The 55731-nt window shown below is 71.9% G+C and carries 53 protein-coding genes and 3 tRNA genes (2 of these 56 running past the window's edge); 34 read left to right on the top strand and 22 right to left on the bottom strand.

All coding sequences use genetic code 11. The features are described from left to right. Positions 1–376, bottom strand: partial view of a mannose-1-phosphate guanylyltransferase/mannose-6-phosphate isomerase gene (locus G5B56_RS11830; RefSeq protein ID WP_164963331.1) — the start only. It extends 1067 nt beyond the left edge of the window; the window shows 376 of its 1443 coding nt (coding positions 1–376); its start codon is at positions 374–376; the stop codon falls past the left edge of the window. Then, the gene (gene galE, locus G5B56_RS11825; RefSeq protein ID WP_164963330.1) at positions 373–1389 is read right to left on the bottom strand and encodes a UDP-glucose 4-epimerase GalE; all 1017 of its coding nucleotides are present in this window, start codon (positions 1387–1389) and stop codon (positions 373–375) included. The genes G5B56_RS11830 and galE overlap by 4 nt, the downstream gene beginning before the upstream one ends. Positions 1390–1531: 142 nt before the next feature. On the opposite strand from galE, the gene G5B56_RS11820 reads away from it, so the two are divergent. The 14 genes from G5B56_RS11820 to G5B56_RS11755 all read left to right on the top strand — a co-directional run bounded on the left by G5B56_RS11820 (position 1532) and on the right by G5B56_RS11755 (position 16465). Beyond that, positions 1532–2050 (top strand): hypothetical protein, encoded by a 519-nt coding sequence (locus G5B56_RS11820; protein ID WP_164963329.1) that lies wholly within the window; start codon positions 1532–1534, stop codon positions 2048–2050. 31 nt (positions 2051–2081) lie between these two features. Further along, the gene (gene ubiB, locus G5B56_RS11815) at positions 2082–3638 is read left to right on the top strand and encodes a ubiquinone biosynthesis regulatory protein kinase UbiB (protein WP_009856639.1); all 1557 of its coding nucleotides are present in this window, start codon (positions 2082–2084) and stop codon (positions 3636–3638) included. 69 nt (positions 3639–3707) lie between these two features. Further along, the gene (locus G5B56_RS11810; protein WP_164963328.1) at positions 3708–4022 is read left to right on the top strand and encodes an FmdB family zinc ribbon protein; all 315 of its coding nucleotides are present in this window, start codon (positions 3708–3710) and stop codon (positions 4020–4022) included. 19 nt (positions 4023–4041) lie between these two features. Further along, positions 4042–4680 (top strand): DUF502 domain-containing protein, encoded by a 639-nt coding sequence (locus G5B56_RS11805; RefSeq protein WP_009856641.1) that lies wholly within the window; start codon positions 4042–4044, stop codon positions 4678–4680. A gap of 105 nt (positions 4681–4785) precedes the next feature. Beyond that, a complete protein-coding gene (gene aspS, locus G5B56_RS11800; protein ID WP_009856642.1) occupies positions 4786–6573 on the top strand; it encodes an aspartate--tRNA ligase in 1788 nt (595 codons plus the stop codon). A gap of 148 nt (positions 6574–6721) precedes the next feature. Next, positions 6722–7843, top strand: a complete 1122-nt coding sequence (locus tag G5B56_RS11795; RefSeq protein WP_240920798.1) for a 3-deoxy-7-phosphoheptulonate synthase — start codon at positions 6722–6724, stop codon at positions 7841–7843. After that, a complete protein-coding gene (gene nudB, locus G5B56_RS11790) occupies positions 7840–8289 on the top strand; it encodes a dihydroneopterin triphosphate diphosphatase (protein ID WP_009856644.1) in 450 nt (149 codons plus the stop codon). Before G5B56_RS11795 ends, nudB begins: the two co-directional genes overlap by 4 nt. Then, complete coding sequence (locus tag G5B56_RS11785) at positions 8286–9095, top strand: endonuclease/exonuclease/phosphatase family protein (protein ID WP_009856645.1); 810 nt, start codon at positions 8286–8288, stop codon at positions 9093–9095. The genes nudB and G5B56_RS11785 overlap by 4 nt, the downstream gene beginning before the upstream one ends. Further along, a complete protein-coding gene (clsB, locus tag G5B56_RS11780; protein ID WP_164963327.1) occupies positions 9095–10372 on the top strand; it encodes a cardiolipin synthase ClsB in 1278 nt (425 codons plus the stop codon). Before G5B56_RS11785 ends, clsB begins: the two co-directional genes overlap by 1 nt. A gap of 108 nt (positions 10373–10480) precedes the next feature. Continuing rightward, positions 10481–12082, top strand: a complete 1602-nt coding sequence (locus G5B56_RS11775; RefSeq protein ID WP_009856647.1) for an ABC transporter substrate-binding protein — start codon at positions 10481–10483, stop codon at positions 12080–12082. Between the two features lie 182 nt (positions 12083–12264). Next, positions 12265–13275: an ABC transporter permease subunit gene (locus tag G5B56_RS11770; RefSeq protein WP_164963326.1), complete on the top strand. Its 1011-nt coding sequence runs from the start codon at positions 12265–12267 to the stop codon at positions 13273–13275. Next, positions 13268–14179, top strand: coding sequence for an ABC transporter permease subunit (locus tag G5B56_RS11765; RefSeq protein ID WP_164963325.1), 912 nt, complete (start codon positions 13268–13270; stop codon positions 14177–14179). Before G5B56_RS11770 ends, G5B56_RS11765 begins: the two co-directional genes overlap by 8 nt. A gap of 352 nt (positions 14180–14531) precedes the next feature. Beyond that, positions 14532–15500, top strand: coding sequence for an ABC transporter ATP-binding protein (locus G5B56_RS11760; RefSeq protein WP_164963324.1), 969 nt, complete (start codon positions 14532–14534; stop codon positions 15498–15500). Further along, complete coding sequence (locus G5B56_RS11755; protein WP_164963323.1) at positions 15497–16465, top strand: dipeptide ABC transporter ATP-binding protein; 969 nt, start codon at positions 15497–15499, stop codon at positions 16463–16465. Before G5B56_RS11760 ends, G5B56_RS11755 begins: the two co-directional genes overlap by 4 nt. A gap of 1 nt (position 16466) precedes the next feature. Here G5B56_RS11755 and G5B56_RS11750 read toward each other — a convergent pair whose 3' ends face one another. Further along, positions 16467–16853: a DUF805 domain-containing protein gene (locus G5B56_RS11750; RefSeq protein WP_009856652.1), complete on the bottom strand. Its 387-nt coding sequence runs from the start codon at positions 16851–16853 to the stop codon at positions 16467–16469. 84 nt (positions 16854–16937) lie between these two features. Here G5B56_RS11750 and G5B56_RS11745 point away from each other — a divergent pair, with 84 nt between their 5' ends. Beyond that, complete coding sequence (locus G5B56_RS11745; RefSeq protein ID WP_164963322.1) at positions 16938–17951, top strand: ligase-associated DNA damage response exonuclease; 1014 nt, start codon at positions 16938–16940, stop codon at positions 17949–17951. On the opposite strand, the gene G5B56_RS11740 is transcribed toward G5B56_RS11745, so the two are convergent. Then, positions 17948–20629 (bottom strand): bifunctional acetate--CoA ligase family protein/GNAT family N-acetyltransferase, encoded by a 2682-nt coding sequence (locus G5B56_RS11740; protein ID WP_164963321.1) that lies wholly within the window; start codon positions 20627–20629, stop codon positions 17948–17950. The genes G5B56_RS11745 and G5B56_RS11740 overlap by 4 nt on opposite strands. Positions 20630–20689: 60 nt before the next feature. Here G5B56_RS11740 and G5B56_RS11735 point away from each other — a divergent pair, with 60 nt between their 5' ends. Further along, complete coding sequence (locus tag G5B56_RS11735) at positions 20690–21139, top strand: universal stress protein (protein WP_009856655.1); 450 nt, start codon at positions 20690–20692, stop codon at positions 21137–21139. 22 nt (positions 21140–21161) lie between these two features. Beyond that, on the top strand, positions 21162–22889 hold the full coding sequence (locus tag G5B56_RS11730; RefSeq protein ID WP_164963320.1) for an ATP-dependent DNA ligase: 1728 nt from the start codon (positions 21162–21164) through the stop codon (positions 22887–22889). Here G5B56_RS11730 and G5B56_RS11725 read toward each other — a convergent pair whose 3' ends face one another. After that, positions 22890–23474 (bottom strand): peroxidase-related enzyme, encoded by a 585-nt coding sequence (locus G5B56_RS11725; protein WP_009856657.1) that lies wholly within the window; start codon positions 23472–23474, stop codon positions 22890–22892. It lies immediately after the preceding gene. Between the two features lie 160 nt (positions 23475–23634). Here G5B56_RS11725 and tolB point away from each other — a divergent pair, with 160 nt between their 5' ends. The 6 genes from tolB (at position 23635) to G5B56_RS11695 (ending at position 27535) form a co-directional block, all read left to right on the top strand. Further along, on the top strand, positions 23635–24939 hold the full coding sequence (tolB, locus tag G5B56_RS11720; RefSeq protein ID WP_164963319.1) for a Tol-Pal system beta propeller repeat protein TolB: 1305 nt from the start codon (positions 23635–23637) through the stop codon (positions 24937–24939). A gap of 73 nt (positions 24940–25012) precedes the next feature. Then, complete coding sequence (pal, locus tag G5B56_RS11715) at positions 25013–25555, top strand: peptidoglycan-associated lipoprotein Pal (protein WP_009856659.1); 543 nt, start codon at positions 25013–25015, stop codon at positions 25553–25555. A gap of 242 nt (positions 25556–25797) precedes the next feature. Further along, on the top strand, positions 25798–26541 hold the full coding sequence (gene ybgF, locus G5B56_RS11710; protein ID WP_009856660.1) for a tol-pal system protein YbgF: 744 nt from the start codon (positions 25798–25800) through the stop codon (positions 26539–26541). Beyond that, positions 26538–27326, top strand: a complete 789-nt coding sequence (locus tag G5B56_RS11705) for a ThiF family adenylyltransferase (RefSeq protein WP_164963318.1) — start codon at positions 26538–26540, stop codon at positions 27324–27326. The genes ybgF and G5B56_RS11705 overlap by 4 nt, the downstream gene beginning before the upstream one ends. A gap of 34 nt (positions 27327–27360) precedes the next feature. Then, positions 27361–27436: transfer RNA gene (locus G5B56_RS11700), tRNA-Lys, on the top strand. A 23-nt stretch (positions 27437–27459) separates the two neighbouring features. Further along, positions 27460–27535 (top strand) — tRNA-Lys (locus G5B56_RS11695). A 206-nt stretch (positions 27536–27741) separates the two neighbouring features. Here the strand turns inward: G5B56_RS11695 and G5B56_RS11690 are convergent. The 3 genes from G5B56_RS11690 to G5B56_RS11680 form a co-directional block, all read right to left on the bottom strand. Next, entirely contained in the window at positions 27742–29220 is a 1479-nt protein-coding gene (locus tag G5B56_RS11690) for a diguanylate cyclase (protein WP_164963317.1), read from the bottom strand. A gap of 179 nt (positions 29221–29399) precedes the next feature. Next, on the bottom strand, positions 29400–30326 hold the full coding sequence (locus G5B56_RS11685; protein WP_164963316.1) for a malate dehydrogenase: 927 nt from the start codon (positions 30324–30326) through the stop codon (positions 29400–29402). 79 nt (positions 30327–30405) lie between these two features. Continuing rightward, on the bottom strand, positions 30406–31257 hold the full coding sequence (locus G5B56_RS11680; protein ID WP_164963315.1) for a LysR substrate-binding domain-containing protein: 852 nt from the start codon (positions 31255–31257) through the stop codon (positions 30406–30408). 101 nt (positions 31258–31358) lie between these two features. Between G5B56_RS11680 and G5B56_RS11675 the strand changes: the two genes are divergently transcribed. The 4 genes from G5B56_RS11675 (at position 31359) to fghA (ending at position 35046) form a co-directional block, all read left to right on the top strand. Continuing rightward, positions 31359–32672, top strand: a complete 1314-nt coding sequence (locus G5B56_RS11675; protein WP_164963314.1) for an aspartate aminotransferase family protein — start codon at positions 31359–31361, stop codon at positions 32670–32672. Positions 32673–32770: 98 nt separating this feature from the next. After that, a complete protein-coding gene (locus tag G5B56_RS11670; protein WP_164963313.1) occupies positions 32771–33055 on the top strand; it encodes a metal/formaldehyde-sensitive transcriptional repressor in 285 nt (94 codons plus the stop codon). Positions 33056–33080: 25 nt separating this feature from the next. Next, a complete protein-coding gene (locus tag G5B56_RS11665) occupies positions 33081–34190 on the top strand; it encodes an S-(hydroxymethyl)glutathione dehydrogenase/class III alcohol dehydrogenase (RefSeq protein ID WP_164963411.1) in 1110 nt (369 codons plus the stop codon). A gap of 10 nt (positions 34191–34200) precedes the next feature. After that, complete coding sequence (gene fghA / locus G5B56_RS11660; protein ID WP_164963312.1) at positions 34201–35046, top strand: S-formylglutathione hydrolase; 846 nt, start codon at positions 34201–34203, stop codon at positions 35044–35046. Position 35047: 1 nt separating this feature from the next. Here the strand turns inward: fghA and G5B56_RS11655 are convergent. The 7 genes from G5B56_RS11655 to fdnG form a co-directional block, all read right to left on the bottom strand. Continuing rightward, positions 35048–35143: transfer RNA gene (locus G5B56_RS11655), tRNA-Sec, on the bottom strand. 32 nt (positions 35144–35175) lie between these two features. After that, a complete protein-coding gene (selB, locus tag G5B56_RS11650) occupies positions 35176–37113 on the bottom strand; it encodes a selenocysteine-specific translation elongation factor (RefSeq protein ID WP_164963311.1) in 1938 nt (645 codons plus the stop codon). After that, on the bottom strand, positions 37110–38531 hold the full coding sequence (gene selA, locus G5B56_RS11645) for an L-seryl-tRNA(Sec) selenium transferase (RefSeq protein WP_164963310.1): 1422 nt from the start codon (positions 38529–38531) through the stop codon (positions 37110–37112). Before selA ends, selB begins: the two co-directional genes overlap by 4 nt. After that, complete coding sequence (gene fdhE, locus G5B56_RS11640) at positions 38528–39460, bottom strand: formate dehydrogenase accessory protein FdhE (protein WP_164963309.1); 933 nt, start codon at positions 39458–39460, stop codon at positions 38528–38530. The genes selA and fdhE overlap by 4 nt, the downstream gene beginning before the upstream one ends. Before the next feature lie 80 nt (positions 39461–39540). Beyond that, positions 39541–40167 carry a formate dehydrogenase subunit gamma gene (locus G5B56_RS11635; protein ID WP_164963308.1) on the bottom strand — a complete coding sequence of 209 codons (627 nt, stop codon included), beginning with the start codon at positions 40165–40167 and terminating at the stop codon, positions 39541–39543. Further along, entirely contained in the window at positions 40164–41093 is a 930-nt protein-coding gene (fdxH, locus tag G5B56_RS11630; RefSeq protein ID WP_009856673.1) for a formate dehydrogenase subunit beta, read from the bottom strand. Before fdxH ends, G5B56_RS11635 begins: the two co-directional genes overlap by 4 nt. Positions 41094–41102: 9 nt before the next feature. Then, positions 41103–44171 (bottom strand): formate dehydrogenase-N subunit alpha, encoded by a 3069-nt coding sequence (gene fdnG, locus G5B56_RS11625; protein WP_164963307.1) that lies wholly within the window; start codon positions 44169–44171, stop codon positions 41103–41105. 238 nt (positions 44172–44409) lie between these two features. Between fdnG and fdhD the strand changes: the two genes are divergently transcribed. The 3 genes from fdhD (at position 44410) to G5B56_RS11610 (ending at position 47400) form a co-directional block, all read left to right on the top strand. Next, a complete protein-coding gene (gene fdhD / locus G5B56_RS11620; protein ID WP_164963306.1) occupies positions 44410–45237 on the top strand; it encodes a formate dehydrogenase accessory sulfurtransferase FdhD in 828 nt (275 codons plus the stop codon). Between the two features lie 34 nt (positions 45238–45271). Then, a complete protein-coding gene (locus G5B56_RS11615; protein ID WP_164963305.1) occupies positions 45272–45715 on the top strand; it encodes a thermonuclease family protein in 444 nt (147 codons plus the stop codon). A 140-nt stretch (positions 45716–45855) separates the two neighbouring features. Further along, positions 45856–47400 (top strand): methyl-accepting chemotaxis protein, encoded by a 1545-nt coding sequence (locus G5B56_RS11610; RefSeq protein ID WP_164963304.1) that lies wholly within the window; start codon positions 45856–45858, stop codon positions 47398–47400. Between the two features lie 6 nt (positions 47401–47406). On the opposite strand, the gene G5B56_RS11605 is transcribed toward G5B56_RS11610, so the two are convergent. Then, positions 47407–48414, bottom strand: coding sequence for a zinc-binding alcohol dehydrogenase family protein (locus tag G5B56_RS11605; protein ID WP_164963303.1), 1008 nt, complete (start codon positions 48412–48414; stop codon positions 47407–47409). A 69-nt stretch (positions 48415–48483) separates the two neighbouring features. Between G5B56_RS11605 and G5B56_RS11600 the strand changes: the two genes are divergently transcribed. Continuing rightward, complete coding sequence (locus tag G5B56_RS11600) at positions 48484–49410, top strand: LysR family transcriptional regulator (protein ID WP_230269573.1); 927 nt, start codon at positions 48484–48486, stop codon at positions 49408–49410. Positions 49411–49441: 31 nt separating this feature from the next. Further along, a complete protein-coding gene (gene mmuM / locus G5B56_RS11595) occupies positions 49442–50389 on the top strand; it encodes a homocysteine S-methyltransferase (protein ID WP_164963302.1) in 948 nt (315 codons plus the stop codon). Between the two features lie 4 nt (positions 50390–50393). Here mmuM and G5B56_RS11590 read toward each other — a convergent pair whose 3' ends face one another. Continuing rightward, entirely contained in the window at positions 50394–50720 is a 327-nt protein-coding gene (locus G5B56_RS11590) for a multidrug efflux SMR transporter (RefSeq protein ID WP_164963301.1), read from the bottom strand. A 109-nt stretch (positions 50721–50829) separates the two neighbouring features. Between G5B56_RS11590 and G5B56_RS11585 the strand changes: the two genes are divergently transcribed. Then, positions 50830–51204, top strand: a complete 375-nt coding sequence (locus G5B56_RS11585; RefSeq protein ID WP_009856683.1) for a YbaN family protein — start codon at positions 50830–50832, stop codon at positions 51202–51204. 22 nt (positions 51205–51226) lie between these two features. Here G5B56_RS11585 and G5B56_RS11580 read toward each other — a convergent pair whose 3' ends face one another. From G5B56_RS11580 to G5B56_RS11560, 5 genes are all read right to left on the bottom strand, one after another. After that, positions 51227–51583, bottom strand: coding sequence for an OadG family transporter subunit (locus G5B56_RS11580; RefSeq protein WP_009856684.1), 357 nt, complete (start codon positions 51581–51583; stop codon positions 51227–51229). Between the two features lie 10 nt (positions 51584–51593). Next, positions 51594–52766: a sodium ion-translocating decarboxylase subunit beta gene (locus G5B56_RS11575; RefSeq protein WP_009856685.1), complete on the bottom strand. Its 1173-nt coding sequence runs from the start codon at positions 52764–52766 to the stop codon at positions 51594–51596. Positions 52767–52776: 10 nt separating this feature from the next. Further along, complete coding sequence (locus G5B56_RS11570) at positions 52777–53157, bottom strand: biotin/lipoyl-containing protein (RefSeq protein ID WP_029718973.1); 381 nt, start codon at positions 53155–53157, stop codon at positions 52777–52779. A gap of 21 nt (positions 53158–53178) precedes the next feature. Further along, on the bottom strand, positions 53179–54732 hold the full coding sequence (locus G5B56_RS11565) for an acyl-CoA carboxylase subunit beta (protein ID WP_029718974.1): 1554 nt from the start codon (positions 54730–54732) through the stop codon (positions 53179–53181). Positions 54733–54941: 209 nt separating this feature from the next. Continuing rightward, positions 54942–55355: a rhodanese-like domain-containing protein gene (locus G5B56_RS11560; RefSeq protein ID WP_009855372.1), complete on the bottom strand. Its 414-nt coding sequence runs from the start codon at positions 55353–55355 to the stop codon at positions 54942–54944. Between the two features lie 230 nt (positions 55356–55585). On the opposite strand from G5B56_RS11560, the gene G5B56_RS11555 reads away from it, so the two are divergent. Further along, positions 55586–55731, top strand: partial view of a NifB/NifX family molybdenum-iron cluster-binding protein gene (locus tag G5B56_RS11555; protein ID WP_164963300.1) — the beginning only. The gene runs 253 nt beyond the window's last position; only the first 146 of its 399 coding nucleotides appear in the window; it begins with the start codon at positions 55586–55588; its stop codon lies beyond the right edge, outside the window.

The raw sequence follows: 55731 nt of genomic DNA, 5'->3' as shown, positions 1-55731 counted from the left end.
CGGCCAGCGTCTGGTCGGCCGGCGTGACGACGAGCACCGGGTCGGCGCCGCCTTCGAGCGCCTGCAGCGCGGCCAGCGTCAGCGCCGGCGCGGTGTTGCGGCCCGCGGGCTCGAGCAGCACCGCGGCCGGCTCGGCGCCGAGTTCACGCAACTGGTCCAGGATCAGGAAACGGTGCTCCTCGTTGCCGACGACCAGCGGCGGCGCCGCCTTCACCGTGCCCCGGCCCAGCGCCTGCAGCCGCGCCGCGGCCTGCTGGAACAGGCTGGTGTTGCCGGCGAGCACGAGAAACTGCTTCGGATAGCCGGCGCGCGACAGCGGCCACAGCCGCGTGCCCGAGCCCCCGGCCATGACGACCGGCTGGACGGCGATGTTCATGCTTCGAACCCCCGGGGATTGCTCTGTTGCCAGCGCCAGCTGTCGGCGCACATGCGCTCCAGGCCGTGCCGCGCCTGCCAGCCGAGCAGCGACTGCGCCTGCGACGGGTCGGCCCAGCAGGCGGCGACGTCGCCGGGCCGGCGCGGCACGATTCTGTACGGAACCGGCCGCCCGCTGGCCCGCGCGAACGCGGTGACGACCTCCAGCACCGAGTGGCCGCGCCCGGTGCCCAGGTTGACGGTGAACGAACCCGGCGCGTCGAGCAGCCGGCGCAGCGCCGCGACGTGGCCGTCGGCGAGGTCGCAGACGTGGATGTAGTCGCGCACGCCGGTGCCGTCGGGTGTCGGGTAGTCGTCGCCGAAGACCTGCAGGAACTCGCGCCGGCCGACCGCGACCTGCGTCACGTAGGGCATCAGGTTGTTCGGCGTGCCGCGCGGGTCCTCGCCGATGCGCCCGCTCTCGTGCGCGCCGACGGGGTTGAAGTAGCGCAGGCAGGCGGTCTGCCAGGCCGGATCGGCGGCGCCCAGGTCGCGCAGGATCTGCTCGCCGACGAGCTTGGTCTGGCCGTAGGGGTTGGTCGCGGTGAGCCGCGCGTCCTCGCGGATCGGCAGCGAGTCGGGGTCGCCGTAGACCGTGGCGCTGGAGCTGAAGACGAATCGCGTGCAGCCGTGGCGGCGCATCGTGCGGCAGACGTTGAGCAGGCCGCCGAGGTTGTTCGCGTAGTACTCCAGCGGCTTGGCGGTCGATTCGCCGACGGCCTTGAACGCGGCGAAGTGCACCGTCGCGTCGATGCTGTGGCGCTGGAACACGCCCTCCATCGCCGCGGCGTCGCAGACGTCGGCGCGCTCGAAGACCGGCGGCCGGCCGCCGAGCTCGTGCAGCCGCTCCAGGACGACGGGCGAGCTGTTGGAGAAGTCGTCGACGCCGACGACCTCGAAGCCGGCGGCCTGCAGCGCCAGCCAGGTGTGCGAGGCGATGTAGCCGGTCGCGCCGGTGAGGAGGATGGTGGCCATGCCCTATTGCATCACGAGCGGGGCCGGGCGCCGCGCGCGAAGCCGCCGCCCCGGCGGCCTTGCGCGCGCCGGCCGCCGAATCGCGCAGCAAGCTGCAATGGCGCAAGATCGATGCCGGGCGCCGCCTGCCTACAATGCGACGATGCTGCAAACCCTCAACAGCCTGCTCGCGCCGGCCGTGCTGGAACGGCTGACGCTGGTCATCAACCACGTGCTGTCCAGTGAATCGGTCGCCACCGAGCGGCTCAAGCCGCACGCCGGGCGCACGCTCGAGCTCGCCGCGAGCGCCTGGCCCTCGCTGCTGCCGCCGCCGCCGGTGCTCGCCTTCCGCGTCACGCCCGCCGGTCTGCTCGAATGGTGCGGCCTGGACCGCCCGGCCTCGTGCGACCTCGCGCTGCGTGTCGACGCCGCCAACCCGGCGCTGCTGCTGGCGCGCGCGCTCGGCGGCGAGCTGCCCCCGGTGGCCATCGACGGCGACGCCCAGCTCGCCGGCGACGTCAACTGGCTGATGCAGAACCTGCGCTGGGACGTCGCCGCCGATCTCGAGCGTTTCTTCGGCCCGGTCGTCGCGCAGCAGCTGCACCGCATGGGTTCGGCTGTCGCGCACGCGCTGCGCACCGCGGTGCAGGGCCTGGGCCGCGTGCGGCCGCGCTCGCGCTGACGCTGCCCGTCCTCACCGTCCGGAACCCGAGATGCGGCGTGTCGCCCGCCTGATCTTCATCGTCTTCACCGTCCTGCGCTTCGGCCTGGACGAGGTGGCGCTGTCGGCCTTCCGCCAGCCCTGGGTGCGCATGCTGGTGCGCCTGGTCACGTTCGGCCGCCGCCTGGACGAGCCGCGTGGCGTGCGCCTGCGCCGCGCCTTCGAGCGTCTGGGGCCGATCTTCGTGAAGTTCGGCCAGGTGCTGTCCACGCGGCGCGACCTGCTGCCGCTGGATCTCGCCGACGAACTCGCCAAGCTGCAGGACCGTGTGCCGCCGTTCCCGCCGGCGGTCGCGCGTGCGCTCGTCGAGCGCGCCTTCGGCCGCGGCATCGACGACATCTTCAGCCACTTCGAGACCGAGCCGGTGGCCAGCGCGTCGATCGCGCAGGTGCACTTCGCGACGCTGAAGGACGGCCGCGAGGTCGCCGTCAAGGTGCTGCGCCCGGGCATGCTGGAGGTCATCGACGACGACCTGACGCTGCTGCACACGCTGGCGCGCTGGGTCGAGCGCCTGTCGGCCGACGGCAAGCGCCTGCGCCCGCGCGAGGTCGTCGCCGAGTTCGACGTCTACCTGCACGACGAGCTGGACCTCGTGCGCGAGGCCAGCAACGCCGCCCAGCTGCGGCGCAACATGGACGGGCTCGAGCTGCTGCTGGTGCCCGAGATGATCTGGGACTACTGCACGTCCTCGGTCATCGTCATGGAGCGCATGTACGGCGTGCCGATCAGCCAGGTCGAGCGCCTGCGCGAGGCCGGCGTCGACTTCAAGAAGCTGGCGCGCGACGGCGTCACGATCTTCTTCACCCAGGTCTTCCGCGACGGCTTCTTCCACGCCGACATGCACCCGGGCAACATCCAGGTGAGCCTGGCGAGCGAGACCTTCGGCCGCTACATCGCGCTGGACTTCGGGATCATCGGCACGCTGACCGAGACCGACAAGGAATACCTGGCCTACAACTTCCTGGCCTTCTTCCGGCGCGACTACAAACGCGTGGCCGAGTTGCACGTCGAGAGCGGCTGGGTGCCGGCCGACACGCGCATCGACGCGCTCGAAGGCGCGATCCGCGCCGTCTGCGAGCCGCATTTCGACCGGCCGCTGAAGGACCTGTCGCTCGGCCAGGTGCTGATGCGGCTGTTCCAGGCCTCGCGCCGCTTCAACGTCGAGATCCAGCCGCAGCTGGTGCTGCTGCAGAAGACGCTGCTGAACATCGAGGGCCTGGGCCGCCAGCTCGACCCCGAGCTGGACCTGTGGACCACGGCCAAGCCTTTCCTCGAGCGCTGGATGAACGAGCAGATCGGCTGGCGCGGCCTGCTCGACCGGCTGCAGCACGAGGCGCCGCACTACGCGCAGATCATTCCCGAGCTGCCGCGGCTGGTGCACGCCGCGCTCAAGCCCCGGCCCGAGCCGGCGCCGTCGCCGGTGATGCTGGCGCTGCTGGCCGAGCAGCGGCGCACCAACCGGCTGCTGCAGGCGGTGCTGTGGGCGCTGGGGGGGTTTGTCGTCGGGATGGTCGTCACGCGCATCCTGCTGCAGACCTCCGGTGCCTGAGGCCCGGCCAAAGCCCTGCCGCCGAAACGTTAGAATTCACGCTTTGCTTTTCAAATCAAGGGTTTAGCCATGCCGATCTATGCGTACCGCTGCGCTGCCTGCGGGCACGCCCGGGACGTGCTGCAGAAGATCTCCGATCCGCTGCTGACGGTCTGCCCGGCGTGCGGCGCCGAGGCCTTCCAGAAACAGGTCACCGCCGCGGGTTTCCAGTTGAAGGGCTCGGGCTGGTACGTCACCGATTTCCGCGGTGGCGACAGCGCCAAGACGGGCAGCACCAAGACCGAGAGCGCACCGGCCGACACCGCGGCCAAGCCGGCCGACAAGCCGGCCGAGGCCCCTGCCGCGGCCCCGGCGCCCGCGCCCACGCCGTCGGCGGGCAGCTGAAGGCGCGCGAAAGCCACCCGTGAAAAAGTACTTCGTCGCCGGCCTGCTGGTCTGGCTGCCGCTGACGGTCACGATCTGGGTTCTGTCGTGGCTGCTCGGCGCGCTCGACGGCGTCTTCGTCAGCCTGCTGTCAGCGACGCAGGTCGTGCTGCCGCAGTCCACCCACGAGACCGTCGAGTTCCTGCGCGGCGTGCCCGGCCTCGGCGTGGCCGTCGTGCTCGCCGTGCTGCTGCTGTCGGGTGTGTTCGCCGCCAACTTCGTCGGCCAGTGGTGGCTGCGCCAGTGGGATGCGCTGATGGTGCGCATCCCGATCGTCAAGTCGATCTACAGCTCGGTCAAGCAGGTCTCGGACACGCTGTTCTCGTCCAGCGGCAACGCCTTCCGCGAGGCGGTGCTGGTGCAGTACCCGCGCCAGGGCTCGTGGACCATCGCCTTCGTCACCGGCAAGCCCGGCGGCGAGGTCGCCAGCCACCTGCCAGGCGACTTCGTCAGCGTCTACGTGCCGACGACGCCGAACCCGACCTCGGGCTTTTTCCTGATGATGCCGCGTGCCGACGTGCACGAGCTGAAGATGAGCGTCGACGAGGCGCTGAAGTACGTGATCTCGATGGGCGTCGTCGCCCCGCCCGGCACCGAGCCGCCCGCGCTGCGAAATTGACGGGGCCGGCCACCGCGGCACGCGGCCGGTCCTGAGGGCGTTCGCCGCCCCGCCACGACGCCACCCGATTCCCCGAAGAATTCCCCGAATACCTGGAGTGTCCCGATGAGAACGACGTACTGCGGCCTGGTCAGCGAAACGCTGATGGACCAGACCGTGACCCTGATGGGCTGGGCCCACCGTCGCCGCGACCACGGCGGCGTGATCTTCATCGACCTGCGCGACCGTGAAGGCCTCGTGCAGATCGTCTGCGACCCCGACCGCCCCGAGATGTTCAAGGCCGCCGAGGGCGTGCGCAACGAGTTCTGCCTGAAGGTCGTCGGCAAGGTGCGCGCGCGTCCGGCCGGCACCGAGAACACCAACCTCACCAGCGGCAAGATCGAGGTCCTGGCCTACGAGCTCGAGGTGCTGAACCCCAGCGTCACGCCGCCGTTCCAGCTCGACGACGACAACCTGTCGGAGACGGTGCGCCTGACGCACCGCGTGCTGGACCTGCGCCGCCCGACGATGCAGAAGAACCTGATGCTGCGCTACCGCGTCGCGATGGAGGTGCGCAAGTATCTCGACGAGCAGGGCTTCGTCGACATCGAGACGCCGATGCTGACCAAGAGCACGCCCGAAGGCGCACGCGACTACCTCGTGCCCAGCCGCGTGCACGACGGCATGTTCTTCGCGCTGCCGCAGTCGCCCCAGCTCTTCAAGCAGCTGCTGATGGTCGCGGGCTTCGACCGCTACTACCAGATCACCAAGTGCTTCCGCGACGAGGACCTGCGCGCCGACCGCCAGCCCGAGTTCACGCAGATCGACATCGAGACCTCGTTCCTCGGCGAGGAGCAGATCCGCGAGATCACCGAAGGCATGGTGCGTCGTGTCTTCCGCAACGCGCTGGGCGTCGAGCTGCCGGTCTACGAGCGGCTGACCTACGCCGAGGCGATGCATCGCTACGGCTCGGACAAGCCCGACCTGCGCGTCAAGCTCGAGTTCACCGAGCTGACCGACGTGATGAAGACGGTGGACTTCAAGGTCTTCGCCGGCCCGGCGACGATGAAGGGCGGCCGCGTCGCGGCGCTGCGCATCCCCGGCGGCGCCGAGATGAGCCGCAGCGAGATCGACGCCTACACCGAGTTCGTCAAGATCTACGGCGCCAAGGGCCTCGCGTGGATCAAGGTCAACGACCTCGCCAAGGGCCGTGAAGGCCTGCAGAGCCCGATCGTCAAGAACCTGCACGACGCGGCGCTCGAGGAGATCCTCAAGCGCACCGGCGCCGCCGCCGGCGACCTGATCTTCTTCGGCGCCGACAAGCGCAAGGTCGTCGACGACGCGCTCGGCGCGCTGCGCGTGAAGATCGGCCACAGCGAGTTCGGCCGCACGCACGGGCTGTTCGAGGACAAGTGGGCGCCGCTGTGGGTCGTCGACTTCCCGATGTTCGAGCACGACGACGAGGCCGGCCGCTGGAACGCGGTGCACCACCCGTTCACCGCGCCCAAGGACGGGCACGAGGACCTGATGGACACCGACCCGGGCGCCTGCGTCGCCAAGGCCTACGACATGGTGCTCAACGGCTGGGAGCTCGGCGGCGGCTCGGTGCGCATCCACCGCGCCGAGGTGCAGAGCAAGGTCTTCAAGGCGCTGAACATCAGCGCCGAGGACGCCAAGGTGAAGTTCGGCTTCCTGCTCGACGCGCTGCAGTACGGCGCGCCGCCGCACGGCGGCCTGGCCTTCGGCCTGGACCGCCTGGTCACGCTGATGACCAAGGCCGAGTCGATCCGCGACGTCATCGCCTTCCCGAAGACCCAGCGCGCCCAGTGCCTGCTGACCGGCGCGCCGAGCAACGTCGACGAAGCCCAGCTGCGCGAGCTGCACATCCGCCTGCGCAACCCGGTGCAGGCCTGAGGTCTCGCGGCCTGAACGAAGAAGCGGCCCCTGGGGCCGCTTTTTTCTGGCCGGCCTTGCGGCCCGGCCCGGCCGGGGGCGCTGGCTATACTGCGGCGCCCCCGGCGGCGCATCGCTGCCGCCCGCCGCGGCACCAGGACGCCCTCCGATGACCACCGCTCCAGACTCCGCCGTGCACGACCACGAGGCCGGCCCGCGCGACCCCGCCACGCAGGACAGCACCCGCACCGACGACACCCGCATCGCCGCCGTGCGCGCGCTGGTGTCGCCGGCCGTGCTGCTCGACGAGCTGCCGGCCACCGCCGCCGTGCAGACCGTCGTCGACGGCGCCCGGCGCGCCATCGGCGAGGTGCTGCACGGCCGCGACGACCGCCTCGTCGCCGTCGTCGGGCCGTGTTCGATCCACGACTACGAGGCCGCGATGGAGTACGCGCGGCGCCTGAAGCCGCTGGCCGACGAGCTGGCCGGCGAGATCGTCATGGTGATGCGCGTCTACTTCGAGAAGCCGCGCACGACGGTGGGCTGGAAGGGCTTCGTCAACGACCCGCGCCTGGACGGCAGCTTCCGCATCAACGAAGGCCTGCGCCGCGCGCGCGAGCTGCTGCTGGACGTCAGCGCGCTGGGCCTGCCGGCGGCCACCGAGTTCCTGGACCTGCTGTCGCCGCAGTACCTGGCCGACCTCATCGCCTGGGGGGCGATCGGCGCCCGCACCACCGAGAGCCAGAGCCACCGCCAGCTCGCCAGCGGGCTGTCCTGCCCGGTGGGCTTCAAGAACGGCACCGACGGCGGCGTGCAGGTCGCCGCCGACGCGCTGATGGCCGCCAGCGCGCCGCACAGCTTCATGGGCATGACCAAGATGGGCGTCGCGGCGATCTTCGAGACGCGCGGCAACCCCGACGGCCACGTCATCCTGCGCGGCGGCAAGGTGCCCAACTTCGACGCCGACGCCGTGCAGGCGGCCTGCGCCGTGCTGCGCCGCGCCGGGCTGCGCGAGCAGGTGATGATCGACTGCTCGCACGCCAACTCGGCCAAGCAGCCGCGGCGCCAGATCGAGGTCGCCGCCGACGTCGGCCGCCAGATCGCCGGTGGCGACCGCCGCATCGTCGGCGTGATGGTCGAGAGCCATCTGCACGAAGGCCGCCAGGACCAGACGCCGGGCTGCCCGCTGGCCCATGGCGTGTCGATCACCGACGCCTGCCTGGGCTGGGACGACACCGTGCCGCTGCTGCGCGGCCTCGCCGAGGCCGTGCGCGCGCGTCGCGCACGATGACGCGTCCGCCCAAGATCCCGGTGTCGGTGCTGGTGGTCATCCACCGGCTCGACGGCCAGGTGCTGCTGATCGAGCGCGCCCAGCCGGCCGGCTTCTGGCAGAGCGTCACCGGCTCCATCGACTTCGACGGCGAGCCGCTGGAGGCCGCGGCGCGGCGCGAGGTCGCCGAGGAGACCGGCATCACCGGTGGCGAACTCGTCGACTGGCAGCTCTCCAACGTCTACGAGATCTACCCGGTGTGGCGCCACCGCTACGCGCCGGGCGTCACGCACAACACCGAGCACGTCTTCGGCCTCACCGTGCCGGCGGACACGACGGTCATCCTGAACCCGCGTGAACACCGCGACGCATGCTGGCTGCCGTGGCGAGAAGCCGCTGACCGCTGCTTCTCGCCCAGCAACGCCGAGGCGATACTGCAACTGCCCCGTTTCGTGACCTTCGCGTGAACCGGCTGAACCCGCTGCAGTCGACGCTGATGCCCCCGGCCACCGGGCTGGAGGCGCTGCGTGTCGCCACCTACAACATCCACAAGGGCGTGCGCGGCGTCGGCCGCGGCAAGCGGCTGGAGATCCACAACCTGGGGCTGGCGGTCGAGTCATTCGACGCCGACATGGTCTTCCTGCAGGAAGTGCGGCTGTTCAACACGCGCGAGTCGCGGCGTTTCCAGCGCACCTCCTTCGGCTGGCCCGAGCAGGGCCAGGCCGAGTTCCTCGCTCCCGAGGGCTACGACGTCGCCTACCGCACCAACGCCATCACGCGCCATGGCGAACACGGCAACGCGCTGCTGTCGCGCTGGCCGATCGGCGACATCGGCCACCACGACGTCAGCGACCACCGCTTCGAGCAGCGCGGCCTGCTGCACGTGCCGGTGCAGTGGCAGGGCATGACGGTGCATGCCGTCGTCGCCCACTTCGGCCTGGTGCACGCCAGCCGGCTGCGCCAGGTCGCGCGGCTGGCCGAGTTCATCGACGCGACCGTGCCGCCCGGCGAGATGCTGATCGTCGCCGGCGACTTCAACGACTGGGGCGAGCGCCTGGACTCGCCGATGGCGACGATCGGCCTGCAGCGCGCCTTCGCGCCCGAGTCCACGCGCCAGCAGCGCCTGACCTTCCCGTCGCTGGCGCCGGTGTTCGCGCTCGACCGCTTCTACCTGCGCGGCCTGCGCTGCGTCTCGACGATGGTGCCGCGCGGCATGGCCTGGGCGCGCATGTCCGACCACCTGCCGCTGGTCGCGGAACTGGAGCCGGCCTGATGCCGCTGCCGCTGGACGATCCCTCGGCCTGGGCCTGGTCGGGGGTGCCGCGGCCACGGTTCGTCGGCGGCAACGACGTGCGCCTGCTGCAGGGCGGCGACGAGTTGTTCCCGCGCATGGTCGAGGCCATCGACGCCGCGCGCCACGAGGTCTGGCTGGCGACCTACATCTTCCATTCCGACGATGCCGCGCGGGCCGTGGCCGCGGCGCTGTCGGCGGCGGCCGGGCGCGGCGTCGAGGTCCACGTCGTCGTCGACGGCTTCGGTTCGCTGCAGACCATGGCCACGCTGCGCGAGTGGCTGCTGCCCGGTGGCGTGCGGCTGGAGGTCTTCCGCCCGCTGGACCGCTGGTGGGCCTGGCTGCAGCCGGGGCAGTTGCGGCGCCTGCATCAGAAGCTGTGTGTCGTCGATGCCGACATCGCCTACGTCGGCGGCATCAACCTGATCGACGACCGCCACGACCTGCACCACGGCTGGGGCGACGCGCCGCGGCTGGACTATGCCGTCGAGCTGCGCGGCCCGATCGCCCGGCAGGTGCGCGACACCGCGCGCGCGATGTGGGCCCGCGCCCACCTCGGCCACTTCTGGGGCGAGGAGCTGCGGGCGCTGGCGCGCAGCTCGGCGCCGGTCGAGCAGACCGTGCAGCTGCTGCGCCAGCTGCGTGCGCGGCCGCAGCCGGTGCCCGGCGACGACGGCGGCGAGCCGGTGCGTGCGGCCTTCGTCGTGCGCGACAACCTGCGCCAGCGCCGCGCCATCGAGCGCAGCTACGTCGAGGCGATCCGCGGCGCGCGCGAGCGGGTCGACATCGCGGTGCCGTATTTCTACCCGGGCCAGACCTTCCGCCGCGCGCTTCGCCGCGCCGCCGCGCGCGGCGTGCGCGTGCGCCTGCTGCTGCAGGGCAAGATCGACTACCGCATCGCGGCGCTGGCCGCGCGTGCGCTGTACGACGAGCTGCGCGCCCACGGCGTGCGCATCTACGAGTACACGCCGGCCTTCCTGCACGCCAAGGTGGCGGTCGTCGACGACGACTGGGCGACGGTCGGCAGCTCCAACATCGACCCGCTGTCGCTGCTGCTGAACCTGGAGGCCAACGTCGTCGTGCGCGACCCGCTGTTCGCGCGGGCGCTGGCCGACCGGCTGGACAACGCGATCGAGGCCTCGCACGAGGTCAAGACCCAGCCCGCCGGGCGTGGCTGGCGCAGCTGGCTGCACCGCGGTTTCGTCGCCTGGTGCGCCGGCGTCTACCTGCGGCTGGCCGGCATCGGCGGGCGCTACTGAAGGCCGTGGCGCGGACCGGACGCCGGCGCCTCCGCGCCTGCATGCGCGGCAACCGATGCCGCGCCCGAAGTGTTTAGCATCGCCCGCACCCCACAGGAGGACTCTTCGATGACCCGACTCCCGTCCGTCCGTCTCGCCGTCGCCGCCGCCGCGCTGCTCGCCTTCGGCGCCGCGGCCCAGGCCAAGACCCTGGTCTACTGCTCCGAAGGTTCGCCGGAGAACTTCACCCCGGCGCTCAACACCACCGGCACCAGCTTCGACGCCGCACGTCCGGTCTACGACCGGCTGACGCACTTCGTGCGCGGCAGCACCGAGGTCGAGCCGGGCCTGGCCGAGAGCTGGACGGTGTCGCCCGACGCCAAGGTCTTCACCTTCAAGCTGCGCAAGGGCGTCAAGTTCCACGCCGGCGTCAACGGCTTCACGCCGACACGCGAGTTCAACGCCGACGACGTGCTGTTCTCGTTCGAGCGCCAGTGGAAAGCCGAGCACCCCTACGCCAAGGTCTCGGGCGGCAAGTACGACTACTTCGCCGACATGGGCCTGGCGCAGGATCTCCAGGCGCTGGAGAAGCTGGACCCGTACACGGTGCGCATCACGCTGAAGCGCCCGAACGTGACGATGCTCGCCAACCTGGCGATGGACTTCGCCGCCATCCACTCGGCCGAGTACGCCGACTTCCTCGCCAAGGCCAACCGCAAGGAGCAGTTCGACCAGGTGCCGGTGGGCACCGGGCCGTTCAGCTTCGTCGCCTACCAGAAGGACGCGGTGATCCGCTACAAGGCGAATCCGGCCTACTGGGGCGCCGAGAAGGCGATGGTCGACAGCCTGGTGTTCGCGATCACGCCGGACCCGACGGCGCGCTACAGCAAGCTCAAGGCCGGCGAGTGCCACTTCGTCATCGCGCCGCGGCCGGCCGACCTGCCCGAGATGCAGAAGGACCCGAAGCTGCAGGTCATCAGCAAGCCGGGCCTGAACATCGCCTACTGGGCCTTCAACCACCAGAAGCCGCCGTTCGACAAGAAGGACGTGCGCCTGGCCTTCAACATGGCGATCGACAAGGCCGCGATCATCCGCGACGTCTATCTCGGCGCCGGCCAGGCGGCCAAGAACCTGATCCCGCCGACGATGTGGGCCTACGACGACAAGACCAAGGCCATCCCGCACGACCCGGCCCAGGCCAAGGCGCTGCTGGCCAAGGCCGGCGTGAAGACGCCGCTGGAGATCGACCTCTGGTACATGCCGGTGCAGCGGCCCTACAACCCGAACTCCAAGCGCATCGCCGAGATGATGCAGGCCGACCTGGCCAAGATCGGCGTCAACGCCAAGCTCGTCACCTACGAGTGGGGCGAGTACCGCAAGCGCATGCAGCAGGGCGAGCACATGACCGGCATGCTGGGCTGGACCGGCGACAACGGCGACCCCGACAACTTCTTCTTCCTGCACGGCTGCGACGCCGCGCGTGCCGGCGGCCAGAACCTCAGCAAGTGGTGCAACAAGGACTTCGACGACCGGCTGGAGAAGGCGCGCACGATGGCCGACCAGAAGGCGCGCCTGAAGCTGTACCAGGAGATGCAGGCCATCGAGGCCGCCGAGGTGCCCGACATGAAGATCGCGCACTCGGTCGTCTACGAGGTGATGCGCAAGGAGGTCACGGGCTTCAAGCAGAGCCCGTTCGGCTCGCACGAGTTCACCGGCGTGAGCCTGAAGTGATGAGCCCCCGGCCGTCTGGCGGCCGCCCCCCGAGGGGGCTCCGAACCCGACCTGGAGACCCGGATCGGGTTCGGCCCATCTTCCACCGCCGCTCCCCCTGGTCGCCTGCGGCGACCGGTCCCCGGGGGGGCATGGCGGCTGGTCGGCAGGCATCCGCGCCGTTTGCCGGCTGAGATTCCGGAATGTTCCGTTTCCTCCTGCGCCGCCTGGCGCTGACGGTGCCGACCTTCGTCGCGCTGATGTTCGTGACCTTCGTCGCGATCCGCCTGGTGCCGGGCGATCCGGTCGAGGTGCGGGTCGGCGAACGCGGCATCAGCCCCGAACGGCTGGCGATGTTCCGCCACGAGCTGGGCCTCGACCAGCCGGTCTGGAAGCAGTTCCTCGACTACTGCGGCCAGCTGCTGCAGGGCGACTTCGGCACCTCGCTGGCGACCAACCAGAAGGTGCTGACCGAGTTCGCGGCGCTGTTCCCGGCGACGCTGGAACTGGCCGCCGCCGGCATGCTGTTCGCGGTGCTGCTCGGCATCCCGGCGGGCACCATCGCCGCCGCGCGCCGCGGCAGCGTCTACGACCAGGTGCTGATGGGCCTGTCGGTGACCGGCTACTCGATGCCGATCTTCTGGTGGGGCCTGCTGCTGATCATGTTCGTCGCCGAGCGCTGGGGGCTGACCCCAGTGTCCGGGCGCATCGACCTGATCCAGTTCTACTTCGAGCCGGTGACCGGCTTCATGGTCATCGACGCCTGGCTGTCGGGCCAGGAAGGCGCGGTGAAGGACGCGCTGCACCACCTGGTGCTGCCGGCCATCGTGCTCGGCACGATCCCGCTGGCGGTCATCGCGCGCATGACCCGCTCGGCAATGCTCGAGGTGCTGGGCGAGGACTACGTGCGCACCGCACGCGCCAAGGGCCTGCCGCCGTGGCGTGTCGTCGGGCTGCACGCCTTGCGCAACGCGATGATCCCGGTGGTCACCATCGTCGGCCTGCAGGTCGGCACGCTGATGGCCGGCGCGGTGCTGACCGAGACGATCTTCTCCTGGCCCGGCGTCGGCAAGTGGCTGATCGAGTCGATCTCGCGCCGCGACTACCCGGCGCTGCAGGGCGGGGTGATGCTGATCTCGGCGGTCGTCATCGGCGTCAACCTGCTCGTCGACCTGGCCTACGGGCTGCTGAACCCGAGGATCCGGCATGGCTGAGGCTGCCGTCGCTGCCGCTCCAGTCGGCGAGCTGTCGCCGCTGCGCGCCTTCTGGGCCGCGTTCCGCGAGAACCGCGGCGCCGTCGCCGGCCTGGTCGTCGTCGCCTTCGTCGTGCTGCTGGCGCTGGGCGCCGACGTCATCGCGCCGTACTCGCCGACCGAGCAGTTCCGCGAGGCGGTGCGGATGCCGCCGATGTGGGCCGAGGGCGGCAGCGCGCAGTTCGTCTTCGGCACCGACAGCCTGGGCCGCGACATGCTGTCGCGGCTGATCCACGGCGCACGCGTGTCGCTGTTCATCGGCCTGGCGGTGATGGGCGTGTCCTTCGTGCTCGGCGTGCTGCTGGGCCTGGCCTGCGTGTCCTTCAAGGGGCCGCTGGGGCTGGCGGTGGACACCGCGGTGACGCGGCTGATGGACCTGATCATGGCCGTGCCCAGCCTGGTGCTGGCGATCCTGGTCGTCGCCGTGCTCGGGCCCAACCTGGTCAACACCATCGTCGCGGTGACCATCGTCTACCTGCCGCGCTACGTGCGCCTGGTGCGCGCCTCGGCGCTGGCCGAGCTCGGCAAGGACTACGTCGTCGCCGCGCGCGTGGCCGGCGTCGGCCCGGTGCGGCTGATGTTCCGCACCGTGCTGCCCAACTGCCTGTCGCCGCTGATCGTGCAGGCGGCACTCGGCGTCAGCGACGCGATCCTCGAGGCCGCCGCGCTGGGTTTCCTCGGCCTGGGCGCGCAGCCGCCGACCGCCGAGTGGGGCACGATGCTCGCCGACGCACGCGAGTTCATCCGCTCCGACCCCTGGATGGTGACGCTGCCCGGCCTGGCGATCCTGATCACCGTCGTGTCGATCAACCTGATGGGCGACGGGCTGCGCGACGCGCTCGATCCGAAGATGAGGCGGTCGTGATGGGCGGGGCTGTGTCCTTGGAACACGTGCGCCGGCGTCCAGCGTTGGCGCGCCGGGCGGCGTTCCACTGTCGTGTGCAGGTGGAGCGGGCGGCAGCCGTCGGGGGTGACTGGAGGCGGCGAGCAGCGCAGGCTTCGCGGTCGGCGCGCGTCAGCGCGCATCGTGATCTGACTCGCGGCCGACTGTTTGAGCGGAGCTCACGCAGTGAGCGCAGCGAGTTGGGCCGCGCGACCGCGAAGCCGAGCAGCGCAGCGAAGTCGGCCCGCAGGGCCGACCGCCGAGGCGGAACCCCCGGCGGCTGCCGCCCGATCCGCCCGCCGCTGTGCGTGCGAATCCTGCCGAACCACAGCTCATGAGCCTCCTCGACATCCGCAACCTGCGCGTGCGTTTCGCGACGCGCCACGGCGCCTTCACCGCCGTCGACGGCATCGACCTCGTCGTCGAGCGCGACGAGGTGCTGGCCGTGGTCGGCGAGTCGGGCTCGGGCAAGTCGGTGGCGATGCTCGCCGTGATGGGCCTGCTGCCGTGGACGGCCACCGTCACCGCCGACCGCATGGCCTTCGACGGCCAGGACCTGCGCACGCTGAGCGCCAGGCAGCGCCGCGCGCTCGTCGGCCGCGACGTCGCGATGGTGTTCCAGGAGCCGATGTCCTCGCTGAACCCGTGTTTCACGGTCGGCTGGCAGGTCGGCGAGGCGCTGGCCACGCACCTCGGGCTGGACCGCGCGGCGCGCAAGCGGCGCGTCGTCGAGCTGCTCGAGCAGGTCGGCATCCCCGACGCCGCGCGCCGCGCCTCGGCCTTCCCGCACCAGCTGTCGGGCGGCATGTGCCAGCGCGTGATGATCGCGATGGCGCTGGCCTGCCAGCCGCGGCTGCTGATCGCCGACGAGCCGACCACCGCGCTGGACGTGACGATCCAGGCCCAGATCCTGGACCTGCTGCTGGGCCTGCATCGCGAGACCGGCATGGCCCTGGTGCTGATCACGCACGACCTGGGCGTCGTCGCCGAGACCGCCGACCGCGTCGTCGTGCAGTACGCCGGGCGCCAGGTCGAGACGGCGCCGGTCGACGCCTTGTTCGCCGACCCGCACCACCCCTACACCGCGGCGCTGCTGGCGGCGCTGCCCGAGCGTGCCGTCGGCGAGCGCCTGGCGGCCATCCCCGGCGTCGTGCCGGGCCAGTTCGACCGCCCCGAAGGCTGCCTGTTCGCGCCGCGCTGCCCGCACGCGCAGCCGCGCTGCGCGACGCCGCCGGGCCCGGCGCCCGACGAACTGGGCCGCGCGCTGTGCCACTTTCCGTTGATGCTAGGAGTGCCGACGTGAGCGCCGTGCTGGTCGCCGAGGACCTGCAGCGCCGCTACGAAGTGCGCCGCGGGCTGTTCGCCAATCCGGGTGTCGTGCACGCGCTGGCCGGCGTCTCGTTCGCCGTCGAGGCCGGGCGCACGCTGGCCGTGGTCGGCGAGTCGGGCTGCGGCAAGAGCACGCTGGCGCGGGTGCTGACGATGATCGAGCCGCCGTCGGGCGGCCGGCTGCTGGTCGACGGCCAGGACGTCGCCGGCGCCGATGCCGAACGCCGCCGGGCGCTGCGCCGCGCGGTGCAGATCGTCTTCCAGAACCCGTACGGCTCGCTGAACCCGCGCCAGACGGTGGGCGCCGCGCTCACCGAGCCGCTCGAGGTGCAGGGCGAGCGCGACGCCGCGTCGCGCGAGGCGGCGGCGCGCGAGATGCTGCGCCGCGTCGGCCTGCGCGACGAGCACTACGGCCGCTGGCCGCACATGTTCAGCGGCGGCCAGCGCCAGCGCATCGCGATCGCACGCGCGCTGATGCTGCGCCCGCGGGTGCTGGTGCTCGACGAGCCGGTCTCGGCGCTCGACGTCTCGGTGCGCGCCCAGGTGCTCAACCTGCTGGCCGACCTGCAGGCCGAGCTCGGCGTGGCCTACGTCTTCATCTCGCACGACCTGGGCGTCGTGCGCCACATGGCCGACGAGGTGATGGTCATGTACCTCGGCCGCGCGGTGGAGCAGGGCGCTCGCGACGCGCTGTTCGACGCGCCGCAGCACCCCTACACGCAGGCCCTGCTGTCGGCCACGCCGACCGTCGACCCGGCGGCGCGCCGCCAGCGCATCGTGCTGGCCGGCGAGCTGCCGTCGCCGCTGTCGCCGCCGGCCGGCTGCGCCTTCCACGCGCGCTGCCCGATCGCCGAGCCGCGCTGCGCCGGCGAACGCCCGGCGCTGGCCGAGGTGGCCGGCCAGCGCGTGGCCTGCTGGCTGCGCGAGGCAGGGCGCTGAGTCAGCGCACGGGCGGCGGGCCGAAGCGGTTGGCGCCCGCCGTGCCGCGCACGAAGCCGTTGTCCAGCAGCATCCAGAGCTGGCCGATCACCGGGATCAGGCCGACGGCGACCCACCAGCCCGAGCGGTTGCGGTCGCGCCAGCGTTTGGCCGAGACGGCGATGCCGGGCCAGACGAGCAGCATGTTCAAGAGCGCGTCGCGGTGCTCGGCCTCGATGCGCGCGATGTCCAGCAGCGCGCGCCCCAGCAGCCCCAGGCCGCCGAGCGCGACGACGCCGTACAGCCAGAAGGTGCGGCGCGAGACGCGCCCGCGCGGGTCCAGCATCACGCGCAGCGGGTTGGCGCTATCGTCGTCGTCCAGCAGACGGAGTTCTCGGGGGCCGCTCATGAGTCGATTGTCGTCGGGCCGGGCCGCGGCCGGCGCCGCAGCGCGGCGCCCGCACGACACCACGCCGGCCGCGGCGCTGTGCCGATGAACGAGGACCTGCTCGTCCAGCGCCCCGAAGGCCTGTACTGCCCGGCCGGAGACTTCCACGTCGACCCCTGGCGGCCGGTGGCGCGCGCCGTCATCACCCACGCCCATGCCGACCACGCGCGCCGCGGCCACGGCGCCTACCTGGCGCAGGCCGACGGCGCCGGCGTGCTGCGCGCGCGCCTGGGCGACATCAACCTGCAGACGCTGGCCTGGGGCGAAGCCGTCCACGTCGGCGGCGTGCGTGTCAGCCTGCACCCGGCCGGCCACGTGCTCGGCTCGGCCCAGGTGCGGCTGGAGCACCGCGGCCAGGTCTGGGTGGCCTCGGGCGACTACTACGCCAGCGCCCACGCCGACGAGCGCAACCCGACCTGCCCGCCGTTCGAGCCGCAGCGCTGCCACTGCTTCATCACCGAGAGCACCTTCGGCCTGCCGATCTACCGCTGGCGGCGCCAGGCCGAGGTCTTCGCCGAGATCGACGCCTGGTGGCGCGCCAACGCCGAGGCCGGGCGCGCCAGCCTGCTGCTGGGCTACAGCTTCGGCAAGGCGCAGCGCCTGCTGGCCGGCGTCGACGCGTCGATCGGGCCCATCGTCGCCCACGGCGCGGTCGAGTCGGTCAACGAGGCCTACCGCGCCGCCGGTGTCGCGCTGCCGGCCACGCAGCCGATCGACGCGCTCGACAAGGCGGCGCTGTCGCGGGCGCTGGTCGTCGCGCCGCCGGCGGTGCGCGGAAGCGCCTGGGCGCGCCGGCTGGGCGACTGCTCCGACGCTTTCGCCAGCGGCTGGATGCAGCTGCGCGGCGCACGCCGGCGCCAGGGCGTGGACCGCGGTTTCGTGCTCAGCGACCATGCCGACTGGCCGGGGCTGCAGCGCGCCATCGTCGCCACCGGCGCCGAACGCATCATCGTCACGCACGGCGACGAGGCGGTGATGGTGCGCTGGCTTTGCGAGCAGGGGCTGGACGCCGGGAGCTTCCGCACCGAATACGGCGCCGGCGACGACGAGCCGGCCTAGAGCGTCAGCACGATGCGGCGGGTGCCCGGCTCGGGCTGCTCGACGTCGTAGTCGAAGCCCAGGCGGCCGGCCAGGTCCAGCATGCGGCGGTTCTCGCTGAGCACGGTGGCCACCAGGCGCTGCGTGCCACGCGCCTTCAGGTAGGCGATCAGCTTGCGCATCAGGCGCTCGCCCAGGCGCCCGCCCTTGATGTCCGACCGCACGACGATGCCGAACTCGGCCTCGACGTTGTCCGGGTCGCAGAGCGCGCGCACCACGCCCAGCGTCTCCTCGCCGGGGCCGTCGGTCTTGGGCGCGGTGGCGAGGAAGGCCATCTCGCGCTCGTAGTCGATCTGCGTCAGCCGCGCGAGCTCGCTGTGCTCGATGCTGCGCCGGCTGTAGAAGACCCGCATGCGGATGTCGTTCGGGTCCAGCTTGGCCAGGAACTCGAGATGCTGCTCCTCGTCTTCGGGGCGGATCGGGCGCAGCGTCAGCTGGCGGTCCTGCCAGGCGACGGTTTCGCTGAGGTCGGCCGGGTAGGGCCGGATCGCGAAGCGCCGGCTGCCGCCGGGGCCACGCGCGTCGACGCGGATGCGGGCGTCGAGTGCCAGCACGCCGTGGGCGTCGGCGACCAGCGGGTTGAGGTCGAGTTCGGCGATGCGCGGCTCGTCGGCCAGCAGCTGCGAGACGCGCACCAGCACGTCGCAGACGGCGTCGACGTCGGCTGCCGGCACGTCGCGCCAGCCGGCCAGCAGCCGGGCGACACGCGTGCGTTCGACCAGCGCGCGCGCCAGCGGCCGGTTCAGCGGCGGCAGCGCGACGGCGCGGTCGGCGACGACCTCGACCGCGGTGCCGCCGGCGCCGAACAGGATCACCGGGCCGAACAGCGGGTCCAGCGTTGCGCCGACGATCAGCTCCAGCCCGCTGGCGCGGCGCACCATGGTCTGCACCGAGAAACCGGTGATCGCCGCGCCCGGCTGGCGCTCGCGCACGCGGCGCAGCATCGCCGTGGCGGCGTCGCGCACCGAGGCGGCGTCGTCGAGGTCGAGCGCGACGCCGCCGATGTCGCTCTTGTGGCCGAGCTCCGGCGCGACGATCTTCAGCGCCACCGGGAAGCCCAGCGCCTGCGCTGCGGCGACCGCGGCCTCGGGGTCGGGCGCGACCGAGTGCGTCGCGACGACCGGCACGCCGACGGCGGCCAGCACCGCCTTGGCCTCGGGCTCGGTCAGCCACTCGCGGCCTTCGGCGAGCGCGGCGTCGATCGGCGCGTGCACCTGGGCGGCATGCCACAGCGGCTCGGGCGGGGCGGCCGGCGGCGTCTGGATCAGCAGCTCCTGGTTGCGGCGGTAGGTCTGCAGCATGCCCAGCGCCCGCACCGCGTCCTCGGGCGTGTCGTAGGTCGGCAGCCCGGCGGCGTGGCACAGCGCACGCGCCTCGCGCACCGCGTCGCCGCCGAGCCAGCAGGTCATCGGCTGCAGCGGCGAACGCTGCAGCGCCGGGATCACCGCGCGTGCGACCTCGACCGCCGGCACGATGGCCGTCGGCGCGTGCACGAACAGCAGCGTGCCCGGCGAGGTGTCGGTGTGCAGCGCGGCGATGGCGTCGACATAACGCTGCACCGGCGCGTCGCCGACGATGTCCACCGGATTGGCTCGCGACCAGCGCGGCGGCAGCACGCGGTCCAGCGCGGCATAGACCGCGGCGCTGGGTTCGGCCAGCGGCACCTCGGCGGCCTGCGCCGCGTCGGCAGCCAGCACGCCGGCGCCACCGCCGTTGGTCAGCACCGTCAGGCGCTCGCGCTCGGCGGCGGCCGGGCCGCGCAGCGACAGCCGCGGGTGCGACAGCGTCTCGGCGGCGGCGAAGAGTTCCTGCAGCGTCTGCACACGCAGCATGCCGGCGCGGCGGATCGCGGCGTCGAAGACCAGGTCGGAGGTCGCCAGAACGCCGGTGTGCGAGGCCGCGGCACGCTGGCCTGCCTGGGTGCGGCCGGCCTTGACGATCAGCACCGGCTTGTTGCGCGCCGCCGCGCGTGCGGCCGACATGAACTTGCGCGCGTCGGTCACCGTCTCGACGTAGAGCAGGATGGCGCGTGTGTGGGCGTCGCTGGCGAGGTGGTCGATCAGGTCGCCGAAGTCGACGTCGAGCTGTTCGCCCAGTGACGCGAACAGCGAGAAGCCGACGCCGCGCGCCGCCGCCCAGTCCAGCAGCGCCGTGACCAGCGCGCCCGACTGCGAGACGAAGGCCAGCGTGCCCGGTGCCGCGGTGACGTGGGCGAAGCTGGCGTTGAGCTTGAGCCGCGGGTTCAACAGCCCCAGACAGTCCGGGCCCAGCACCCGCAGCAGGTGCGGGCGGGCGGCGTCCTGCACGGCCCGGCGCTGCCCGGGCGACAGCCCGGCGGTCATCACGATCGCCGCGCGGGTGCCGCGTTTGCCGAGTTCGGCCACCAGCTTGGCGACGGTGTCCGGCGGCGTGCACAGCACGGCGAGCTCGGGCGCCTCGGGCAGGTCGGCGGCGCGGGCGTAGGCGCGCTGGCCGCCCAGCACCGGCCGGCGCGGGTTGACGGCCCAGACCGGGCCCTCGAAGCCGCTGCCGGCGGCGTTGGCCCAGACGGTGGCCCCGAGGCTGGCAGGGCGATCGGAAGCGCCGAACACCGCCACCGAGCGGGGTTCGAACAACGAATCCAGATGGCGGGTGCTCATGGGCCCAGTCTAGGGTTAACCTAAGCGCGAGAGTTGACTCGAAACCCGAAAGTCCCGGTGATGAAGATCCTGTTGCCCGTCGATGGCACCCCGTCCGCCCTGTTCGCCGTGCAGCACGCGCTGCGCCTGCGCCAGGAGGGCCTGGACGCGAGCTACGTGCTCGCCAACGTGCAGACCCCGCCGTCGCTGTACGAGGTGATGACCGCCCACGACCCGGTGGTGCTGGACGACGTGCGCCGCGCCGCCGGTGCCGACCTGCTGGCGCCGGCCGAGGCGCTGCTCGAGGCTGCCGGCGCCTCCTGGGAGAGCGAGGTGGCCGGTGGCGAGCCGGGCCACGTGCTCGTCGACCTGGTCGAGACCTACGGCTGCGACGCCGTGATCATGGGCGCGCAGGAAGAAGGCGAGGGCGTCGGCCCGGTCGCGATGGCCCTGCTCGAGCGCTGCCCGGTGCCGGTGACCGTCGTGCGTCCGCCGGTGCCGGTCGAGCCCCAGGCGGACCTGGAGCCGTAAGCCGGGCGGCGCCGGCCGCACGATGCGCCAGTTCGCCGCGCTGTACCTGCAGCTCGACGCCAGCACCGCCACCGGCGACAAGGTGGCGGCGCTGGCGCGTTACTTCGTCGAGGCGCCGGCCGAGGATGCCGCCTGGGCGGTCTACTTCCTGGCCGGCGGCCGCCCGCGCCAGCTCGTGCCGGCGGCGGTGCTGCGCGCCACCGCGCAGCAGCTCGCCGGCCTCGACGACTGGCTGTTCGAGGCCTGCTACCAGGCTGTCGGCGACCTCGCCGAGACCATCGCCCACGTGCTGCCGGCGCCCGAGCGCGCGTCCGACGGCGGCCTGGCCGAATGGGTGGAGCAGCGCCTGCTGCCGCTGCGCGGGCTGGCGCCCGCCGAGCAGGCCGCGCGCCTGGCCGAACAATGGGCGGCGCTGGACGCCACCGGCCGCTTCCTGCACGTCAAGCTGATCGGCGGCGGCTTCCGCGTCGGCGTCAGCCGGCTGCTGGTGCAGCGTGCGCTGGCCCAGGCCTCGGGCCTGGACGCCCAGCGCATCGCCCAGCGCATGATGGGCTACACCGACGCACGCGCGACGCCCAGCGCCGAGCGCTACCGGGCGCTGGTCGCCCCGGGTGAAGACGCCGCCACCGACGCCGGCCGCCCGTATCCGTTTTTCCTCGCCCACCCGCTGCAGGCCGAGCCGCCGATGCTGGGGCCGGTCGCCGACTGGCTGGCCGAATGGAAGTACGACGGCATCCGCGCCCAGCTGGTGTGCCGCGCCGGCGGCTGCTGGATCTGGTCGCGTGGCGAGGAACTGGTCACAGAGCGTTTCCCGGAGGTCGTCGCGGCCGCGACCGGCTTGCCCGACGGCACGGTGCTCGACGGCGAGATCCTCGCCTGGCACCCCGGCGACGAGCGCCCGGCGCCGTTCGCGCTGCTGCAGCAGCGCATCGGCCGCAAGACGCTGACGAGGAAGGTGCTGGCCGACGCGCCGGTGGCCTTCGTCGCCTACGACCTGCTCGAAGCCGGCGGCCGGGACCTGCGCGCCGTGCCGCAGCACGAGCGCCGCGCGCGCCTGGAGGCGCTGCTGGCGCCGACGCCGCTGCGTGTCTCGCCCGAGGTGACGGCGCCCGACTGGGCGGGCCTGGCCGCGTGGCGCGCGCAGGCGCGTGAGCGCGGCGTCGAAGGGCTGATGCTCAAGCAGCGCGGTGCCGCCTACGGCGTCGGCCGCACCAAGGCCGACGGTGTCTGGTGGAAGTGGAAGATCGAGCCTTACGCGGTCGACTGCGTGCTGGTCTACGCCCAGGCCGGGCATGGCCGGCGCGCGAGCGTCTACACCGACTACAGCTTCGCGGTCTGGAACCGCGCGCCGCGCGACGCCGCCGAAGCCGAGGCCGCCGTCGAGGCGCTGGTCGCCGCGGCCGGGCGCCGCAGCGCCGCCGAGCCCGACGCCGAGGTCGAGGTCGATGCCGGCGAGCCGCCGCTGCGCCTGGTGTCCTTCGCCAAGGCCTACTCGGGCCTCAGCGACGCCGAGTTCGCCGCCGTCGACCGCGTGATCCGGCAGACCACGCTGGAGAAGTTCGGCCCGGTGCGCAGCGTGCGGCCGACGCTGGTCTTCGAGCTCGGCTTCGAAGGCCTGGCCGAGAGCGGCCGGCACAAGAGCGGTATCGCGGTGCGTTTCCCGCGCATGCTGCGGCTGCGCCCCGACAAGCCGCTGCACGAGGCCGACACGCTGGCCACGCTGCGTGCGCTGCTGCCGCCGGCGCGCTGATCAGCTCTTGCTGCGGGGGATGCGGCCCATCAAGAAGAACTCGTCGTTGGGCCGCATGCCGATGACGTTGGCGATGCGGTTGGACAGGCCGAAGAAGGCGGTGATCGCGGCGATGTCCCAGGCGTCCTCGGCATCGAAGCCGTGTGCCGCCAGGGCCTCGAAGTCGGCCTCTCCGACCTCGTGCGAGGCGCTGCAGACCTTGAGCGCGAAGTCCAGCATCGCGCGCTGACGCGGGCTGATGTCGGCCTTCAGGGGGTTGACCGCCACCTGGTCGGCGACGAGCGGCTTCTTCTCGTAGATGCGCAGGATCGCGCCGTGCGCGACGACGCAGTACAGGCACTGGTTCCGCGCCGAGGTGGCGACGACGATCATCTCGCGCTCGCCCTTGGTCAGGCTGCCGGTCTCCTTGGCCATCAGCGCGTCGTGATAGGCGAAGAAGGCGCGCCACTCGGCCGGCCGGTGGGCCAGCGCGAGGAAGACGTTGGGCACGAAACCGGCCTTCTCCTGCACCTCGAGGATGCGGGCGCGCAGGTCCTCGGGAAGGTCCTTCAGTTCGGGCACGGGGTAGCGGGACACGGGGCTCATCGGCGGCATCGGCTTAGGTGGCGACGCCGCAGTCTCGCGGCCGGCGCGGCGTGCCGCCACCCGGGGCGACCCGCGGCTTGTACCGCCGCTCACAGGGGCCACTGCGATGGCTGCCTACAATGGCGCGTTTCCGGTTGCCGACGCGAAGCCGTTACCCGCTTTGAACACAGTCCTCGAAGACCGGTCCAGCAGCCCTGCCTGGCCGCGCCGTCGTTTCCTCACCGCCCTGGCCGCCGCCGGCACCGCCTTCCCGGCGGCCGCGCAGTTCCGCGTCGACGTCTCCGGCGTCGGCGCGCGCCAGATCCCGATCGCGATCGCCCCCTTCCGTGACGAAGGCGCGCTGCCGACGCCCGTCTCGGGCATCGTCGGCGCCGACCTCGCGCGCAGCGGCATGTTCCGCGTCGCCGGCTCGCCGGTGGCGCTGGACGAGCGCAGCGTCGTCGCCGCCGCCGACTGGCGCGCGCGCGGTGTCGATGCCGTGGTCGCCGGCTCGGTGACACGCATGGCCGACGGCCGCCTGGACATCCGCTTCACGCTCTGGGACATCGTCAAGGGCGAGCAGCTGGTGGCGCAGAGCAAGCTGGTGCTGGCCGCCGACCTGCGCCTGACCGCGCACCGCATCGCCGACGCCATCCACGAGGCCCTGACCGGCGAGCGCGGCGTCAACGCGACGCGCATCGTCTACGTCGTCAAGGCCGGCAAGCGCTACACGCTGAACGTCACCGACGCCGACGGCGAAGGCGGGCAGATCGCGCTGGCCAGCCCCGAGCCGATCATCTCGCCGGCCTGGTCGCCCGACGGCCGCGAGCTGGCCTACGTCTCGTTCGAGACGCAGAAGGCGGTGGTCTGGGTGCAGGACCTGATCACCGGCAGCCGGCGCAAGCTGGCCGACTTCCGCGGCTCGAACAGCGCCCCGGCCTGGTCGCCCGACGGCCGCGAGCTGGCGATGACGCTGACCCGTGACGGCATCTCGCAGCTCTACGCGATGCCGCGTGCCGGCGGCACGCCGCGGCGGCTGACGAGCAGCTCGGCGATCGACACCGAGCCGGTGTACGCGCCCGACGGCCGCTCGATCTTCTTCGTCAGCGACCGCGGCGGCGGCCCGCAGGTCTACCGCCTGCCGCTGGACGGCGGCGGCCCGCAGCGCGTCACCTTCACCGGCGGCTACAACATCAGCCCGGCGGTGAGCCCCGACGGCAAGCTGCTGGCCTACATCTCGCGCCAGGGCGACGCCTTCAAGCTGATGACGCTCGACCTCGCCGCCGGCGGTGTGCGCACGCTCACCGACACGCGCGACGACGAGAGCCCGAGTTTCGCGCCCAACGGCAAGCTGATCGTCTACGCGACGCGTCAGCAAGGCCGCGACGTGCTGATGACGACCACGCTCGACGGTTCGTTCAAGACGCGGCTGGTGAGCAGCGGCGCCGACATGCGCGAACCTGCCTGGGGGCCGTTCGAACGCTGACCGTGTCGGCCGGTTGCGCCCCGCCGACGTTGTTCTTCCTGTTTCCGTTTTTTCCCCCAAGAGGAGTATTCCCATGACCCGATTCCACCGCCTGCCGCTCGTCTCCGCGCTGTCTGCCGCGGCCGTGCTGCTGGCTGCCTGCGGCACGACGACCGACCTGTCCGAGAACAAGGCCCCGGTCGAGACGCGTCCCACCGCCGACGCGAACGCCAACGCGAACGCGACGCCGCAGTCCAAGGTGGCCACCGTCGAACTGTCGGCCCGTGACGCCGCTGCCGCGGCTGCCGCCAAGGCGCGCACCGTCTACTTCGACTTCGACAGCTACGTCGTCAAGGACGAGTACAAGCCCGTCATCGACGCCAACGCCAAGTTCCTGACGCTGGACAAGACCGTGCGCCTGACCGCCGAAGGCCACACCGACGAGCGCGGCGGCCGCGAGTACAACCTGGCCCTGGGCCAGAAGCGTGCCGAAGCCGTCGTCAAGGCGCTGCAGGTGATGGGCGCGGCCGCCGGCCAGGTCGAGCCGGTCAGCTTCGGCAAGGAGCGTCCGGCCGATCCGGGCCATGACGAAGCCGCCTGGTCCAAGAACCGTCGCGTCGAGCTGAAGGACAAGTGATGAACCACCCCCGTAGCGCCTTCGGCGCTGCCTTGCAGGCCGCGCCGGGCTATGCGCCCGGCCCCTCGCTTGGCGCAGAGCGTCCACTGGACGCTCTACGTCCCGGCTCGGCCCCACAAGGTGGCGCCGCCGATGCCCCGGCGAAGCCGGTGCATGGCGGCAGCTTGATGGGCCGCAGTGCTCCGTCGGGCCGTCTGCCGGGCCTGCGGGGAACGATTCGTCGCCTGCCCGGGGCCGCTGCGGTGGCCCTGGCCGCGTTGGTCGTCGTCAGCATGCCGGCGCAGGCCGGCCTGTTCGAGGACGACGAGGCGCGCAAGGCCATCCTGGACCTCCGCCAGCGCCTGCGCGCGGTGGAGGACCAGACGGCCGCGACCGCGGCGCAGCAGAACGAGACCATCGATTCGCTGCGCCGCACCATCCTGACCCTGAACAACGACCTGGAGGCGATGCGTGCCGAGGTCGCGCGGCTGCGCGGCAGCGACGAGCAGCTCGTGCGCGACGTCTCCGAACTGCAGCGCCGCCAGAAGGACGCCAGCCAGGTGCTCGACGACCGGCTGCGCAAGCTCGAGCCGACCAAGGTCAGCATCGACGGCAAGGAGTTCGAGGTCACCGCCGACGAGCGGGCGGCCTACGAAGACGCGATGGGCGTGCTGCGCACCGGCGACTTCGACAAGGCCTCGACGGCGCTGTCGGGCTTCCTGACGCGCTACCCGTCCAGCGGTTATGTCGACTCGGCGCGTTTCTGGCTCGGCAACGCCCAGTACGGCCGCCGCGACTACAAGGGCGCGATCGCCAGCTTCCGCGCCTTCGTCGCCGCCGCGCCGCAGCATCCGCGTGCACCCGAAGCGCTGCTGGCGCTGGCCAACAGCCAGGCCGAGGCCAAGGACACACGCGCCGCCCGCCGCACGATCGACGAGCTGCTGAAGACCTATCCGAAGTCCGAGGCGGCCGTGGCCGGCAAGGAGCGCCTGGCGTCGCTGAAGTGAGCGCCGTGCTCGACGATGCCGCCGCCGACCTGGAGCGGCGTTTCGGCGGGCTGCGGCGCCTGTACGGCGATGCCGGCTACGAGCGGCTGCGTGCGGCGCGTGTGGCCGTCGTCGGCGTCGGCGGCGTCGGCTCCTGGGCCGTCGAGGCCCTGGCGCGCAGCGGCGTCGCCCGGCTGGTGCTGATTGACCTGGACCAGGTCGCCGAATCCAACGTCAACCGCCAGATCCAGGCGCTGGGCGCGACGCTCGGCATGGCCAAGGTCGACGCGCTGGCGGCGCGCATCGCCGACATCCACCCCGGCTGCGAGGTCGTGCGCGTCGAGGAGTTCGTCGAACCCGACCACTGGCCGGCGCTGCTGCCGTGCCCGGTCGACGTGCTGATCGACGCCTGCGACCAGGCGCGCGCCAAGGCCGCGCTGGCGGCCTGGGGCATCGCCGCCGGCGTGCCGGTGATCTGCGTCGGCGCCGCCGGCGGCAAACGCGAGCCGCAGCGGGTCGAGGTGGCCGATCTGTCCGAGACCACGCACGACCCGCTGCTCGCCGGGCTGCGCCAGCGCCTGCGCCGCGATGGTGTCGTGCCGCGGCAGGGTGCGGCGCGCCTGACCTGCGTCTTCTCGCGCGAGCCGGTGGCCCCGCCGCAGGCCGGCGCCTGCGCGACCGACGGCAGCCTGAACTGTGCCGGCTACGGCTCGGCGGTCACGGTGACGGCCACCTTCGGCCTCGTCGCGGCGGCGCAAGCGGTTGATCGCATCGTGCGCGCAAAAAGTTCTTGCACAGCCCGCTGAACACTGCCTATAATGCGAGGCTCCGCAGACGACGGGGTCGTTAGCTCAGTCGGTAGAGCAGCGGACTTTTAATCCGTTGGTCGCGTGTTCGAGTCACGCACGACCCACCAAGCGAACAGCGGATACCGAATCAGGGCTCTTAGCTCAGTTGGTAGAGCAGCGGACTCTTAATCCGTTGGTCGTAGGTTCGAATCCTACAGGGCCCACCAACATTTTCGACGCCCAAAGCGTTGAGCGACAAGGACTTAGCGGAGACGCCAAGTCCTTTTTCGTTTTTGCGCCGGATGTTCTCGGCCCGTCGCGGCGGGCATCCGCGGCAGTTCCCGGCGGGCCGGGTTCGGTGGGGCCGCCCGGGTGTCCTCCCCGCGCGCAAGGCCGCGTGCAAGACGGGGTCTGCGGCGCGACAGCGCCCGGCTCAGGTGGCTGTGATGACCCGCCCGCGGCCCGCGCGCTTGGCTTCGTACATCGCACGATCGGCGCGCTCCAGCAGGGCGTCCAGCGCCTCCCCGTCGCGTGCGATGGCCAGCCCGATGCTGCATCCCAGTTCGTGAGGAAGCTCGCTGACCGCCTGGATGAGGCGCGTGCCGACCTCGTGGCTGACCTTGTCCAGCGTGTCCCGCGGCGCCTGCAACGCCAGCACGAACTCGTCACCGCCCAGTCGTGCGGTCAGGTCGTCGCTGCGCGCATGTTCGCGCAGCACCTTGGCGACATCCTGGAGCGCCCGGTCGCCGGCGGCGTGTCCGAGCCGGTCGTTCAGGCCCTTGAAACCGTCGAGGTCGAGGAAGAGCAGGGCAAGGCCTCTGCCGGGGGCGTGCGCGGCCGCGGTCAGGAACTGGTGGCCCATCTCGAGAAAGGCCCGACGACCGGCCAGGCCCGTCAGGGGGTCGAGCTGGGCGCCATGCAGCTGTGCCTGGAGGTGGCCGATCTCGCGCACGACGTTTCGGCTGGGATCGCCGCGGCGCGAGGCCTCGGCGACTGCCCGCGCGAGCCAAAGTGCTCCGATCAAGCCTCCGCCCAGGCACAGGGCTCCGACCACGGCCAGGCCGACCAGGGCGTCGCGGGCTTCGGACTTCAGGGTGCCGATGGGTTGCCCGACGTTGACCCACCACCGTGTGCCCGGTACCTCGTGCGAGGCCGTGTAGACCGGGATCTGGTCGTTCGTCACGGATTCGTAGACGCCTGTCGGCTGGCCGCGAAGCCGCTCCCGCAGCGTCGCGCTGGCCATCTGGCCGACGTAGCGCTCGGCGTCGCGGGAGCGCGCGATGATCGTTCCACGCTGATCGACGACGGAGCCCAGCCACGAGGCCGGCCAGCGCTGCTCGGCAAGCACCGTGTTGAGCAGTTGCGGGGTGACGACGACGTGCAGGAACAGCGGCTGCCCGTTTGACGTGGAGAACGGCACCTCGAGCACGAGCGCCAGCCGTCCGGAGCCCGGCTCGATGGTCAGCGCCGAAGCCCCGTCGACGCTCCCGTCGAGCGACGCGTGCAGTGTCTTGACCTCCGCGACATCGGCTGCCGGGGTGCCGAACGCCGCCCGCGTGTTCAGCAGCTGCTCACCCGCGAGGTTGTGCACGCTGATCGACAGCAGGCGCGTGTCCTGTTGCACGAGGCGCGCACAGTGCGCGTGCAGCTGCGCGAGGTCGCCGGACAGTGCCGCCTGGCTGAGCACGACCGCCTTGGCGGCCGACCGGATGCTCGCCAGCTCCCGTGCCACGGCGCTGGCCGTCACGGAAGCCCGCCGCTCCAGCGCGGAGAACGCATCGCCTTCACGCCATTCGATCAGGCGCCAGGTGGCAGCGCCGGCAAAGCCCAGCAGCGGCAGCCAGGCCAGCAACATGACCACCACCATCCAGGTGGCGATGCTCAGGCGCAGATCGCGGAGTCGAAACGGCATCGGGTGAACGGGCGGCGAAGCACTCGCGGAACCGCCCGGGCTCACCATTCTTTACAGATCGGCCGTCTCAGGGGGGTATTCCCACCGGAGGTTTTGATGTTTCGGTAATTGGGCGCACTCCAGGTGAGAACGGGTGCAGGCAGGCGTGCCCGCGCCTGCGTTCACCGAGCGCGAAGACCCTAGGCCAGCGCCAGCAGGCTGCGCAGATGCCGCTCCGACGCGCGGAACTGCGCCTCCTCCTCGGCCGTGAACTCGTGCGCCAGGATGCGCTGCACGCCGCCGCGGCCGACGACGCAGGGCACGCTCATCACCAGGTCGTCGACGCCGTACTCGCCCTTCAGCAGCACGCCCAGCGGCAGGATGGACTGCTCGTTGCACTCGATCGCGCGGATGATGCGGAACACGCTGGCGGCGATGCCGTGGTTGGTGTTGCCCTTGCGCTCGAAGATGCGGAAACCCGCTTCCAGCGTGCGCCGGCGGATGTCCTCGCGGTCCACCGGCGGCAGGCCGTTCGAGCGGCAGAAGGTGTCGACCTCGGCGCCGCAGACGCGGCACAGGCTCCACGGGATGAAGCCGGTGGCGCCGTGGTCGCCCAGCATGTAGCCGTAGAGGTTCTTCGGGTCGATCTTGACGTGCTCGGCCAGGATGCGCAGGAAACGCGCGGTGTCGATCAGCGTGCCGGCCGACAACAGGCGCTCGCGCGGGTAGCCCGACGCGCGCAGCATCACCTGAGTCATCACGTCGACCGGGTTGGTCACGTTGATGACGACGGCGCCCGGCGAGTGGCGCTCCACGCGGCCGATGATGTCCTGCAGGATCTGGCTGTTGACACGCACCAGGTCGTCGCGCGTCTGGCCCTTCTGCAACTGCGCGCCGGCGGTGATGACGACGATGTCGCTGCCGGCCGTCTCCGGATACTCGCCGACGACCAGCCGCGGGTTCTTCGCGTAGGTGAACGGCGTCGTGTGGGAGAAGTCCCAGATCTCGGCCTCGGCACGTTCACGCAGCTTGTCGACGGCGACGATCTCGGTCACCTCGCTCATGTGCACCAGCAGACCGACGATCTCGGTGCCGACGGCACCCATTCCGATCACGGAAACCTTCATCTCGATGTCCTGTCGTGGCGGCTGCGGCCGCCTGTGTTCGATGGAAAGCGGGCAAGCATCGCCCGTGCCGCGATGCCGTTCATGCGCTGGAGACGACCTCGTGCAGGTGGCGCACGAACTCGGCGACCAGCGCCGCCGGGCGCGGCAGCGCCGTCCTGACGAGCACGCCGACCGCCGGCAGCGCCGGCAGCCGCGTGTCGGGCGCGAGCACGCGCAGGTCGGCCGGCACCGCCGACTGCGTCAGCACCGCGATCGCCTGACCCGAGCGCACGACGGCCAGCAGCCCGGCCATGCCGGCGCTGGCGTAGGCCACGCGGTAGGCGACGCCGGCGGCGTCCAGGCGTTCGCAGGCGGCGCGGTGGTCCAGCGTGTCCGGGTCGGACAGCGCCAGACGCAGCGGCTCGCGCGCCGCGCCGTCGTCGTCGCGCAGGCCGACCCAGACCAGCGGCTCGCGACGCAGCACCGGCTCGGCGCCGTCGGCGGTGGAGACGAGCGCGAGGTCCAGCTCGTGCCGGCGCAGGCGTTCCTCCAGCCGCGGGCTGGGCGCGCAGACGACGTCGACGACGGCTTGCGGATGGCGGCCGGCGAAGCCGCGCAGGATGCGCGGCAGGAAGGCGGCGGCGTAGTCGTCGGGGCAGCCGAAACGCAGCGTGCCGGTGAGGCCGGCGCCGGTCAGCTCGGCCAGCGCGGCGTCGTGCTGCTGCAGCAGCGTGCGTGCATGGCCCAGCAGGCGCTCGCCGTGGTGTGTCAGCGTCACGCCGCGTGCCCCGCGGTGCAGCAGCGGCTGGCCGATCAGCGTCTCCAGCTTCTTGACCTGCATGCTCGCCGCGGCCTGGGTCCGGCCGATGCGCGCGGCGGCGCGGCCCAGCGTGCGCGTCTCGGCGACGGCGACGAAGCAGCGCAGCAGGTCGGGGTCCAGGTCTCGGCTCAAGCCATCAGTATGGCTGATGGCTGCCGTCAGAAAGATTAGCTTTTCTTGATGCTGGGGCTTGCTTAGGCTGCGGGCAGTCCGACCTTCCTGGAGCCCGCCCCATGTCCCGCAACGACGACCCGCTGTTCTGGCAGAACGCCCGCCGCCACCTCGTGCGCTACGGCGGCCGCTTCGAGCCGATGATCATCGAACGTGCCCACGGCAGCTTCGTCTACGACGCCGACGGCCGCGCGATCCTGGACTTCACCTCGGGCCAGATGAGCGCACTGCTCGGCCACGGCCACCCGGAGATCGCCGAGGTCGTCGCCGAGCACGCGCAGCGCCTGGACCACCTGTTCAGCGGCATGCTGAGCCGCCCGGTCGTCGAGCTGGCGACCAAGCTCGCCGGCGTCGCGCCGGCCGGGCTGGAACGTGCGCTGCTGCTGACCACCGGCGCCGAATCGAACGAAGCCGCGCTGCGCCTGGCCAAGCTCTACACCGGCCGCCACGAGGTCGTCGGTTTCGCCCAGTCCTGGCACGGCATGACGGGCGGCGCCGCGTCGGCCACCTACAGCGCCGGACGCCGGGGTTACGGCCCGGCGGCGGTGGGTTCGTTCGCGATCCCGGCGCCGTACCCGTACCGCCCGCGTTTCGAGCGCGGCGGCGTCTACGACTGGCAGGCCGAACTCGATTACGCCTTCGACCTCGTCGACCGCCAGTCCTGCGGCAGCCTGGCGGCCTTCATCGCCGAGCCCATCCTCAGCTCGGGCGGCATCCTCGAGCTGCCGCCGGGCTATCTGGCGGCGCTGAAGGCCAAGTGTGTCGAGCGCGGCATGCTGCTGATCCTCGACGAGGCCCAGACCGGCGTCGGCCGCACCGGGCTGATGTTCGCCTGCCAGCGCGACGGCGTGACGCCGGACATCATGACGCTGTCCAAGACGCTGGGCGCCGGCCTGCCGCTGGCCGCGGTGCTGACGACGGCCGAGATCGAGCAGACCTGCCACGAGCGCGGTTTCCTCTTCTACACGACGCACGTCTCCGACCCGCTGCCGGCGGCCGTCGGCGCCAAGGTGCTGGACATCGTCGCGCGCGACCATCTCGTCGAGCGCGCCAGCACCGCCGGCGCGCGCCTGCAGGCCGGCCTGCAGGCGCTGCAGCGCGACTTCGAGTGCATCGGCGACGTGCGCGGCCGCGGCCTGCTGCTCGGGCTGGAACTCGTCAAGGACCGCGCCACGCGCGAAGCCGCGCCCGAGCTCGGCGCCGCGATCACGCGCGAATGCATGACGCTGGGCCTGAGCATGAACATCGTGCAGCTGCCCGGCATGGGCGGCGTGTTCCGCATCGCGCCGCCCTTGACCGTCAGCGACACCGAGATCGACCTCGGGCTGGACCTGCTGCGCCAGGCGATCACGCGGGTGCTGGCCAAGGCCGGCTGAGTTCCCGCGCTGTCCCTGGCGCGACCCTGCCGCGAGCAGGGCGCTGGCGTTCCCCGCGCGGCTGCTTATACTCCCCCCCAGTACAAAGGAGCCCGCCGATGCCGCACTCGCCGGCCGAACGCAAACGTGTCGTCACCCGGCTGCGCCGCATCAAGGGCCAGGCCGAGGCGCTGGAGCGTGCCGTCGAAGCCGGCACCGACTGCGGCGAGCTTCTGCAGCAGCTGGCGGCGCTGCGCGGTGCCGCGCACGGGCTGATGGCCGAGGTGCTCGAAGGCCATCTGCGCGAGACCTTCGGTGCCAGCGCCGAACGTGCGCTGCCGACGGCCGAGCCGCAGGCCGAGGTCGACCGCCTCGTGCGGCTCGTGCGCTCCTTCACACGCTGAACCGCCCCACCAGGAGACACCCATGATCAAGTCCCGTGCCGCCGTCGCCTTCGCCGCCGGCCAGCCGCTGCAGATCGTCGAGATCGACGTCGCCCCGCCGAAGAAGGGCGAGGTGCTGGTCAAGATCACCCACACCGGCGTCTGCCACACCGACGCCTTCACGCTGAGCGGCAACGATCCCGAAGGCGTGTTCCCCGCGGTGCTGGGCCACGAGGGCGCCGGCATCGTCGTCGAGGTCGGCGAAGGCGTCACCAGTGTCAAGCCGGGCGACCACGTGATCCCTCTGTACACCGCCGAGTGCGGCGAATGCCTGTTCTGCAAGTCCGGCAAGACCAACCTCTGCGTCGCGGTGCGCGCCACGCAGGGCAAGGGCCTGATGCCCGACGGCACGACGCGCTTCTCCTACAACGGCCAGCCGATCTACCACTACATGGGCTGCTCGACCTTCAGCGAGTACACCGTCGTTGCCGAGGTCTCGCTGGCCAAGGTGAACCCCGAAGCCAACCCCGAGCAGGTCTGCCTGCTGGGCTGCGGCGTGACGACCGGCCTGGGCGCGGTGAAGAACACCGCCAAGGTGCAGCCGGGCGACACGGTGGCGGTCTTCGGCCTCGGCGGCATCGGCCTGGCGGTGGTGCACGGCGCCCAGCTCGCCGGCGCCGGCCGCATCATCGCCATCGACACCAACCCGTCGAAGTTCGACCTTGCACGCACCTTCGGCGCCACCGATTGCGTCAACCCGAAGGACCACGACAAGCCGATCCAGCAGGTCATCGTCGAGATGACGGGCTGGGGCGTCGACCATTCGTTCGAGTGCATCGGCAACGTGCACGTGATGCGCGCGGCGCTGGAGTGCGCGCACCGCGGCTGGGGCCAGTCGGTCGTCATCGGCGTCGCCGGCGCGGGGCAGGAGATCTCGACGCGGCCGTTCCAGCTCGTCACCGGCCGGCGCTGGCTGGGCACGGCCTTCGGCGGCGTCAAGGGCCGCAGCGAGCTGCCGGGCATGGTGGAAGACGCGATGGCCGGGCGCATCCGCCTGGAGCCCTTCGTCACGCACACGATGCCGCTGCCGGAGATCAACGAGGCCTTCGAGCTGATGCACCGCGGCGAGTCGATCCGCAGCGTCGTGCACTACTGAGGCCGCGGCGATGCAACGCGTCGAACACCACGCCAGCTTCGGCGGCCGCCAGGAGGTCTGGCGCCACGACTCGGTCACGCTGGGCTGCGAGATGCGCTTCGGCCTGTACCTGCCGCCGCAGGCGCTGGCCGGCGAAGCCTGCCCGGCCGTCTACTGGCTGTCGGGGCTGACCTGCAGCGAGCAGAACTTCATCACCAAGGCCGGTGCGCAGGCGCACGCGGCGCGGCTGGGGCTGATCCTCGTCGCGCCCGACACCAGCCCGCGCGATCCCGGCGGCACGCTGGGCGTGGCAGACGACCCGGCCTACGACCTGGGCCAGGGCGCCGGCTTCTACCTCGACGCGACGCAAGAGCCCTGGGCGCGCCACTACCGCATGGAGAGCTACGTCGTGCACGAGCTGCCGGCGCTGGTGGAGAACCATGTCGCGACGAGCGGCCGGCGCGGCATCTTCGGCCACTCGATGGGCGGCCACGGCGCGCTGACGCTGGCGCTGCGCCATCCGGGGCGCTACGCGAGTGTCTCGGCCTTCTCGCCGATCGTCGCGCCGGCGCGTGTGCCCTGGGGCCGCAAGGCCTTCGCCGCCTACCTGGGCGAGGACGAAAGCAACTGGGCGGCGCACGACGCGACGGCGCTGATCGCCGGTGCCGCCGAGCGCCTGCCGCTGCTCGTCGACCAGGGCGAGGCCGACGAGTTCCTGGCCGGGCAGCTGAAGCCCGAGTGGCTGGAAGAAGCCTGTGCCGCCGCCGGCCACCCGCTGACGCTGCGCCGCCACGCGGGCTACGACCACAGCTACTACTTCATCGCCAGCTTCGTGGCCGATCACCTGGAGCACCACGCGCGCGCCCTGGCCGCGTGAGTGGCGGAAGGCAGCAGGAGTCGAACCTACCCGGGAGCGGCTGACGCCCCCGACCGGGTTTGAAGCCCGGGCGCACCACCGGGTGCGTTTGCCTTCCATGTCGCCCCTGGCGAGGGGCGGCGGATCGTATCAGGGCCCCGCGCCGCTTGCCGGGGCAGGGCCAGCCGGGCGTTCGCGCAGCACCCGCCGGTCGCGCACGCGGCGCGTGTAGCCGACGCGGTCGAAGTGCTCCAGCACCTGGATCGCGCGTTTGCGCCCCAGGCCACAGGCGTCGCGGAACTCGGCCGCGCCGACCTCGCCACGCGGCGCGGCGGCGCTCAGTTCGTCCAGCAGCGCCAGCAGCTTCGTGACGGTCGCTTCGGGATAGAACAGGTCCTTGACGACCTGCTGCAGCTCGCCGCGGCGCGCCAGCTTGCGCAGCACCGTGCGCACCTGGTCCTCCGGCGCGGCGCACGACGCCGCCAGGTCGCGCACCCAGGGCGGGTCGGCGCCGCCGTCGGCCAGGCGGGGCAGCAGGCGTTCGGCCAGGATCTGCTCGGCGGCGCTGAGGTTCACCGCGTGGCCGGGCAGGTGCAGCCACGAGCCCTGGCGCGCCAGCGTGCCGTCGGCCAGCATGGCGTCCAGCAGCGCCGGCCACAGCGCGTCGGTGCCGGCGTCGGCCGCGCCCGGCTGGACGATGCGCCGCAGGCGCGCGGCGTTGAGGCCGGGGTCGTCGGGTGAACGCTGGTGGAAGTCGGCCAGCACCGTGGTGATGCGTTCGCGCCAGCGTTGCCAGACCGGCGGCGCGACGAGCAGCGCATCGCCGCCGGGCAGCGCGACGGCGACGGCGTCGGCCGGCGCCGTGTCGTGGCCCAGCAGCAGCACCAGCCGCGAGCGCGCCAGCCCGGCCGGTGCCAGTGCCAGCAGGCGGGCTGCGGCCTCGGGCGTGGCCTCGGCCTGCGCCGCTTCCAGCGCATCCAGCCAAGCCAGGCGTTCGGCGCTGCGGCGGCGGCGTTCGGGCGCCCAGAGGTCGACGACGCGGCCGCCGCCGATGGTGCGGCTGGCCTGGGCGTTGCGCAGGATCAGCCGGTCGCCTGGCAGCGCCCAGACCGGCGTTTCGAACACGAGCTGCACCCGCGCCGAGGCGCCGGCGGCCGGCGGCTGGGCGTCCAGCGGCACCAGATGGGCGAGGTGGTGGCCGGTGCCGACGTGAACGTGCACCGGCGCCCAGTGCGCCAGCGCGGGCGCGTCGGGCAGCAGGCGGATGCGGGCGTCCAGGCGCTCGCAGCGCTGCAGCGTGGCCGGCGCGGCGATCCAGTCGCCGCGCTGGATCGTGTCGCGGTCGATGCCGGCCAGCACCAGCGCGCAGCGCTGGCCGGCGCGGCCTTCGTCGGCGGCGCGGTTCTGGGCGTGGATCGAACGCACGCGCACCGCCTGGCCGCTGGCCGAGTGCTGCAGCGTGTCGCCGACCTGCACGCGGCCGGCGAACACGGTGCCGGTGACCGCCGTGCCCTGGCCGGCGAGCGTGAAGACGCGGTCGACGGCGAGGCGGAATGCGCCGTCTGCGGCGCGTTGCGAACGTTCGTGCGCGACGGCTTCCAGGTGCGCACGCAGCGCGGCGACGCCCGGGTCGGCGTCGGCGGTGGCGACGGTCTCGAACACCGGCGCGCCGGCCAGCGGTGTGCCGGCCAGCAGCGCGGTGATCTCGGCGCGCACCTCGTCGCGGCGTGCCGGCGGCACGCGGTCGGCCTTGTTCAGCGCCACCGAGCCGTGGTGCACGCCCAGCAGGTCGAGGATCGCCAGGTGCTCGCGCGTCTGCGGCATCACGCCGTCGTCGGCGGCGACGACCAGCAGCGCATGGTCGATGCCGACGGCGCCGGCGACCATCGTGCGCACGAAACGTTCGTGGCCCGGCACGTCGACGATGCCCAGCACCGTGCCGTCGGCCAGCGGCGCGTAGGCGTAGCCGAGCTCGATCGAGATGCCGCGCTCGCGCTCTTCCTTCAGCCGGTCGGTGGCGACGCCGGTCAGCGCACGCACCAGCGCGGTCTTGCCGTGGTCGATGTGGCCGGCGGTGCCGACGATCATCGCGGCGTCCCCAGGGCCTCGGCCAGCGCCTCGAACTGGGCCACGAACGCGGCTTCGTCCGCCGCTTCGACGCAGCGCAGGTCCAGCCACAGCGCGCCGTCGGCGATGCGGCCGATCACCGGCCGCGGCAGGCCACGCAAGGCTTCTTCCAGCCGCGCCAGGGCACGCCCGCTGCGTTTGCCGACCGGACGCAGCACCAGGCCGGCGCTGGGCAGGGTGTCCACCGGCAGCGCGCCGCTGCCGATCTGGCTGCTCAGCGCGACGACCTCGACCGTGGCGGCTTCGCCCAGCGCCGCCTGCAGCGGCGAGCGCAGGCGCTCGGCGGCGGCGCGGATCTCGGGCTGCGGGCGTGTGAAAAGGCGTAGCGTCGGCAGCCGTGCCGCCAGGTGCTCGGGCTCGCGGTACAGGCGCAGCACCGGCTCCAGCGCCGCCAGCGTCAGCTTGCCGACGCGCAGCGCACGCTTCAGCGGGTTCTTCTTGATCTTGGCGATCAGGTCCTGGCGGCCGACGATCAGCCCGGCCTGCGGGCCGCCGAGCAGCTTGTCGCCGCTGAAGCTGACGACGTCGGCACCGGCGGCGACCGTCTCGCGCACCGTGGTCTCGCGCGGCAGGCCGTGTGCCGCCAGGTCGGCCAGCGTGCCGCTGCCCAGGTCCACGGCCAGCGGCAGCCCGTGGGCGTGGGCGATGCGCGCGACCTCGGCCTCGGCCACGCTGGCGGTGAAACCTTCGACGGCGTAGTTGCTGCAGTGCACCTTCATCAGCAGCGCGGTGCGGGCGCCGATCGCGCCTTCGTAGTCGCGGGCGTGGGTGCGGTTCGTCGTGCCGACCTCGACCAGCCTGGCGCCGGCACGCGCCATGATGTCCGGGATGCGGAACGCGCCGCCGATCTCGACCAGCTCGCCGCGCGAGACGATGACCTCCTTGCGCGGCGCCAGCGAGGACAGCATCAGCAGCACCGCGGCGGCGTTGTTGTTGACCACCGTCGCCGCCTCGGCGCCGGTCAGCTCGCGCAGCAGCTCGTCGACGACGTCGTCGCGGTCGCCACGGCCGCCGGTCGCCAGGTCGTATTCCAGGTTGGCCGGTGCCGTCAGCGCCTGCACGACGGCCTGCACCGCGGCGTCGGGCAGCAGCGCGCGGCCGAGGTTGGTGTGCAGCACGGTGCCGGTGCAGTTGAAGACGGCGCGCAGCCGCGGCTGGTCTTCGGCAGCCAGCGCGGCGGCCACCGCGGCGGCGATGGCCGGCAGCGCCAGTTCGGCCTCCGGCAGTTCGCCGGCGAGCAGGCGCTCGCGCAGGCGCTGCAGCCGCGCACGCACCGCGGCCGTCGTGCGTGTCGCGCCGTGCGCGGCCAGCAGAGGCGCCAGTTCGGCGCAGCCGAGCACGCGGTCGACGGCCGGCAGGCGGGCGGTCGGCGCCGTCATGCGTCGTCGGCGGGCTCGGGCAGCGCCAGCAGCGGGTTGCCCGAGGCGCGCTCGAACTCGGTCTCGGCCATCAGCAGGTCCAGGCGCAGGCTGGCCAGGTCATCGGCCAGCGGTTCGGCCAGCGGGTCCTGGTGCTGGTCGACCTGCTTGCGGTAGCTGTGGCAGGCCGTGCAGGTCTCGGCGAGCACGGTCTTGCCGCCGTCCTCGACACCGAGGAAACGCACGCCGGCGGTCGACTCGCAGTGGCTGCACTTGACGCGCACCATGTGCCATTCGGTGGCGCACAGCCCGCAGTGCAGATAGCGGTGGCCGCCCGCGGCGCCGCCGATGCGCAGCACGCTGGCCACCGGCGGCGTGCCGCAGACCGGGCAGGTCGTCGGCTGGGCCGGCACGCCCAGCGCGTCGGCGTCGAGCCGGCTGGCGCGGTCGGCCCAGACGAGCTGCAGCGCGGCCATCACGACCGGCTGCAGCGCCGCGGTGTCGGCGTCGACGTCTTCGTCGAGCAGGTCGACGGCCAGCGCGTCCAGCGCCGCGGCGTCCATCGTGCGCAGGCGCTGCAGCTGCTCGCGCAGCGGTGCCGGCAGCGTGTCGCCGGCGGCCAGCGCGCGCTCGACGATCTGCGCCAGCACCTCGCGCCAGGCGGGGTCGGGCTTGTCCTGCGTCGGCAGCGGCGGCATGCCGTGTTCGATCGCGCGCTGCAGCACGGCGGCGTCGGGCGGCGTGGTCTTCACCGTCGCCGCCGCGGCGGCCTGGCCGTCGGCCAGCAGGGCGACGAAACGCAGGTAGTCGGCGATCGGGTGGCCGTCGGCGAGCTGGCGCAGGCGCGCGGCGCGTTCGGCATAAAGCTCCGCCGGCCGGGGCAGGCGGATGCGGGGGAAGTCGATGGCGTCCAGGGCCTCGATCTCGCCCGGCTGGAGGATTCGCTGCACGCGGGTTCCTTGTTCGTTGCAAGTGACACCGCCCGCGGCCGCCGGCTGGCGACACGCGGGCGGCGCGGGTCAGGCGGGGTTCAGCTCTCGTCGCCGGTCATCTTGCGATACCAGTTGCGATGGTGCTGCTTGGCCCAGGCGCGCGTGACGGTGCCGTAGAACATCGCGCGTATCGTGCCACGGGTCCAGATGGCCGCGTAGGCGTGCATGACGATCAGCAGGATCATGCCGATGCCGGCCACGGCGTGCAGCAGCGAGGCCACGCGCACGACACCCACCGGGAACGTGAACCAGGCGCGCCACATCGGGATGCCGGTGATCACCATCACCACCATGCAGACGACGAGGGCCCAGAACAGCAGCTTCTGGCCGCCGTTGTACTTGCCCTGCGCCGGCATGTCGTGGTCGTCGCCGTCGACCATCTTGCCGACGTTGCGCAGCCAGTCCACGTCCACCGGCTCGATCACGTTCAGGCGCCAGAAGCGCCAGGCCATGATCGTGAACAGCAGCGCCATGCCGACGCCGATGTACGGGTGCAGGATGCGCGCCCAGGTCGGGCCGCCGAAGAACATCGTCAACGGGAACAGCGCCGGGTGGAAGAAGGCCAGGCCCGAGAGCATGACGCCCAGGAACAACCAGCCGACCGCCCAGTGGTTGGCGCGTTCGGAGGCGTTGTAGCGCACGAGGTCGCGTGGGTTGCGTCTCATCGCGGCGTCTCCTCTTCGTTGGCCAGGGCTTCACGGTCCTTGCGTTCCATCTCGTCCTCCAGGGCCTTGGACACGTCGTTCGGGCCCTTGGTGATGTAGTGGAACAGCGAGGCGAAGCCGGCGATCGCCAGACCGGCCACCGCCATCGGCTTCAGCGCGCCCTTCCAGAAGCCGACCACCGGGCTCACCGACGGGTCCGCCGGCAGGCCTTCGTAGCGCTTCGGGTCGTCGGCGTGGTGCAGCACGTACATGACGTGCGTGCCGCCGACGCCGGCCGGGTCATACAGGCCGGCGTTGGCGTAGCCGCGTTCCTTCAGGTCCTCGATGCGCTCGGCGGCCTGGTCCTTCATCGCCTGCTTGGTGCCGAACATGATCGCCCCGGTGGGGCAGGTCTTCACGCAGGCCGGCTCCTGGCCGACCGCGACGCGGTCGGAGCACAGCGTGCACTTGTAGGCCTTGTGATCGGTCTTGGAGATGCGCGGGACGTTGAACGGACAGCCGGTGATGCAGTAGCCGCAGCCGATGCAGTTTTCCTGGTGGAAGTCGACGATGCCGTTGGTGTACTGGACGATCGCGCCGGGCGACGGGCAGGCCTTCAGGCAGCCCGGGTCGGCGCAGTGCATGCAGCCGTCCTTGCGGATCAGCCACTCCAGGTTGCCGGTCTTCTCGTCCTCGTGTTCGGTGAAGCGCATCACCGTCCACGCGGCCGACGTCAGGTCCACCGGGTTGTCGTAGACGCCCAGATTGGTGCCCGGCTCCTGGCGCAGGTCGTTCCACTCCATGCAGGCGGTCTGGCAGGCCTTGCAGCCGATGCACTTGGAGACGTCGATCAGCTTGGCGACTTCACCCGAGGCCGGCACCCGCGCCTGCGGCGAGGGTGTCGTCGTGGCCGAGCGCGCCTTGATGTCGAGAGATTGCAGTGACATGGGCGCTCCTCAGACCTTCTCGACCTTGACCAGGAAGGTCTTGAACTCGGGCGTGTTGGTGTTGCCGTCGCCGACGAACGGCGTCAGCGTGTTGGCCAGGAAACCCGGCTTGGTCACGCCCTTGAAGCCCCAGTGGATCGGGATGCCGACGTGGTGCACCGGCTTGCCCTCGATCGTCATCGGCTTGATGCGCTTGGTGACCACCGCACGCGCCTTGATGTAGCCGCGTTTGGACGACACCTTCACCAGGTCCCCGGCGGCGATGCCCAGGCTCTGCGCCAGCACCTCGCCGATCTCGACGATCTGCTCGGGCTGGGTGATCGCGTTGAGCAGCGCGTGTTTGGTCCAGTAGTGGAAGTGCTCGGTCAGGCGGTAGGTGGTGCCGACGTGCGGGTAGTCCGCCGCCTTGCCGAAGGTCTCCCAGATCGGCTTGAACACGCGCGCCGCCGGCGAGTTGGTCGCCAGCGGGTTCTTCGGGTGCAGCGGGTTGTAGCCCAGCGGCGTGTCGAAGGGCTCGTAGTGCTCGGGGAACGGCCCTTCGGCCAGGCCCTTGCGCGCGAAGAAACGCGCCACGCCCTCGGGGTTCATGATGAATGGCCCGGCGCCGGTTTCGGGCGCCAGCGTCGGCGCCATGTCCGGCACGTCGGCGCCGCCCCAGGCGCTGCCGTTCCAGCCGATCAGCTTGCGCCGCGGGTTGAACGGCTTGCCCTCGACGTCGCAGGAGGCGCGGTTGTAGAGCACGCGGCGGTTGGCCGGCCAGGCCCAGGCCCAGTTCAGCGTGTTGCCGATGCCGGTCGGGTCGGAGTTGTCGCGGCGCGCCATCTGGTTGCCGGCCTGGGTCCAGCAGCCGGCGAAGATCCAGCAGCCGCCCATCGTCGAGCCGTCGTCGCGCATCTCGCCGAAGCCGGCGAGCTGCTCGCCGGCCTTGCGGATCAGCTTGGTCGGGTCCTTGGGGTCGAAGACGTCGGCCAGCGCGCGGCCGTTGTACTCCTTGGCCACTTCCTCGGGCGTCGGCTCCTCGGGGTGCGCGTACGGCCACCAGAGCTTGAGGATCGGGTCGGGGAAGGCCCCGCCGTCCTTCTTGTACATCTCGCGCAGGCGCAGGAACAGCGCCGACATGATCTGGATGTCGGTGCGCGCCTCGCCCGGCGGCTCGGCGGCCTTCCAGTGCCACTGCAGCACGCGGCTGGAGCTGACGACCGCGCCGTCCTCCTCGGCGAAGCAGGTCGTCGGCAGGCGGAAGACGGTGGTCTGGATCTTGGCGCTGTCGACGTCGTTGTACTCGCCGTGGTTCTTCCAGAACTCGCTGGTCTCGGTGGCCAGCGGGTCCATCACGACGAGGAACTTCAGCTTCGACAGGCCGTCGCGCACGCGGTCCTTGTTGGACAGCGCCGCCAGCGGGTTGAAGCCCTGGGCGATGTAGCCGTTGACCTTGCCCTGGTTCATCAGCTCGAAGACCTGCAGCATGTCGTACTGCTTGTCGAGCTTGGGCAGGTAGTCGTAGGCCCAGTGGTTCTCGGCGGTCGCGTTCGGGCCGTACCAGGCCTTCATCAGGCTGACGTGGAACTTCGGGTAGTTCTGCCAGTAGCTCATCTGGCCCGGACGCAGCGGTTTCTGCGTGCGGGTGTCGACGTACTTCTGGTAGTCCTGCTCGGCCTGGCCGGGCAGCGACAGGTAACCCGGCAGGCTGGCCGACAGCAGGCCCAGGTCGGTGAGGCCCTGGATGTTGGAGTGCCCGCGCAGCGCGTTCATGCCGCCACCGGCGACACCGATGTTGCCCAGCAGCAGTTGCACCATCGCGCCGGTGCGCAGGATCTGCGCGCCGATCGAGTGCTGCGTCCAGCCCAGCGCGTAGAGGATCGTCGCCGCGCGGCCGGCCACGGCCGTCGACGCGAGCTTCTCGCAGACGTGCAGGAACTTGGCCTTCGGCGTGCCGCAGATGCTCTCGACCTTGTCCGGCGTGTAGCGGCTGTAGTGCTTCTTCAGCAGCTGGTAGACGCAGCGCGGGTGCTCCAGCGTCGGGTCGGTCTTGACGAAGCCGTCGGCGCCGAGCTCGTAGTCCCAGCTCGTGCGGTCATAACTGCGCTTGTCGGCGTTGTAGCCCGAGTAGATGCCGTCCTCGAACGCGAAGTCCTCGCGCACGATGAAGCTGAAGTCCGTGTAGTTGCGGACGTACTCGTGGTGGATCTTGTCGTTCTCGAGCAGGTAGTGGATGACCCCGCCGAGGAAGACGATGTCGCTGCCGGAGCGGATCGGGGCGTAGAAGTCCGCCACCGCCGCAGAGCGGTTGAAGCGCGGATCGACCACCATGAAGTGCGCCTTGTTGTGCGCCTTCGCCTCGGTGACCCACTTGAACCCGCAGGGGTGAGCTTCGGCGGCATTGCCGCCCATGATCAGGATGACGTCCGCATTCTTGATGTCGACCCAATGGTTCGTCATCGCTCCACGGCCAAACGTCGGGGCAAGACCTGCCACCGTCGGGCCGTGTCAGACACGGGCTTGGTTGTCGAATGCGAGCAGGCCCCAGGAGCGGGCGACCTTGTGGGTGATGTAGCCGGCTTCGTTGCTGGACGCCGAGGCGGCCAGCATGCCGGTGGTGAGCCAGCGGTTGACCGTCAGGCCGTCTTCGGTCTTCTCGACGAAGTTGGCGTCGCGGTCTTCCTTCAGCAGCCGGGCGATGCGGGTGTTGGCCTCGTCCCAGGAGATGCGCTTCCACTCGCTGGAACCGGGCTCGCGGACCTCGGGGAACAGCAGCCGGTTGGGGCTGTTGATGATGTCCAGCAGGCCGGCGCCCTTGGGGCACAGCGTGCCGCGGTTGACCGGATGGTCGGGGTCGCCCTCGACGTGGATCACCGAACGCTTGGCGTTCTTGGCGCCGTCGCCGAGCGAGTACATCAGGATGCCGCAGCCGACCGAGCAGTAGGTGCAGGTCTGGCGTGTGACCGTGGTGGCGGCGAGCTTGTACTGGCGGACTTCGGCCAGCGCGGTGGCTGGCGAGAAGCCCATCAGCGCCAAGCTCGATCCCGCCAGCGTGGAGCCAGTCACTTTCATGAACTGGCGCCTGGAGAGCTGCTTCATGAGCGCATTCCCGTGGCTGTGAAGGATGGATCGACGGCGCCTGGCGGGTGCGGCCATGAGTGGTGAGGGCGGCACGATGGCCGGCCACTGACTCATCGTGCGCTGCCCCCGCGGACGTGAGCGGCACGAACCAGGAGCTTTTCACATGCTAACAGTGCGTTGCAGATCACGTCATGGCACTTGCCCTAGTCCCAGCGCCGGCGTCGGGCAGCCGGCACGGCGACAATCCCGCCCGCCGATGAAGCCTGCCGACACCGCCGTTCCCGAAGGCCTGCGCCGACTGCGTGTCGTCGCGCGCCGCGGCGGCGTGGTGCAGGCGGCCGACGACTGGATCGCCGAGGAAGTGCCGGTGGCGCTGGTCTTCAACGGCATCTCGCATGCCGTGATGATGGCCACGCCGGCCGATCTGGAGGACTTCGCGCGCGGCTTCTGCGCCACCGAAGGCCTGGCCGACGCGCAGGAGCTGCGTTCGGTCGATGCCGTGCCCGGCTGCGACGGCATCGAGCTGCACCTGGAGGTCTCGGCAGCCTGCGAATGGCGGCTGCGCGAGCGCCGGCGCACGCTGGCCGGGCGCACCGGCTGCGGCCTGTGCGGCACCGACAGCCTGGGTCAGGTGCGCCAGACGCTGCCGGCGCTGGCACCGCGCCCCTTCACGCCGCAGGCGCTGGCGCGTGCCCAGCACGAGCTGCGCGAGGCCCAGGGCCTGCAGCGCCTGGCCGGCGCGACGCACGCCGCCGCCTGGTGCGACGCCGACGGCCACGCCCGCCTGGTGCGCGAGGACGTCGGCCGCCACAACGCGCTGGACAAGCTGGTCGGCGCGATGCAGCGCGCCGGGCTGGCGGCCGGCGAGGGTTTCGTCGCGATCACCAGCCGCGCCAGCTTCGAGATGGTGCAGAAGACCGCGCGCCTGGGTGCGCCGGCGCTGGCCGCGGTGTCGGCGCCGACGGCGATGGCGGTGGACCTGGCGCAGTCCTGCGGCCTGCTGCTCGCCGGCTTCGTGCGCGGCGAGGACCTCGTCGCCTACACCTTCCCCGAGCGCCTGGGGCTGCCGCCGGCCGACGCCTGATGCGGCGCCGGCTGCGGCCGGTGCCGTCGCCCCGATGCTGAGCGCGCTCGTCTTCTCCTGCCTGGTCATCGCCGTCGCCGACGGCGACACGCTGACCGCGCGCTGCCCGGCGCCGCAGGGCACGCTGCGTGTGCGCCTGGCCGACGTCGACGCGCCGGAGAAGGCCCAGGCGTTCGGCCCGGCCTCGCGCCGCCACCTGGCCGCGCTCTGCCTGCGCCGGCACGCCGAGATCCGGCCGCTGCCCGGCAGCGCCGGCCGCGACCGTTACGGCCGTGCCATCGCCCACGTGTCCTGCGGCGGCCGCGACGCCGGCACGGCGCAGCTGCGCGCCGGTCTGGCCTGGGTCATGGAGGGTTACGCCGCCGACCTCAACCTGCCGGCGCTGCAGTGGCAGGCGCGGCACGACCGCGCCGGGCTGTGGGCCGAGTCCCGGCCGGTGCCGCCCTGGGTCTGGCGGCGGCAGCACCGCCGCCGCTGACAATCCTGCACAAACCGTGCGGGATCTCGCAAAAATGCCACAAATGCTCTTTGTGCGAATTTTTAGAATCGTTTCTGCGTCGCCCTCGTGACGCCTGGCCGGCGCATGGCCTGCCGTCGCTCGATTACCGGGGCCATGAGATGCCTTCTCTGCACGACTTGTCGATTCGCGGCCGTCTGACGCTGCTCGCCGGTGTCGCTCTCTGCGCCGTCGTGATGCTCGGGGCGCTGCTGCTGTGGGGCAACCGCCACCAGACCGACGACAGCCACGCGGTCTTCGAGTCCAAGGACATCGTCGCCGACATCCTGCCGCCGCCGCTGTACCTGGTCGACGCCCGGCTGACGATGTCGCGCGCGCTGGAAGGCAGCCTGCCGGTGGCACAGGCGCGCGCGCAGTTCGAGGCCCAGCGCCGCGACTACGAGGCGCGAGCCAAGGTCTGGCAGGCGCTGTCGCCTTCGCCGCTGAAGGACAGCCTCCTCGGCGCCCAGCACGCCGAGGGCCAGAAGCTGATCGCGCTCATCGACGACGCGCTGCGTGTGATGGAGAGCGACGGCCTGGCCGCCGCGCGCATGCGGCTGGAGGCCATCGACGCGCAGTTCCTGCGCCACCAGGCCGGTGTGCTGGCCACCGTGAAGGTGGGCACCGAACGCGCCGAAACCGACATCGCGCGTTTCGACCGCACCGCGCGTCAGGTCGGCTGGGCCGCCTGGGCGATCGGGCTGTCGGCGCTGGTGCTGGTCTCGGCGCTGGCGCTGGCCATCGGTCGCTCCATCGTCGGCCCGCTGGACCGTGCGGTGCGTCTGGCGAAGCGTGTCGCCGAAGGCGACCTCGCGGCGCGCGAACGTTTCCCCGGCCGCAACGAGCTGAGCCAGCTCGGCCGCCATCTGCACGAGATGGTCGAGAGCCTGGCGCGCCGCGTGCTGGCGGTGCGCGCCGGTGCCGAACACGTGGCCGTGGCCAGCGCGCAGATCGCCGGCGGCAACGGCGACCTCGCGCGCCGCACCGAGGCCCAGGCCGGCGCGATCGTGCAGACGAGCACGACGATGGGCCGGCTCGACGAGCGTGTGCGCGACAACCAGACCCAGGCGCAATCGGCACGCGAACTGGCCGCCGAGGCCTCGGTGCTGGTCGGCCGCGGCGGCGACGCGATGCAGGGCGTGGTGTCGACGATGGACCAGATCGGCGACGCCTCGCGGCGTGTCAACGACATCATCGGCGTCATCGACGGCATCGCCTTCCAGACCAACATCCTGGCGCTGAACGCCGCCGTCGAGGCGGCGCGTGCCGGCGAATCCGGGCGCGGTTTCGCTGTCGTCGCTGCCGAAGTGCGTGCGCTGGCCCAGCGCAGCAGCACCGCGGCGCAGGAGATCAAGGGCCTGATCGTCACCAGCCACGAGCGCATCGACCGCGGCCAGGCCCTGGTCGGCGAGGCCGGGGCGACGATCGGCCAGGTCATCGAAGCGATGTCGCGGCTCAGCGAGCTGGTCTGCGGCATCAGCGACGCCAGCGTCGAGCAGAGCCGCGGCGTCTCCGAGGTCTCGGCCGCCGTCTCGGCGATGGACCGCGACGTGCAGCAGAACGCCGCGCTCGTCGAGCAGGCGTCGCGCGCTGCGACCAGCCTGCGCGACCAGTCGCAGCGCCTGCTCGAGCTGATGCAGGACCTGCGCGTGCCGGCGCAGGCCTGAGCGGCGTCAGAACCCGGCCAGCACCAGCTTGCCGCGTGCGCGCCCGCTCTCGACGAGCGCGTGGGCGCGGCGCAGGTTGGCGGCGCTGATGGCGCCGTAGTGCTCGCCCTGGGTCGAGACCAGCGTGCCGGCGTCGACCAGCGCCGCGGCGCGCTCGAGGATCTCGTGCTGGCGCACGAGGTCGGGCGTGCCGAACAGCGGCCGCGTGAACATCAGCTCCCAGTGCAGCGACACCGCCTTGCGCTTCAGGCGGCGCACGTCGATCGGCTCCGGGTCGTCGATCAGGCCGATGCGGCCCTGCGGCGCGACGGCCTCGACGTAGGCGTCGTAGTGCAGATGGGTCTGGGTCAGGCTGGCGATGTAGTCGACCGCCGGATGGCCGGCAGCGGCGAGTTCGGCGGCCAGCGGCTTCGAATGGTCGACGACGGCGTGCGCGCCCAGCTTGCGCACCCAGTCGGCGGTCTCGGGCCGCGACGCGGTGGCGATGACCGTCAGCTTCGTCAGCTTGCGCGCCAGCTGCACCAGGATCGATCCGACGCCGCCGGCCGCGCCGACGACCAGCAGGCGCTGGCCTTCGCCGCCGCCTTCGGCGACACCCAGGCGGTCGAACAGAAGCTCCCAGGCGGTGATCGTCGTCAGCGGCAGCGCCGCCGCGGCGGCGTCGTCCAGCGTCGCCGGGGCGTGACCGGCGATGCGCTCGTCGACGCATTGCAGCTCGGCGTAGGAGCCGGGGCGGTCGATGCTGCCGGCGTACCAGACGCGCTCGCCCGGCTTGAAGCGGGTCACCGCGGCGCCGACCGCTTCGACGGTGCCGACGGCGTCCCAGCCCAGGATGCGCGGCGTTTCGGTCGGCTGGTTGCGGCGCACCTTGGTGTCCACCGGGTTGACGGCGACGGCGGCGATGCGCACCAGCAGGTCGTGTTCGCGCGGCAGCGGTGCCGGCAGTTCGGTCTCGAACAGCGAGGCCGGGTCCTCGATCGGCAGGCCGGCTTGCGCGTAGACGATGGCTTTCATGCTTTCTCCTGGCAAAGCGGAAAATGGCGGGATGGTGGACGAGGCCAGGCGCCGAATCGAGAGGTTGGCGTGAGCAGCAGCTACAAACAACCGTTGAAAGCGGTGTCGCCCGGCGACCTGCAGTTCTTCGTTCGCGCGGCGCGTTCGGCCAGCCTGTCGGCGGCGGCACGCGAGCTGGCCGTCAGCCCGCAGGCGGCCAGCGCGGCGCTCAAGCGGCTGGAATCGGCGCTGGGTTTCCGCCTCTTCGTGCGTTCGACACGCAGCCTGCGGCCGACGCCCGAAGGCCTGGCCTTCCTCGACGCCTGCGAGCGCGGCCTGGCGCTGATCGATCAGGCGCGCGAACGCCTGGCGGCCGGGCGCGAGGCGCTGGCCGGGCGCATCCGGCTGTCGATGCCGTCGGACCTCGGGCGCAACGTGGTGCTGCCCTGGCTGCAGGCGTTTCGCGAGCAGCACCCGGGCATCGAGTTCGAGCTGCAGCTGACCGACCGCGTCGCCGAGCTGGCGCGCGAAGCGGTCGACGTCGCGCTGCGCTACGGCGAGCCGGCCGACACCCAGCTCGTCGCCGTCGCACTGGCGCCGCACAACCGGCGCGTGCTCTGCGCGTCGCCGGCCTATCTGGCGCGCCACGGCCGGCCGGCGCAGCCGCAGGATCTGGTGCAGCACCGCTGCCTGAGCTACCGGCTGTCGGACCGGCCGCACGAGCGCTGGCGTTTCGAGCGCGACGGCCGCGAGCTGGCGGTCGAGGTGCACGCCGCGCTGCGTTGCGACGACGGCGACGCGGTGCGCCGCATGGCGATCTTCGGCGAGGGCATCGCCTACAAGTCGGGGCTGGACGTCACCGACGACCTGCGCCGCGGTGCGCTGGTTGCGCTGTGCGAAGACTGGCAGGGCGAACCGGCGCCGCTGTTCCTGGCCTGCGCCGACCGCAGCGTGCTGCGTCCGGCGGTGCAGCGGTTGCGCGACTTCCTCGCCGAGCGCCTGGCCACGCTCGGCTAAGCTCGCCGCTCCCCAGCGAAGGCCGCCGCCGATGATTCCCGACCCCGTGATCGCCACCACCCTCGCCGCGCAGGACATCGTCGTGCTCGACGGCGCGCTCGCCACCGAGCTGGAGCGCCGCGGCGCCGACCTGAAGGACCCGCTGTGGTCGGCCAAGCTGCTGATCGAGCGCCCGGAGCTGATCCGGGAGGTGCACCTGGACTACTTCCGCGCCGGCGCCGACGTCGCGACGACGGCCAGCTACCAGGCGACCTTCGAAGGCTTCGCGCGCCGCGGCTTTTCGCACGACGAGGCGGTGGCGCTGATGCGGCGCTCGGTGGCGCTGGCGATCGAGGCGCGCGACGCCTTCTGGGCCGAGCCGGCGAACCGCGCCGGCCGCCGCCGGCCGCTGGTCGCGGCTTCGGTCGGGCCCTACGGCGCGATGCTGGCCGACGGCAGCGAGTACCGCGGCTACCCCGGCGTCACGCGCGAGCAGCTCGCCGCCTTCCACCGCCCGCGGCTGGAGGTGCTGGCCGCGGCCGGCGCCGACCTGCTGGCCTGCGAGACGATTCCCTGCCTGGACGAGGCGCTGGCCATCGCCTCGCTGCTGCCCGCGCTGCAGCCGGCGCTGCCGGCCTGGATCAGCTTCTCCTGCCGCGACGGCGAGCACGTCAGCCAAGGCGAACGTTTCGCCGACTGTGCCGCCGCGCTCGACGGCCTGCCGGGCGTCGCCGCGGTGGGCCTGAACTGCACCGCGCCGGAATACGTGCCGGCGCTGATCGGCGCGGCGCAGGCGCGCACGCGGCTGCCGATCGTCGTCTACCCGAACTCGGGCGAGCAGTGGGACGCGGTCGCCAAGTGCTGGCACGGCGAGCGCGACGCCGCCGACTTCGCCGCCCAGGCCGAGCGCTGGCGCCGCGGCGGCGCGCGCCTGATCGGCGGCTGCTGCCGCACCGGCCCGGACGAGATCCGCGCGCTGCGCGCGGCGCTGCTGGCCTGAGGCCTCAGGCGCTGCGGTCGGCCAGGTTCAGCAGCACCACGCCGACCAGCACCGCCGCCAGCCCGGCGAGCTTGACCGCGCTGACCGACTCGCCGAGGAAGGCGATGCCGATCAAGGCGATGATCGCCAGCCCGGCGCCGCTCCAGATCGCGTAGACGATGCCGACTTCCATCGTCTTCAGCACTTGGCCGAGCAGCCAGAACGACAGCCCGTAGCCGACGACGACGACCGCCGACGGTGCCAGCTTCGTGAAGCCGGCGGACAGCTTCAGCGCGGTGGTGGCGGCGAGTTCGGCGCCGATCGCGCCGGCGAGCATCAGCCAGGCGTTCATCGGGCGGTGCTCCGGTCGTGCTCGGGGCGGGGAAGGGTGTGGGCGGACATCGGGTGCTCCTGTGTTGGGGCCGGGCGATTGTCGCGGCGGCGCACGCGAGAATCACCCCATGCTGCCCCGTCCCGTCGTCCTGCTGCTGTGGCGCCTGCTGGCGCTGGCCTGCCTGCTGCTGGCCGCCGTCGGCGTCGTGCTGCCGGGGCTGCCGACGGTGCCTTTCCTGCTGGTCGCTGCCTGGGCCGGCGGGCACGGCTGGCCGGCGCTGGAGCGCTGGCTGCTGGCGCACCCGCGTTACGGCCCGGGCATCCGGCGCTGGCGCGAAGGCGGGGTCATCCCGCGCAACGCCAAGTGGGCGGCCACGGGGATGATGGGCGCCAGCACGCTGGTCATCGTCTTCCTGACGCCGATGCCGCTGTGGTCCAAGGTGCTGGTGCCCGGCACGATGGCGCTGGTCGCGCTGTGGATGTGGGGCCGGCCCGAGCGCTGACGCCCGGCAGCGCCTGCCGGCCTCAGCTGCGGCTTCGGGCCGGCTGGTGCGATCCGTGGTGCGCCGCGCGGCCTTCGGCCGTCCAGGCGTCGCCGACCTGCGTCGGCTCAATGCGCACGATGCGCACCGGCCGGCCCAGCGTCGCGTGCGCGGCGGCGGCGAGCACGGCGACGAGCTCGCCGTCGTCCTGAGGCGCCGCCTGCGCAACGGCCGGCGCGGGGGCGGGCTCGCGCTTCTCGAAACGCGCCGCGACACGCCCGATCAGCGGGAAGCCTGCGAGCACGACGCCGATCGCGGCGATGATGAAGAAGCTGCCGACGAAGTCGATGACGCTGAGGATCAGCGCGCCTTCGAGGGTGTCGGGGATGATGGGCTGCATCGTCCGCTCCTCAGCCCGCGCCCAGCAGCGCCAGCAGGATGCCGCCGGAGATGGCGGTGCCGAAGACGCCGGCCAGGTTGGGCCCCATCGCGTGGTAGATCAGGAAGTTCTTCGGGTTCTCCTGGTTCGCGACGATGTGCGAGACACGCGCCGCGATCGGCACCGAGGCGATGCCCGCCGAGCCGATCAGCGGGTTGATCTTCTCCTTCAGGAACAGGTTCATCACCTTGGCGGTGATGACGCCCGAGGCGGTGCCGAAGACGAAGGCCACCAGGCCCAGCAGCACGATCAGCAGCGTGTCCCAGTTCAGGAACTTGTCGGCTGCCATCGTCGAGCCGATGGCCACCGTCAGCACCAGCACGATGACGTTCATCAGCCCGCCGGCGGCGGTCTTGGCCAGGCGTTCGGTGACGCCGCATTCCTTCAGCAGGTTGCCCAGCATCAGCATCGTGATCAGCGGCGCGACCGGCGGGAAGAACAGGTTGACGACCACCGCCATCACGATCGGGAACGCGATCTTCTCGGCCTTGCCGACGGTGCGCAGCTGCTTCATCGTGATCTGGCGCTCGGCCGGCGTCGTCAGCGCCCGCATCACCGGCGGCTGGATCAGCGGCATCAGCGCCATGTACGAGTACGCGGCCACCGAGATCGGCCCGAGCAGGTGCGGCGCCAGCTGCATCGTCACGAAGATCGCCATCGGCCCGTCGGCGCCGCCGATGATGCCGATCGCGCCGGCCTCGGCGAGCGTGAAGCCGCAGAGCTTGGCCAGGATCAGCGCGACGAAGATGCCCAGGTGCGCGCCGGCACCCAGGATCACCAGCCGCGGGTTGGCGATCATCGGCCCGAAGTCGGTCATCGCGCCGACGCCCAGGAAGATCAGCGGCGGGATGATCAGCTTGGCCACGCCTTCGTAGGCGTAGTGGAACAGGCCGCCCTCCTTGACGACGTAGAGCAGGGCGCTGATCGCCTCGCCGCCGGGCACGTCGTCGGGCGGGCCGGGCACGTTGGCGACGATGCACGAGAAGCCGATGCCGACCAGCAGCAGCGGCTCGTAGTGCTTGGCGATCGCCAGGTACACCATCGCCGCGCCGACCGCGATCATCACGACGTTGCCCCAGCTCAGGTGCACGACGCCGGTCTGCGCCAGCAGCGCCTCGAAGAACGGGCCGAGCTGATCGAACACGGCGCCGGCCTCAGCCGATGACCAGCAGCAGCTGGCCGGTCTCGACCACCTGGCCGGCGCGCACCTCGACGCGGGCGACCTGGCCGGCACGCGGCGCGCTGATCTGGGTGTTCATCTTCATCGCCTCGATGACCGCGAGCTTCTCGCCTTCGGCGACGCGCTGGCCGACCGTGACGAGCACCGACTGCACCGTGCCGCCCAGCGGCGCGACGACGTCGCCGGCGCCGTGCGCGGCGGCGGGCGCCGCGGCCACCGGCGCGGCGGCGACGGCCGGCGGCACCGTCGCGCCCAGCACCACGGCCGGCGGCGGCGCCAGCGGGCCGGCGTCGAGCTCCTCGACCGTCACGACGTAGGCCTTGCCGTCGACGGTGATGCGCAGTCTTCGTTCCATGGGGTGTTCTCCGGCTGCGTCTTACAGCGGCACGTTGCCGTGTTTCTTCGCGGGCCGCAGCTCGCGCTTGTTGAGGATCTTGCGCAGCGACAGCGCGAGCTGGGCGCGGGTCTCCGACGGCGCGATGACGTCGGTGATGTAGCCGCGCCCGGCCGACAGATAGGGCGAGGCGAACTCGGCGCGGTAGCCGGCGATCAGCTCGGCAGCCAGCGCGGCGCGATCCTCGGCCTCGGCGAGCTCCTTGCGGTACAGCAGGTTCACCGCACCCTGCGCGCCCATCACCGCGATCTCGGCGTTGGGCCAGGCGTAGACGACGTCGGCGCCCATCTCCTGGCTGCACATCGCCAGATACGAGCCGCCGTAGGCCTTGCGCAGGATGACCGTCAGCTTGGGCGTCGTGCACGAGGCGTAGGCGAACAGCAGCTTGGCACCGTGGCGGATGATGCCGCCGCGCTCCTGCTCGACGCCGGGCAGGAAGCCGGGCACGTCGACCAGCGTCACGACCGGCACGTTGAAGGCGTTGCAGAAGCGGATGAAACGCGCCGCCTTGTCCGACGCGTTGATGTCCAGCGCGCCGGCCATCTCGGCGGGCTGGTTGGCCACCAGGCCGATGACCATGCCCTGCAGCCGCGCGAAGCCGACGATGATGTTGCGCGCCCACGAGGCGTGCACCTCCAGCAGCTCGCCGCCGTCGACGAGGCGGGCGATGACCTGGCGCACGTCCATCGGCTCGGCCGGGTCCTCGGGCACCAGCGTGTCCATGCCCTCGTCGCTGGCCAGCACGAGCTCGGCCGACAGCTGGTGCGGCGGGTCCATCGTGTTGTTCGGCGGCAGGTACGACAGCAGGCGCTGCGCCAGCGCCACGGCCTGCGTGTCGTCCTCGGCGATGAAGTGCACGTTGCCGCTGACCGCGGCGTGCATCTCGGCGCCGCCGACCTCGTCCATCGTCGTCGCCCGGCCGGTCACGGCCTTGATGACCTCGGGCCCGGTGATGAACATGTGCGCGTTGCGGCGCGTCATGATGATGAAGTCGTTGAGCGCCGGCGAATACGCCGCGCCGCCGGCGCAGGGCCCGAGCACCAGCGCGATCTGCGGCACCAGGCCGGAGGCGAGCACGTTGTGATAGAAGACTTCGCCGTAGCCCGACAGCGCGTCCACCGCCTCCTGGATGCGCGCACCGCCCGAGTCCTGCATCGAGACGATGGGCACGCCGTTCTTCAGCGCGAACTGCATCAGCGCGACGATCTTGCCGGCGTGGGCCTTGCCCAGCGTGCCGGCGTTGACCGTGAAGTCCTGGCTGTAGGCGGCGACGAGGTTGCCGCCGACGTAGCCGGTGCCGGTGACGACGCCGTCGGCCGGGAAGGCCTTGTCCTGCAGGCCGAAGTGGTGCGCGCCGTGGCGCACGTGCATCCCGGTTTCCTGGAAGGTGCCGGGCTGGAACAGCCGGTCCAGGCGTTCACGCGCGCCGAGCTGGCCCTTGGCGTGGCGGGCGGCGAGCTTGTCGGCTCCGCCGCCGGCCGTCACGGTGCGGCGGCGGCGCTCGAGCTCCTCGAGCATCCGGGATGGCAGGGTCATGGGGCTGTCCTCCGATCGTCGCCGCCGGCCGCCGTCGGGCCGGTGTTGCTGCATCCCGCATGCCGGCATCGTGGTCCGGTTGGTGGAAGCGCGGACCAATGCTAGCGCCTGCACAGGCGGCCGAGGCCGGCCTTTTGCCGGCGTTGAGTACGATCAAGTTACAGCCGGCGCCATCACCCGCGGGATGGCGCCCCGCCGGGAGGCGGTGTTCAGCGCGGCGCGACCAGCGGCCAGCCGCGGCGAGCCCATTCGCTCATGCCGCCGGCGACGTAGTGCACGTTGGTCCAGCCACGCTCGCGCAGCGCGCGGGCCGTGGCGCGCGAGCGGTTCTGCGTGTTGCAGACCAGCAGCACCGGTTGCGACGGGTCCCGCGGGATCTCGGCCAGGCGCTGGCCGATCTGGCTCATCGGCAGCAGCCGCATGCCCGGTGCGACGCCGCGGGCGTGTTCCTCGGGCTCGCGGATGTCGATGACGATCGCGCTGCGGCGGGCCAGCGCGTCGCGTGCCGCCTCCAGCGGCAGCGCCTCGTCGGCGGCATGCCCCGGCGCCGCGAGGCCGGCGAGCACGGCGGAGCCGGCGACGGCGAGCAGGCGGCGGCGGGCGGGGGCGGACGGCTGATTCATGGCGGCGGCAGGCGGAAGCTGTGGGTCCAGTGTACCGCCGGGGGTACTCGCCGAACTGTCAGGCGTTCTGCCAAGGGGGTGCCGTCAGTGGCAGTCCTGGGCGGTCGGTGAACTCCCGGCGGGCGCGTCAAGTGCTTGTCGCGAAGGCTTTTTTCGTTCGCCGCAGGGGGTGGCACGCGGCTTGAGAACGACGCTCCGTCGCGGCCTGTCCGCTCCTCCCGTCGATCGCCATGCCTGTTGCCTCCACCCTCGTCGCCGTCGCCGCCCAGAACCGGCGCGAAGTCTCCGACCACGCCGGCCGCTGCCGCCGTTTCCTCGTGTACCGCGTGCAGGGCGCCGAGGTCGGCGCGCCCGAACTCGTCGAACTGGACGCCGG

Origin of the sequence: Rubrivivax sp. JA1026, from assembly GCF_011065555.1 — a bacterium.
Classification (GTDB): Bacteria; Pseudomonadota; Gammaproteobacteria; order Burkholderiales; family Burkholderiaceae_C; genus Rubrivivax; species Rubrivivax benzoatilyticus.
This window is presented reverse-complemented; position numbering and strand designations above follow the sequence as displayed.

Excerpts from the sequence above, each read along its gene's own strand:
- G5B56_RS11590 (WP_164963301.1), bottom strand. The coding sequence starts at position 50,720 with ATGAACGCCTGGCTGATGCTCGCCGGCGCGATCGGCGCCGAACTCGCC.
- G5B56_RS11570 (WP_029718973.1), bottom strand. The coding sequence starts at position 53,157 with ATGGAACGAAGACTGCGCATCACCGTCGACGGCAAGGCCTACGTCGTG.
- G5B56_RS11670 (WP_164963313.1), top strand. The coding sequence starts at position 32,771 with ATGCCGCACTCGCCGGCCGAACGCAAACGTGTCGTCACCCGGCTGCGC.
- G5B56_RS11750 (WP_009856652.1), bottom strand. The coding sequence starts at position 16,853 with ATGAGCGGCCCCCGAGAACTCCGTCTGCTGGACGACGACGATAGCGCC.
- G5B56_RS11580 (WP_009856684.1), bottom strand. The coding sequence starts at position 51,583 with ATGCAGCCCATCATCCCCGACACCCTCGAAGGCGCGCTGATCCTCAGC.
- fghA (WP_164963312.1), top strand. The coding sequence starts at position 34,201 with ATGCAACGCGTCGAACACCACGCCAGCTTCGGCGGCCGCCAGGAGGTC.
- fdhD (WP_164963306.1), top strand. The coding sequence starts at position 44,410 with ATGAAGCCTGCCGACACCGCCGTTCCCGAAGGCCTGCGCCGACTGCGT.
- galE (WP_164963330.1), bottom strand. The coding sequence starts at position 1,389 with ATGGCCACCATCCTCCTCACCGGCGCGACCGGCTACATCGCCTCGCAC.
- G5B56_RS11615 (WP_164963305.1), top strand. The coding sequence starts at position 45,272 with ATGCTGAGCGCGCTCGTCTTCTCCTGCCTGGTCATCGCCGTCGCCGAC.
- G5B56_RS11770 (WP_164963326.1), top strand. The coding sequence starts at position 12,265 with ATGTTCCGTTTCCTCCTGCGCCGCCTGGCGCTGACGGTGCCGACCTTC.
- aspS (WP_009856642.1), top strand. The coding sequence starts at position 4,786 with ATGAGAACGACGTACTGCGGCCTGGTCAGCGAAACGCTGATGGACCAG.
- G5B56_RS11725 (WP_009856657.1), bottom strand. The coding sequence starts at position 23,474 with ATGAGCCCCGTGTCCCGCTACCCCGTGCCCGAACTGAAGGACCTTCCC.
- selA (WP_164963310.1), bottom strand. The coding sequence starts at position 38,531 with ATGACGGCGCCGACCGCCCGCCTGCCGGCCGTCGACCGCGTGCTCGGC.
- G5B56_RS11565 (WP_029718974.1), bottom strand. The coding sequence starts at position 54,732 with ATGACCCTGCCATCCCGGATGCTCGAGGAGCTCGAGCGCCGCCGCCGC.
- G5B56_RS11730 (WP_164963320.1), top strand. The coding sequence starts at position 21,162 with ATGCGCCAGTTCGCCGCGCTGTACCTGCAGCTCGACGCCAGCACCGCC.
- ubiB (WP_009856639.1), top strand. The coding sequence starts at position 2,082 with ATGCGGCGTGTCGCCCGCCTGATCTTCATCGTCTTCACCGTCCTGCGC.
- G5B56_RS11775 (WP_009856647.1), top strand. The coding sequence starts at position 10,481 with ATGACCCGACTCCCGTCCGTCCGTCTCGCCGTCGCCGCCGCCGCGCTG.
- G5B56_RS11820 (WP_164963329.1), top strand. The coding sequence starts at position 1,532 with ATGCTGCAAACCCTCAACAGCCTGCTCGCGCCGGCCGTGCTGGAACGG.
- G5B56_RS11610 (WP_164963304.1), top strand. The coding sequence starts at position 45,856 with ATGCCTTCTCTGCACGACTTGTCGATTCGCGGCCGTCTGACGCTGCTC.
- G5B56_RS11585 (WP_009856683.1), top strand. The coding sequence starts at position 50,830 with ATGCTGCCCCGTCCCGTCGTCCTGCTGCTGTGGCGCCTGCTGGCGCTG.
- G5B56_RS11745 (WP_164963322.1), top strand. The coding sequence starts at position 16,938 with ATGAACGAGGACCTGCTCGTCCAGCGCCCCGAAGGCCTGTACTGCCCG.
- fdxH (WP_009856673.1), bottom strand. The coding sequence starts at position 41,093 with ATGTCACTGCAATCTCTCGACATCAAGGCGCGCTCGGCCACGACGACA.
- clsB (WP_164963327.1), top strand. The coding sequence starts at position 9,095 with ATGCCGCTGCCGCTGGACGATCCCTCGGCCTGGGCCTGGTCGGGGGTG.
- G5B56_RS11605 (WP_164963303.1), bottom strand. The coding sequence starts at position 48,414 with ATGAAAGCCATCGTCTACGCGCAAGCCGGCCTGCCGATCGAGGACCCG.
- G5B56_RS11740 (WP_164963321.1), bottom strand. The coding sequence starts at position 20,629 with ATGAGCACCCGCCATCTGGATTCGTTGTTCGAACCCCGCTCGGTGGCG.
- G5B56_RS11760 (WP_164963324.1), top strand. The coding sequence starts at position 14,532 with ATGAGCCTCCTCGACATCCGCAACCTGCGCGTGCGTTTCGCGACGCGC.
- mmuM (WP_164963302.1), top strand. The coding sequence starts at position 49,442 with ATGATTCCCGACCCCGTGATCGCCACCACCCTCGCCGCGCAGGACATC.
- G5B56_RS11685 (WP_164963316.1), bottom strand. The coding sequence starts at position 30,326 with ATGAAGGTTTCCGTGATCGGAATGGGTGCCGTCGGCACCGAGATCGTC.
- G5B56_RS11560 (WP_009855372.1), bottom strand. The coding sequence starts at position 55,355 with ATGAATCAGCCGTCCGCCCCCGCCCGCCGCCGCCTGCTCGCCGTCGCC.
- G5B56_RS11795 (WP_240920798.1), top strand. The coding sequence starts at position 6,722 with ATGACCACCGCTCCAGACTCCGCCGTGCACGACCACGAGGCCGGCCCG.
- nudB (WP_009856644.1), top strand. The coding sequence starts at position 7,840 with ATGACGCGTCCGCCCAAGATCCCGGTGTCGGTGCTGGTGGTCATCCAC.
- G5B56_RS11690 (WP_164963317.1), bottom strand. The coding sequence starts at position 29,220 with ATGCCGTTTCGACTCCGCGATCTGCGCCTGAGCATCGCCACCTGGATG.
- G5B56_RS11765 (WP_164963325.1), top strand. The coding sequence starts at position 13,268 with ATGGCTGAGGCTGCCGTCGCTGCCGCTCCAGTCGGCGAGCTGTCGCCG.
- G5B56_RS11735 (WP_009856655.1), top strand. The coding sequence starts at position 20,690 with ATGAAGATCCTGTTGCCCGTCGATGGCACCCCGTCCGCCCTGTTCGCC.
- G5B56_RS11810 (WP_164963328.1), top strand. The coding sequence starts at position 3,708 with ATGCCGATCTATGCGTACCGCTGCGCTGCCTGCGGGCACGCCCGGGAC.
- selB (WP_164963311.1), bottom strand. The coding sequence starts at position 37,113 with ATGATCGTCGGCACCGCCGGCCACATCGACCACGGCAAGACCGCGCTG.
- G5B56_RS11675 (WP_164963314.1), top strand. The coding sequence starts at position 31,359 with ATGTCCCGCAACGACGACCCGCTGTTCTGGCAGAACGCCCGCCGCCAC.
- G5B56_RS11635 (WP_164963308.1), bottom strand. The coding sequence starts at position 40,167 with ATGAGACGCAACCCACGCGACCTCGTGCGCTACAACGCCTCCGAACGC.
- pal (WP_009856659.1), top strand. The coding sequence starts at position 25,013 with ATGACCCGATTCCACCGCCTGCCGCTCGTCTCCGCGCTGTCTGCCGCG.